Source organism: Ruegeria sp. AH7, from assembly GCF_056541325.1.
The window spans coordinates 55064-110564 of the sequence record NZ_JBQFYF010000005.1; the positions used below are offsets into that span (position 1 = coordinate 55064).

General features: G+C 57.7%; 59 protein-coding genes (2 of these 59 cut by a window edge). 26 read left to right on the forward strand and 33 right to left on the reverse strand.

The window, feature by feature from the left end; all coding sequences use genetic code 11:
* The 4 genes from ACR0JX_RS12760 to ACR0JX_RS12775 form a co-directional block, all read left to right on the forward strand.
* On the forward strand, positions 1 to 137 hold the end of the coding sequence (locus tag ACR0JX_RS12760) for a class I SAM-dependent methyltransferase (protein ID WP_480544192.1). Its footprint begins 931 nt before the window's first position; 137 of the gene's 1068 nt are visible here — the last part of the coding sequence; its start codon lies off the left edge, out of view; it ends in the stop codon at positions 135 to 137.
* On the forward strand, positions 134 to 892 hold the full coding sequence (gene pgeF, locus ACR0JX_RS12765; RefSeq protein ID WP_480544193.1) for a peptidoglycan editing factor PgeF: 759 nt from the start codon (positions 134 to 136) through the stop codon (positions 890 to 892). Before ACR0JX_RS12760 ends, pgeF begins: the two co-directional genes overlap by 4 nt.
* A gap of 269 nt (positions 893 to 1161) precedes the next feature.
* Positions 1162 to 1290 carry a hypothetical protein gene (locus ACR0JX_RS12770; RefSeq protein WP_480544194.1) on the forward strand — a complete coding sequence of 43 codons (129 nt, stop codon included), beginning with the start codon at positions 1162 to 1164 and terminating at the stop codon, positions 1288 to 1290.
* Between the two features lie 325 nt (positions 1291 to 1615).
* On the forward strand, positions 1616 to 2398 hold the full coding sequence (locus ACR0JX_RS12775; RefSeq protein WP_480544195.1) for a Hint domain-containing protein: 783 nt from the start codon (positions 1616 to 1618) through the stop codon (positions 2396 to 2398).
* A gap of 116 nt (positions 2399 to 2514) precedes the next feature.
* On the opposite strand, the gene ACR0JX_RS12780 is transcribed toward ACR0JX_RS12775, so the two are convergent.
* The gene (locus ACR0JX_RS12780) at positions 2515 to 3015 is read right to left on the reverse strand and encodes an Lrp/AsnC family transcriptional regulator (protein WP_170536272.1); all 501 of its coding nucleotides are present in this window, start codon (positions 3013 to 3015) and stop codon (positions 2515 to 2517) included.
* Positions 3016 to 3228: 213 nt separating this feature from the next.
* Here ACR0JX_RS12780 and trxB point away from each other — a divergent pair, with 213 nt between their 5' ends.
* The 3 genes from trxB (at position 3229) to ACR0JX_RS12795 (ending at position 7904) form a co-directional block, all read left to right on the forward strand.
* The gene (gene trxB, locus ACR0JX_RS12785; RefSeq protein ID WP_480544196.1) at positions 3229 to 4170 is read left to right on the forward strand and encodes a thioredoxin-disulfide reductase; all 942 of its coding nucleotides are present in this window, start codon (positions 3229 to 3231) and stop codon (positions 4168 to 4170) included.
* A gap of 129 nt (positions 4171 to 4299) precedes the next feature.
* Entirely contained in the window at positions 4300 to 5991 is a 1692-nt protein-coding gene (locus ACR0JX_RS12790) for an adenylate/guanylate cyclase domain-containing protein (RefSeq protein ID WP_480544197.1), read from the forward strand.
* Between the two features lie 197 nt (positions 5992 to 6188).
* The gene (locus ACR0JX_RS12795) at positions 6189 to 7904 is read left to right on the forward strand and encodes a bifunctional sulfate adenylyltransferase/adenylylsulfate kinase (RefSeq protein ID WP_480544198.1); all 1716 of its coding nucleotides are present in this window, start codon (positions 6189 to 6191) and stop codon (positions 7902 to 7904) included.
* A gap of 64 nt (positions 7905 to 7968) precedes the next feature.
* Here the strand turns inward: ACR0JX_RS12795 and ACR0JX_RS12800 are convergent, their stop codons facing one another.
* The 3 genes from ACR0JX_RS12800 to ACR0JX_RS12810 all read right to left on the reverse strand — a co-directional run bounded on the left by ACR0JX_RS12800 (position 7969) and on the right by ACR0JX_RS12810 (position 9600).
* Entirely contained in the window at positions 7969 to 8853 is an 885-nt protein-coding gene (locus tag ACR0JX_RS12800) for a PhzF family phenazine biosynthesis protein (RefSeq protein ID WP_480544199.1), read from the reverse strand.
* 104 nt (positions 8854 to 8957) lie between these two features.
* The gene (locus ACR0JX_RS12805; protein ID WP_170536263.1) at positions 8958 to 9182 is read right to left on the reverse strand and encodes a DUF1150 family protein; all 225 of its coding nucleotides are present in this window, start codon (positions 9180 to 9182) and stop codon (positions 8958 to 8960) included.
* Between the two features lie 4 nt (positions 9183 to 9186).
* Positions 9187 to 9600: an Hsp20 family protein gene (locus ACR0JX_RS12810; RefSeq protein ID WP_058275530.1), complete on the reverse strand. Its 414-nt coding sequence runs from the start codon at positions 9598 to 9600 to the stop codon at positions 9187 to 9189.
* 163 nt (positions 9601 to 9763) lie between these two features.
* On the opposite strand from ACR0JX_RS12810, the gene ACR0JX_RS12815 reads away from it, so the two are divergent.
* From ACR0JX_RS12815 to ACR0JX_RS12830, 4 genes are all read left to right on the forward strand, one after another.
* Positions 9764 to 9988 (forward strand): YdcH family protein, encoded by a 225-nt coding sequence (locus ACR0JX_RS12815; RefSeq protein WP_170536261.1) that lies wholly within the window; start codon positions 9764 to 9766, stop codon positions 9986 to 9988.
* Positions 9989 to 10064: 76 nt separating this feature from the next.
* Positions 10065 to 10550 carry a 5-(carboxyamino)imidazole ribonucleotide mutase gene (gene purE / locus ACR0JX_RS12820; RefSeq protein ID WP_480544200.1) on the forward strand — a complete coding sequence of 162 codons (486 nt, stop codon included), beginning with the start codon at positions 10065 to 10067 and terminating at the stop codon, positions 10548 to 10550.
* Positions 10547 to 11302, forward strand: a complete 756-nt coding sequence (locus ACR0JX_RS12825) for an NAD(P)-binding domain-containing protein (RefSeq protein WP_480544201.1) — start codon at positions 10547 to 10549, stop codon at positions 11300 to 11302. The genes purE and ACR0JX_RS12825 overlap by 4 nt, the downstream gene beginning before the upstream one ends.
* 2 nt (positions 11303 to 11304) lie before the next feature.
* Positions 11305 to 12375, forward strand: coding sequence for a 5-(carboxyamino)imidazole ribonucleotide synthase (locus ACR0JX_RS12830; protein ID WP_480544490.1), 1071 nt, complete (start codon positions 11305 to 11307; stop codon positions 12373 to 12375).
* Between the two features lie 63 nt (positions 12376 to 12438).
* Here the strand turns inward: ACR0JX_RS12830 and ACR0JX_RS12835 are convergent, their stop codons facing one another.
* The 5 genes from ACR0JX_RS12835 to groES all read right to left on the reverse strand — a co-directional run bounded on the left by ACR0JX_RS12835 (position 12439) and on the right by groES (position 17403).
* Positions 12439 to 13590: an alpha-D-ribose 1-methylphosphonate 5-triphosphate diphosphatase gene (locus tag ACR0JX_RS12835; RefSeq protein ID WP_480544202.1), complete on the reverse strand. Its 1152-nt coding sequence runs from the start codon at positions 13588 to 13590 to the stop codon at positions 12439 to 12441.
* A complete protein-coding gene (locus ACR0JX_RS12840; protein WP_480544203.1) occupies positions 13587 to 14360 on the reverse strand; it encodes an alpha/beta fold hydrolase in 774 nt (257 codons plus the stop codon). Before ACR0JX_RS12840 ends, ACR0JX_RS12835 begins: the two co-directional genes overlap by 4 nt.
* Before the next feature lie 38 nt (positions 14361 to 14398).
* Entirely contained in the window at positions 14399 to 15241 is an 843-nt protein-coding gene (locus ACR0JX_RS12845) for a DMT family transporter (RefSeq protein WP_480544204.1), read from the reverse strand.
* Between the two features lie 174 nt (positions 15242 to 15415).
* Positions 15416 to 17059: a chaperonin GroEL gene (gene groL / locus ACR0JX_RS12850; protein WP_480544205.1), complete on the reverse strand. Its 1644-nt coding sequence runs from the start codon at positions 17057 to 17059 to the stop codon at positions 15416 to 15418.
* A gap of 56 nt (positions 17060 to 17115) precedes the next feature.
* The gene (gene groES / locus ACR0JX_RS12855) at positions 17116 to 17403 is read right to left on the reverse strand and encodes a co-chaperone GroES (RefSeq protein WP_170536247.1); all 288 of its coding nucleotides are present in this window, start codon (positions 17401 to 17403) and stop codon (positions 17116 to 17118) included.
* Positions 17404 to 17629: 226 nt separating this feature from the next.
* Here groES and bla point away from each other — a divergent pair, with 226 nt between their 5' ends.
* On the forward strand, positions 17630 to 18511 hold the full coding sequence (gene bla / locus ACR0JX_RS12860) for a class A beta-lactamase (protein WP_480544206.1): 882 nt from the start codon (positions 17630 to 17632) through the stop codon (positions 18509 to 18511).
* 18 nt (positions 18512 to 18529) lie between these two features.
* Here bla and ACR0JX_RS12865 read toward each other — a convergent pair whose 3' ends face one another.
* Positions 18530 to 19210 (reverse strand): DUF2161 domain-containing phosphodiesterase, encoded by a 681-nt coding sequence (locus tag ACR0JX_RS12865; protein WP_480544207.1) that lies wholly within the window; start codon positions 19208 to 19210, stop codon positions 18530 to 18532.
* A gap of 104 nt (positions 19211 to 19314) precedes the next feature.
* Between ACR0JX_RS12865 and ACR0JX_RS12870 the strand changes: the two genes are divergently transcribed.
* The 7 genes from ACR0JX_RS12870 to ACR0JX_RS12900 all read left to right on the forward strand — a co-directional run bounded on the left by ACR0JX_RS12870 (position 19315) and on the right by ACR0JX_RS12900 (position 25596).
* A complete protein-coding gene (locus tag ACR0JX_RS12870) occupies positions 19315 to 20295 on the forward strand; it encodes a TraB/GumN family protein (RefSeq protein ID WP_480544208.1) in 981 nt (326 codons plus the stop codon).
* A gap of 118 nt (positions 20296 to 20413) precedes the next feature.
* A complete protein-coding gene (locus ACR0JX_RS12875; RefSeq protein WP_480544209.1) occupies positions 20414 to 21334 on the forward strand; it encodes a manganese-dependent inorganic pyrophosphatase in 921 nt (306 codons plus the stop codon).
* A gap of 238 nt (positions 21335 to 21572) precedes the next feature.
* Positions 21573 to 22448 (forward strand): TIGR01459 family HAD-type hydrolase, encoded by an 876-nt coding sequence (locus ACR0JX_RS12880; RefSeq protein WP_480499661.1) that lies wholly within the window; start codon positions 21573 to 21575, stop codon positions 22446 to 22448.
* Positions 22449 to 22549: 101 nt separating this feature from the next.
* Positions 22550 to 22993, forward strand: coding sequence for a MaoC family dehydratase (locus ACR0JX_RS12885; RefSeq protein WP_170536235.1), 444 nt, complete (start codon positions 22550 to 22552; stop codon positions 22991 to 22993).
* Between the two features lie 166 nt (positions 22994 to 23159).
* On the forward strand, positions 23160 to 24092 hold the full coding sequence (locus tag ACR0JX_RS12890; RefSeq protein ID WP_480544210.1) for a bifunctional riboflavin kinase/FAD synthetase: 933 nt from the start codon (positions 23160 to 23162) through the stop codon (positions 24090 to 24092).
* A complete protein-coding gene (locus tag ACR0JX_RS12895) occupies positions 24089 to 24562 on the forward strand; it encodes a YcgN family cysteine cluster protein (RefSeq protein WP_480544211.1) in 474 nt (157 codons plus the stop codon). The genes ACR0JX_RS12890 and ACR0JX_RS12895 overlap by 4 nt, the downstream gene beginning before the upstream one ends.
* Positions 24562 to 25596, forward strand: coding sequence for a threonine aldolase family protein (locus tag ACR0JX_RS12900; RefSeq protein ID WP_480544212.1), 1035 nt, complete (start codon positions 24562 to 24564; stop codon positions 25594 to 25596). The genes ACR0JX_RS12895 and ACR0JX_RS12900 overlap by 1 nt, the downstream gene beginning before the upstream one ends.
* Here ACR0JX_RS12900 and ACR0JX_RS12905 read toward each other — a convergent pair.
* Both ACR0JX_RS12905 and ACR0JX_RS12910 read right to left on the reverse strand, forming a co-directional pair.
* Positions 25583 to 26413: an alpha/beta fold hydrolase gene (locus ACR0JX_RS12905; protein ID WP_480544213.1), complete on the reverse strand. Its 831-nt coding sequence runs from the start codon at positions 26411 to 26413 to the stop codon at positions 25583 to 25585. The two genes, ACR0JX_RS12900 and ACR0JX_RS12905, sit on opposite strands and share 14 nt — an antisense overlap.
* Positions 26410 to 27012, reverse strand: a complete 603-nt coding sequence (locus ACR0JX_RS12910) for a DsbA family protein (RefSeq protein WP_480544214.1) — start codon at positions 27010 to 27012, stop codon at positions 26410 to 26412. The genes ACR0JX_RS12905 and ACR0JX_RS12910 overlap by 4 nt, the downstream gene beginning before the upstream one ends.
* A gap of 107 nt (positions 27013 to 27119) precedes the next feature.
* Between ACR0JX_RS12910 and ACR0JX_RS12915 the strand changes: the two genes are divergently transcribed.
* Both ACR0JX_RS12915 and rpiB read left to right on the forward strand, forming a co-directional pair.
* On the forward strand, positions 27120 to 28139 hold the full coding sequence (locus tag ACR0JX_RS12915) for a ribose-phosphate pyrophosphokinase (protein ID WP_353010405.1): 1020 nt from the start codon (positions 27120 to 27122) through the stop codon (positions 28137 to 28139).
* 57 nt (positions 28140 to 28196) lie between these two features.
* A complete protein-coding gene (rpiB, locus tag ACR0JX_RS12920) occupies positions 28197 to 28646 on the forward strand; it encodes a ribose 5-phosphate isomerase B (RefSeq protein WP_480544215.1) in 450 nt (149 codons plus the stop codon).
* A 12-nt stretch (positions 28647 to 28658) separates the two neighbouring features.
* Here rpiB and ACR0JX_RS12925 read toward each other — a convergent pair whose 3' ends face one another.
* The 7 genes from ACR0JX_RS12925 to ACR0JX_RS12955 all read right to left on the reverse strand — a co-directional run bounded on the left by ACR0JX_RS12925 (position 28659) and on the right by ACR0JX_RS12955 (position 35029).
* On the reverse strand, positions 28659 to 29009 hold the full coding sequence (locus tag ACR0JX_RS12925; protein WP_480544216.1) for an H-type lectin domain-containing protein: 351 nt from the start codon (positions 29007 to 29009) through the stop codon (positions 28659 to 28661).
* A 113-nt stretch (positions 29010 to 29122) separates the two neighbouring features.
* The gene (locus tag ACR0JX_RS12930) at positions 29123 to 29533 is read right to left on the reverse strand and encodes a F0F1 ATP synthase subunit epsilon (RefSeq protein WP_353010399.1); all 411 of its coding nucleotides are present in this window, start codon (positions 29531 to 29533) and stop codon (positions 29123 to 29125) included.
* Positions 29534 to 29545: 12 nt separating this feature from the next.
* Positions 29546 to 30970: a F0F1 ATP synthase subunit beta gene (atpD, locus tag ACR0JX_RS12935; protein ID WP_170536211.1), complete on the reverse strand. Its 1425-nt coding sequence runs from the start codon at positions 30968 to 30970 to the stop codon at positions 29546 to 29548.
* 20 nt (positions 30971 to 30990) lie between these two features.
* On the reverse strand, positions 30991 to 31869 hold the full coding sequence (locus tag ACR0JX_RS12940) for a F0F1 ATP synthase subunit gamma (RefSeq protein WP_480544217.1): 879 nt from the start codon (positions 31867 to 31869) through the stop codon (positions 30991 to 30993).
* 12 nt (positions 31870 to 31881) lie between these two features.
* Positions 31882 to 33420: a F0F1 ATP synthase subunit alpha gene (gene atpA / locus ACR0JX_RS12945; RefSeq protein ID WP_170536205.1), complete on the reverse strand. Its 1539-nt coding sequence runs from the start codon at positions 33418 to 33420 to the stop codon at positions 31882 to 31884.
* Positions 33421 to 33981: a F0F1 ATP synthase subunit delta gene (locus ACR0JX_RS12950; RefSeq protein WP_480544218.1), complete on the reverse strand. Its 561-nt coding sequence runs from the start codon at positions 33979 to 33981 to the stop codon at positions 33421 to 33423.
* 313 nt (positions 33982 to 34294) lie between these two features.
* Positions 34295 to 35029, reverse strand: a complete 735-nt coding sequence (locus ACR0JX_RS12955; protein ID WP_480544219.1) for a class I SAM-dependent methyltransferase — start codon at positions 35027 to 35029, stop codon at positions 34295 to 34297.
* Positions 35030 to 35090: 61 nt separating this feature from the next.
* Here ACR0JX_RS12955 and gloB point away from each other — a divergent pair, with 61 nt between their 5' ends.
* The 3 genes from gloB to ACR0JX_RS12970 all read left to right on the forward strand — a co-directional run bounded on the left by gloB (position 35091) and on the right by ACR0JX_RS12970 (position 39424).
* Entirely contained in the window at positions 35091 to 35858 is a 768-nt protein-coding gene (gloB, locus tag ACR0JX_RS12960) for a hydroxyacylglutathione hydrolase (protein ID WP_480544220.1), read from the forward strand.
* Between the two features lie 174 nt (positions 35859 to 36032).
* Positions 36033 to 38357 (forward strand): ATP-dependent Clp protease ATP-binding subunit ClpA, encoded by a 2325-nt coding sequence (gene clpA, locus ACR0JX_RS12965; RefSeq protein WP_480544221.1) that lies wholly within the window; start codon positions 36033 to 36035, stop codon positions 38355 to 38357.
* Between the two features lie 176 nt (positions 38358 to 38533).
* Positions 38534 to 39424, forward strand: a complete 891-nt coding sequence (locus ACR0JX_RS12970; protein ID WP_480544222.1) for a YHYH protein — start codon at positions 38534 to 38536, stop codon at positions 39422 to 39424.
* 31 nt (positions 39425 to 39455) lie between these two features.
* Here the strand turns inward: ACR0JX_RS12970 and ACR0JX_RS12975 are convergent, their stop codons facing one another.
* From ACR0JX_RS12975 to ACR0JX_RS12985, 3 genes are all read right to left on the reverse strand, one after another.
* Positions 39456 to 41135, reverse strand: a complete 1680-nt coding sequence (locus ACR0JX_RS12975) for a peptidoglycan -binding protein (RefSeq protein ID WP_480544223.1) — start codon at positions 41133 to 41135, stop codon at positions 39456 to 39458.
* A gap of 3 nt (positions 41136 to 41138) precedes the next feature.
* Positions 41139 to 42317, reverse strand: a complete 1179-nt coding sequence (locus ACR0JX_RS12980) for a biopolymer transporter ExbB (RefSeq protein ID WP_353010384.1) — start codon at positions 42315 to 42317, stop codon at positions 41139 to 41141.
* A gap of 68 nt (positions 42318 to 42385) precedes the next feature.
* Entirely contained in the window at positions 42386 to 42916 is a 531-nt protein-coding gene (locus tag ACR0JX_RS12985) for a gamma-glutamylcyclotransferase (protein WP_480544224.1), read from the reverse strand.
* Positions 42917 to 42982: 66 nt separating this feature from the next.
* On the opposite strand from ACR0JX_RS12985, the gene ACR0JX_RS12990 reads away from it, so the two are divergent.
* Positions 42983 to 43984: a DUF2125 domain-containing protein gene (locus tag ACR0JX_RS12990; protein WP_480544225.1), complete on the forward strand. Its 1002-nt coding sequence runs from the start codon at positions 42983 to 42985 to the stop codon at positions 43982 to 43984.
* Here ACR0JX_RS12990 and ACR0JX_RS12995 read toward each other — a convergent pair.
* From ACR0JX_RS12995 to ACR0JX_RS13010, 4 genes are all read right to left on the reverse strand, one after another.
* Positions 43981 to 44826, reverse strand: a complete 846-nt coding sequence (locus ACR0JX_RS12995; RefSeq protein WP_480544226.1) for an extensin-like domain-containing protein — start codon at positions 44824 to 44826, stop codon at positions 43981 to 43983. The genes ACR0JX_RS12990 and ACR0JX_RS12995 overlap by 4 nt on opposite strands.
* On the reverse strand, positions 44823 to 45743 hold the full coding sequence (locus tag ACR0JX_RS13000; RefSeq protein WP_480544227.1) for a prephenate/arogenate dehydrogenase family protein: 921 nt from the start codon (positions 45741 to 45743) through the stop codon (positions 44823 to 44825). The genes ACR0JX_RS12995 and ACR0JX_RS13000 overlap by 4 nt, the downstream gene beginning before the upstream one ends.
* Positions 45740 to 46825 carry a histidinol-phosphate transaminase gene (gene hisC / locus ACR0JX_RS13005; RefSeq protein ID WP_480544228.1) on the reverse strand — a complete coding sequence of 362 codons (1086 nt, stop codon included), beginning with the start codon at positions 46823 to 46825 and terminating at the stop codon, positions 45740 to 45742. Before hisC ends, ACR0JX_RS13000 begins: the two co-directional genes overlap by 4 nt.
* Before the next feature lie 64 nt (positions 46826 to 46889).
* The gene (locus tag ACR0JX_RS13010; protein ID WP_480544229.1) at positions 46890 to 48305 is read right to left on the reverse strand and encodes an aminotransferase class V-fold PLP-dependent enzyme; all 1416 of its coding nucleotides are present in this window, start codon (positions 48303 to 48305) and stop codon (positions 46890 to 46892) included.
* Between the two features lie 101 nt (positions 48306 to 48406).
* Between ACR0JX_RS13010 and ACR0JX_RS13015 the strand changes: the two genes are divergently transcribed.
* A complete protein-coding gene (locus ACR0JX_RS13015) occupies positions 48407 to 48868 on the forward strand; it encodes an Lrp/AsnC family transcriptional regulator (RefSeq protein WP_480544230.1) in 462 nt (153 codons plus the stop codon).
* Between the two features lie 125 nt (positions 48869 to 48993).
* Here ACR0JX_RS13015 and rpsD read toward each other — a convergent pair whose 3' ends face one another.
* From rpsD to urtA, 7 genes are all read right to left on the reverse strand, one after another.
* Positions 48994 to 49614: a 30S ribosomal protein S4 gene (gene rpsD / locus ACR0JX_RS13020; RefSeq protein WP_170536174.1), complete on the reverse strand. Its 621-nt coding sequence runs from the start codon at positions 49612 to 49614 to the stop codon at positions 48994 to 48996.
* Between the two features lie 254 nt (positions 49615 to 49868).
* Positions 49869 to 50324, reverse strand: a complete 456-nt coding sequence (locus ACR0JX_RS13025; RefSeq protein ID WP_480544231.1) for a hypothetical protein — start codon at positions 50322 to 50324, stop codon at positions 49869 to 49871.
* A gap of 133 nt (positions 50325 to 50457) precedes the next feature.
* Positions 50458 to 51153, reverse strand: coding sequence for an urea ABC transporter ATP-binding subunit UrtE (gene urtE, locus ACR0JX_RS13030; RefSeq protein ID WP_480544232.1), 696 nt, complete (start codon positions 51151 to 51153; stop codon positions 50458 to 50460).
* Between the two features lie 3 nt (positions 51154 to 51156).
* Positions 51157 to 51897 (reverse strand): urea ABC transporter ATP-binding protein UrtD, encoded by a 741-nt coding sequence (gene urtD / locus ACR0JX_RS13035; RefSeq protein WP_480544233.1) that lies wholly within the window; start codon positions 51895 to 51897, stop codon positions 51157 to 51159.
* Positions 51894 to 53123 (reverse strand): urea ABC transporter permease subunit UrtC, encoded by a 1230-nt coding sequence (gene urtC, locus ACR0JX_RS13040; RefSeq protein WP_480544234.1) that lies wholly within the window; start codon positions 53121 to 53123, stop codon positions 51894 to 51896. Before urtC ends, urtD begins: the two co-directional genes overlap by 4 nt.
* Before the next feature lie 3 nt (positions 53124 to 53126).
* A complete protein-coding gene (gene urtB, locus ACR0JX_RS13045) occupies positions 53127 to 55079 on the reverse strand; it encodes an urea ABC transporter permease subunit UrtB (protein WP_480544235.1) in 1953 nt (650 codons plus the stop codon).
* Positions 55080 to 55140: 61 nt separating this feature from the next.
* A protein-coding gene (gene urtA, locus ACR0JX_RS13050; RefSeq protein WP_480544236.1) for an urea ABC transporter substrate-binding protein crosses the window boundary here: on the reverse strand, positions 55141 to 55501 show its 3' portion. 920 nt of this gene lie beyond the right edge of the window; only the last 361 of its 1281 coding nucleotides appear in the window; the start codon falls outside the window, past its right edge; its stop codon occupies positions 55141 to 55143.

A 55501-nucleotide genomic window follows, 5' to 3' on the forward strand; every position in this document is an offset into this window, starting at 1 on the left:
ACCTGAACGTGCCAGAGCAGAAACGCCTTATCAGCGCACATCGCCGGTTGACGCATCCTGATGAAATGGGAAACCTGTTCAAAGTGCTGGGCCTGTACCCTGCACAATCAGCACCACCGCCGGGACTGGAGCCATGACACTGGAAATCTTGACCTCCGACATGCTGTCGCCCGTGCGGCACGGGTTCTTTACACGACGAGGCGGCGCGTCTTCTGGTATCTTTGCCGGTTTGAATTGCGGGCACGGATCGTCGGATCAGACACAAGCTGTTGCGCTGAACCGAAACAGGGTCGCGGCAGCCATGGAAGTGACGCCTGAGCGGCTGATTGGCATTCATCAGGTCCATTCACCAACCGTTCTGACAATTGATGCGCCGTTACAGGGCGAGAAACCCAAAGCTGATGCAATTGTTACCGCAACTCCCGATCTTGCGCTGACCATACTGACCGCCGATTGCCAACCGGTTCTTTTTGCCGATCCCGAGGCTAAAGTAATCGGTGCCGCCCATGCCGGATGGCGTGGGGCGCTGGACGGCGTGCTGGAAGCAACGCTTGACGCGATGGAGGCGTTGGGCGCGCAACGTGCAAACATCCGCGCCGCAATCGGACCATCCATCTCGCAGCGCGCCTACGAAGTCGGCCCCGAGTTTCTGGATGATTTTCTGGCAGAGTCCCCGAATAACAGCCGTTTCTTTGCAAATGGGCAGGAAGATCGGATGCAATTTGACCTGCCAGCATTTGGGCTTCACCGGCTGCGCCAGGCGGGCGTTGGCCAGGCCGAATGGACCCGGCATTGCACCTATTCCGACCCTGACCGGTTCTATTCTTACCGACGCGCAACCCATTCGAAAGAAGCGGATTACGGCCGTTTGATTTCTGCGATCCGGTTATAGAAATAGTTCCAATTAAGGCGAAATCGCCACCTTTCCGCCACAATCATTGTGTTTATCTGAAGGCAGAATCGTAGTGTTTTTGCCAGTGTTCAGATCGTTACCTGACGTCCACACAAGTGGACTCTGGCGCTTCAAATTGGAGGAGTTGCCAAACTTCACTTTCAGTCCTGATTTTATCCCGGATAAGCCACAACTCTGCCGCAAAACGGCGTGATCTTGGCTGCACAAGGGAAAAAGGGCAGCAAGCCCTATCAATACAGGATCAGAGAATGAAATCGAAAACTCGCTTTCTAAACGCGGTCTTAGCTGCGGCGCAGGACCAGAATCTGGAAATGCCATGGAAACGGGTTTCAAGCCATTCTGTCAGGGTCGCTCGCCGGTTGATGGCGCGGCGCTGAACCAGAAAACCACCAGGGCCAAGCTGCCGGTCCTGCGGTGGAGCGCGTATCGGGAATGCTTCGGCCCGGTGTACGTGGGATCGCCTACAACAGCGATCCTTTGTTCAGGAGTGTGTGTGCGGGCAATTTGCGCCCGCAAAGTACGAGTTTGCCTGGGGGGTCAATGTGTTGACCAATGGAAAGCGAAGGTTTTGTCGCTGTGCACCGCCGACATGGCAGTGCCCAAGGGTTCCTCATTTATTTCAGGGCAAAGAACTATTCCGTTGGACGGGCCTGTACGGGGGTATGCCTCGTCTGTTCGGAGATTAGAAAGGAAGGAATATAAGTGACTATTCCTAGTTCACTGGCCCGTGCGGCCCGCAATGCGGTTGATACATCCGCTTTGCTGCGCGAGGTTCCAAGACAAGCATCAAAGCCAAAGGCGCAACTGCGCCGATATGAGGTAAGCGCTCTGCTCGACAATGGGGATGTCGCGCAAACACGCCATATCGCACCAGCATTGCCCATGTTCGAAGACGCATTTTGCGCCTTCTCACGTGGATCACTGGTGGAAACCGAACATGGCCCTATGGCAATTGAAGACCTTATGCCGGGGGATACCGTCCTGACACAGGATGGAACCTCGGAAACCGTGGTCTGGAAAGGGTCAGTCACTCTGATCCCAGGGCGCGAAGATTCGTATGGGCGCACACGCCCTCTGACACGGATCATGGCGGATACGTTCGGCATGCAGAAGCCTTTGTCCGGTGTGATCGCCGGCCCGGCGGCGCGATTGCTGGGCACGCCGGGGCATCTGCGGCACATTTATGGGGACGGGCCGGTTCTGACACCAGCGTCAGAGTTTCAGGACGGCATGAACGTTATTGAAACAATGCCGCCAACTCCGGTAGAGTTGTTTCACATTTGCTTGAAGAAGCATTCGGTCATTCGCGTTGATGGGTTGCAGTTTGAAACCTATCATCCAGGGGTAAACGCGGTTCGTTTGATCAGCCATTCTCTACGCTCGATCTATTTGAATCTGTTCGCGCATGTCGAAACACTGAACGATTTCGGCCCGTTGCTGATGCCGCGCGCCGGAGACGGAGAGGTCGACGCTCTGACGGCGTGAAATTTACATACTACTGCAGAGCGGGGGCATCATGCAGATTTTACTAAGCTGGATTGTATCCTTGGCGGTGGCGGCAATGCTGCCACCCTGCCAGCCACATCCAAAACAAACGCGGTTCACGCGGTACGGTTCATACGCTCTTCCAGAACGTCGAATGGTACGCCTGGCTCGTCTTTTGCGCCTCGGATAACAAGCGAGGTTTTTACGCTGGCCACATTCGGCGTGGTCAGCAGTTCACCCGTCAGGAATTGCTGAAAGCTGCTCAGGTCGGGGGCGACGCATTTCAGAATGAAATCCACCTCGCCGTTGAGCATGTGGCATTCACGGACCAGCGGCCATTCCCGGCAACGTTCTTCGAATGCGCGCAGTTCGGATTCAGCCTGACTGTCCAGGCCGACCATGGCAAAAACTTGAACTTCAAATCCCAATTCACGCGCGTTTACCGCTGCGTGGTAGCTGTTGATGTAGCCTGAGTCTTCCAAAGTGCGCACACGGCGCAGACACGGCGGCGCTGAAATACCGACACGTTTGGCAAGCTCAACATTGGTCATCCGACCATCAGCCTGCAGCTCTGCCAGAATCTTGCGATCAATCTCATCCAGCCGTGTGGTGACCATAAAATGCTCCTGATTTTTCGGTTCTTATATCAGCACCCACCGCTTGCGCAATAATCTTTCGCTGTTGCGCAATATTCTTTGTTTTCAAATCGCAAAAACCACCAAGCCCCTGCCCCGTTCGTGAACAGGAAAGGGCTTTAAGCCCTGCGCGCACGCCGCTATATCGGTGCGACGGGCGAAACGCCCAAGTCAGGCATTTCGAGCGGGGGTACCATGGCCGAGACACGACACACCAAGGTTCTGATCATCGGATCGGGACCTGCAGGATATACCGCAGGCGTCTATGCGAGCCGGGCCATGCTGGAACCCATTCTGGTGCAAGGCATCGAACCGGGTGGTCAGCTGACCACAACGACCGAGGTCGAGAACTGGCCTGGCGATACCGAGGTTCAGGGCCCTGATCTGATGGTACGCATGCAGGATCACGCCAAGGCCATGGGCTGCGAGGTGATCGGCGATATCATCAGCGATCTGGACCTCAGCAAGCGCCCCTTTTCCGCCAAGGGCGACAGCGGCACCATCTATACTGCGGATGCTGTTATTCTAGCCACAGGCGCCCGCGCCAAATGGCTTGGTCTGCCATCGGAAGAGAAATTCAAGGGCTTTGGCGTCTCGGCCTGCGCAACCTGCGACGGTTTCTTCTATCGCGGGCAAGAGATCGTTGTGATCGGAGGCGGCAACACGGCCGTGGAAGAGGCTTTGTTCCTGACTAACTTTGCCAGCAAAGTGACCCTGATCCACCGCCGGGATGAGTTGCGCGCCGAGAAAATCCTGCAAGATCGCCTGTTCAAGAACGAAAAGATCGAACCCCTTTGGTTCCACCAATTGGAAGAAGTCGTTGGTACGGATGCGCCACTGGGTGTTGAAGGCGTTCGGGTCAAAAACGTACAGACAGGGGACATTACCGAGATCCCTTGCAAAGGTGTTTTCGTCGCCATCGGCCACGCACCCGCCAATGAGTTGGTCAAAGACACACTGGAAACACACATGGGCGGCTATGTCGTGACCAAGCCGGGCTCGACCGAAACCTCAATCCCAGGCGTGTTTGCTGCGGGCGATCTGACCGATCACATCTACCGCCAGGCCGTCACCAGCGCGGGCATGGGCTGCATGGCCGCCCTGGATGCCGAGCGTTTTCTGGCCGAACAGGAATAGAAAGGCGCGCAGAGGTTTCGGGGCAGGTCGAACTCTCTGCCCTTCTACCTTCGGCGGTTCAGGTCGGCTTGACCCGTGCAAGCCTGCCCCTCACACTCCACCCTAACGAAGCATTCGCGGGTACCGGCATTGGATAACGCACTTTGGCGCGGCGGGTGGGCAGCCCAACTTCGGATTGGCAGCGGCCTGATCCTGTTTGTTTTCGCGTTTTTTCACTTTATCAATATCGGGCTGGGCCTGTTTCACACCGACTATCTGCATGGGATGCAGGATGGTCGTAAGGCGATCACCCGACACAATGCCGTCAGCCTGCTGTTCTATGCCGCGCTGATCCTTCACGCGGCCCTTGCGGTGATCTCGGTCATCCAGCGCAGAACATTGCGGATGCCGTTCAGTTCAGCATTGCAGATTGTGCTGGGGCTGCTGATCCCCTTGCAGTTAATCGCGCATATCGTCCACACCCGTGTCGCGCATGAGGTGTTCGACGTCAATGATGAGATGGGGTACATCATTATACTGATGTGGCCCAGCTCAGCCATCTGGATGCAAAGCCTGCTGCTGCTGATCGTCTGGATACATGGCTGTATCGGCCTACATATGTGGCTGCGCCTGACCAGCTGGTGGTCAAAAACTGTTCCCTATCTGATCGGCGTGGCGGTTTTTGTGCCCTCTTTTGCCTTGGCCGGTGTATTAACTGAGGGCCGGCGCATCTGGGTGGATTTCGCAGATGAGTTTCTGCGTGAGCAATACATTGAGCACTATAACTGGCCATCGCCTGAAACCTTCAGCGTCCTGCTCGCTATGAAGAACAACGCCGTTCTGGGCTTTCTGGTCACGCTCGGCGCATGCGGGATCTTCTTTCTAGGTCGCAAGCTTTGGCGTCGCAGGCATTCGGTGCGGATCGCCTATGCGCAAGGCCCAGATGTGGTTGCAGAAAAGGGCATGACATTGCTTGAAATATCTCAAGCCAACGGCATCCCACACACGGCGCTGTGCGGTGGCAAGGGGCGTTGCACCACATGCCGTGTCATTGTCGAAGATGGCAGCGAAGGGCTGGAGGCCCCGAGTGAGGTCGAGGCCCGCAGCCTGGCTGCGGTGGGCGCCTCACCCCAAACCCGGCTCGCCTGCCAAATCCGCCCAACCGACCCGCTGACTGTGTTTCGCGTCTTTCGCCCGGATGGCGAGCGGAATCGAGGGCACGCCAGCCAAGGACAGGAACGGCAATTGGCCGTGCTGTTTTTGGATATGCGGGGTTTTACGGCGCGTACGACCGGGCAGCTTCCTTACGACATCGTCTTTCTGTTGAACCGGTTCTTTGACGCCATAGTCCCGGCCATCACCGATGCGGGCGGCGTAGTCGACAAATACATGGGTGATGGGTTGTTGGCCGTGTTTAACAAAGCCAACGCCGCCGTCTCTGCCAAATCAGGGCTAGACGCTGCGATTGAAATCAGCCTTGCTCTGGAAGGTTTCAACCAACGCCTCGCAGCCGAAGGAAGCCCGGGCATTCGTATCGGAATGGGCCTGCATCTAGGTGATCTGGTGCTGGGTGAAATCGGCGCCGCAGGGCACGCCTCGCAGACCATTATCGGCGATGCTGTCAATGTCGCCAGCCGCCTTGAAAGCGAGACCAAAGCACTTGGGGTCGAACTGCTGGTATCGGACGAATTGTTGCAAGCGGCGGGGGTTGCGATCGATCCCGAGCAGATCCGATTGTTCCAACTACGTGGCGTGACCGAACCGGTTCCCGCTGTGCCTGTCACACGTGCCGCAGAGCTAAGCGACCTCACCACCAGAGAAGAACAAGCATCCTCTGCCTGATTGCATCGCGCTACCGAAACAGAACCACGGTCGCCTTTGGTATTGTGTACGGGAAAATCCTTCCATTTCCGGGGAAATCAGCGCATATCGTCCTTTGTTTGGCGACCGGTGGTGGACTTCGGGTAAGAGTCGGGGCAAATCCGCCTCGAAACGGCCGAGAATCACCGGCAAATTTACACTGTGACAAGAGTATTCTGATGACGATGTTAAGTAATCTGGCTCCGATCCCCGAACTGTATGTATCGTATGACTCGGCCCAGAAGTTGAAAGTTGAAGCCGCCGATCTGACAAGCTGGGACCTGAGCCCGCGCCAGATCTGCGATCTGGAGCTGTTGATGAACGGCGGGTTCAACCCGCTCAAAGGTTTCCTGAGCGAAGCCGACTATGACAACGTCGTCGAGAACATGCGCTTGGCCGATGGCACCTTGTGGCCCATGCCCATCACGCTGGACGTTAACGAAGACTTTGCCCAAGGGATTGAGCTGGGCCAGGATATCGCCCTGCGCGATCAGGAGGGCGTGATCCTTGGCACCATGACTGTGACCGACCGATGGACACCGGACAAGTCGCGTGAGGCCGAGAAAGTCTTTGGCGCCGATGACGATGCACACCCTGCGGTTAACTACCTGCACAACGCGGCTGGCAAGGTCTATTTGGGCGGTCCCGTTGTCGGCATCCAGCAGCCGGTGCACTATGATTTCCGCGCCCGCCGCGACACGCCGAATGAACTGCGCGCGTATTTCCGCAAGCTGGGCTGGCGTCGCATCGTCGCTTTCCAAACCCGAAACCCCCTGCACCGCGCGCACCAGGAACTGACCTTCCGCGCCGCCAAGGAAGCGCAGGCAAACCTGCTGATCCATCCGGTTGTCGGCATGACCAAGCCGGGCGACGTCGATCACTTCACCCGCGTCCGCTGCTATGAGGCGGTGCTGGACAAATACCCGGCCTCGACCACGTCGATGAGCCTGCTGAACCTGGCCATGCGCATGGCTGGCCCGCGTGAGGCAGTGTGGCACGGCCTGATCCGCGCAAACCACGGCTGCACCCACTTCATCGTCGGGCGCGACCATGCAGGGCCTGGCAAAAACTCGGCTGGTGAGGATTTCTATGGGCCTTATGACGCACAGGACCTGTTCCGCAAACACCAGGATGAAATCGGCATCGAAATGGTCGACTTCAAACATATGGTCTATGTGCAGGAACGCGCCCAGTACGAACCAAATGACGAGATTCTGGATAAGGATAATGTCACCATCCTGAATATCTCGGGCACCGAGTTGCGCCGCCGCTTGTCCGAGGGGCTTGAAATCCCAGAATGGTTCAGCTTCCCCGAAGTCGTCACAGAACTGCGTAAGACCAAGCCGCCGCGCAGCCAGCAGGGCTTTACCGTGTTCTTCACAGGTTTCTCAGGGAGCGGAAAATCCACCATTGCCAACGCGTTGATGGTCAAGCTGATGGAGATGGGTGGCCGCCCGGTAACCCTGCTGGATGGTGACATCGTGCGAAAGAACTTGTCTTCGGAACTGGGCTTCTCGAAAGAGCACCGCGACCTGAACATTCGCCGCATCGGGTATGTCGCGTCTGAGATCACCAAAAACGGTGGCATCGCCATCTGCGCGCCGATTGCGCCCTATGCCACTACCCGTCGCGCCGTGCGCGAAGAGATCGAGCAGTTCGGTGCCTTCTGCGAGGTCCATGTGGCGACCAGTATCGAGGAATGCGAACGCCGCGACCGTAAGGGGCTCTATAAGCTGGCCCGCGAAGGTAAGATCAAGGAATTCACCGGGATCTCAGATCCTTACGACGTTCCCCAAAACCCTGAACTGAGCGTCGAGACCGAGAATGTCGAGGTCGACAATTGCGCCCACCAGGTCCTGCTAAAACTGGAAAGCATGGGCCTGATCGCCGGCTAATACCAGATTAAAGAATGCCCCCGCTAAGACGGGGGCTTTTCTTTTGGCTGAAGCCAAAGTCCGGTCATATCTGGTTCGGCAAATCCACCTGCCCGCGCATCAGCACATGACCGCGCCCCGCAACCTTGATCCCGGTCATCGCATCAGAGGGCCCAACGCGGGATACCGTCGCCTGACCAGGGCGACCCATGTCATGCCCCTGCTCTGCGATGAAACTGTCCTTTGCCATCAACCCGTATTTCCAAAGATAGGCGGCCATCGCACCAGTCGCTGATCCGGTAAACGGGTCCTCGGGCGGGCTGGGAGGTGCCAGCAAGAGACGCGAGAATGTATCTCCCTCAGCTGTTGCACCCTGCAAGGTCACCAAAAACGGCTCGGCCATGTCCGAACCGGAAAACCCGGCAGCGGCGGCAACTTTGCGCAATGGCCCTACGTCAAGCTGTGCTGCACGCAACGCCTCATGATCTCGCAGAACTGTTATGCAAAAGGGCAGCCCGGTCGAAACGAACTGAGGCGGAGATATAATGACACTTTCTGGCAGCCCGATGGTCGAGGCAACAAGTTCAGCAGGTACATGCGCACCGAATTCCGGCGCGACCTGAGTCATTTCGATCTCGTCCCCAGTCAGCGTAATCGAAACAATCCCCGCACCTGTTTCAAGTGTCAGAGCATCGCCCGAGATCAAACCACGCGACCGCATCGCAGCCACTGTTGCGATTGTCGGATGTCCGGCAAAGGGTATCTCGCGACTGGCCAAGAAGTAACGCACATGGATATCGGCAACATCGGATGGCCCGGTGAAGGTGCATTCCACCAGTGAGGTCTCGCGGACATAGGCCATGCAAACATCCGCTGGCAGAACCGCGCCATCGTGGACAACGGCGCATCCGTTGCCTCCAAAGGCGCGGTCACTGAAGGCATCCACCCAATCAAAGTCAAACCAGCTCATCACGCGGCCTCCGAACACAGGAAAAAACGGCGGGGTTCGCCGGTTTTAAACCATCGCGCGTGTCATTGGGATTGTCACGCGCAAATCAGGCGTAACGGGGCCCCTCAGTGAACTGCGACCGGAGACAGATCATGCTGTCGCGCCAGAACAAAGGCCAGCTTGCGGTCGGCGACTAGCGCCAGTTGCTGACCATCGGAATCGTGCACGGCATAAAGCTGATCCAGATCACCTGCCTGATCCTGCAGATCACTTGGCAGATCGGCAACCTCGACCGTTTTGACATAAACGATACGGTCGCCTTCGGTGTTGATTTCAATCGGTGTATTCATGCTCTTACCCCTTCCTTATGTTGATTGTCTGCACCACGGTTTCCGGCACGGCGCGGGTTAGATCCACATGCAGCAAACCGTTCTCCATGATCGCCTCGCCCACCTCGACGCCGTCGGCCAGCACAAACATGCGCTGAAACTGGCGCGCCGCGATGCCACGGTGCAAGAAGATGCGCCCCTCGCTATCGTCGCGCTGACGGCCACGGATCACCAGTTGGCGATCCTCGATGGTGATCGACAGGTCTTCTTCGGCAAACCCGGCGACAGCCAGAGTAATGCGGTACGAAAAATCCGACGTCTGTTCGATGTTATAGGGCGGGTACCCTTCATTGCCGGCCTTTGCAGACCGTTCCAAAAGGCGTTCCAACTGCTCGAACCCCAAAAGATGCGGGTATGAGCCAAGAGTAAGTTTTGACACGTTTTCTCGTCCTTTATTGCCAAAGCGACGTGTGGTGCGGCCCCGTTCTGGCAACCGCGCACGATAGAATATGGGAAGAAACCAGGATGTCCACAAGGTCTGGCGTGATAACGTCTGACACACTATCTTGTTGGGTAAGCACCACAACCAGCCCGAGTCGCCAATGAACGCGCCCACCGATCTTTCGATGAAAACTGATGACGTTTTGCGGGTTGAGCTTGAGGTTTTCCGGCGGCAGCACCGTGATCTGGACGAAGCCATCGAAGCACTGCATGACCGCGGCACGGCAGATCAGCTGACCTTGCGGCGGCTGAAAAAAGAAAAGCTGCGCCTGAAGGATATCATCCGCCTTATCGAAGATCGTCTGACGCCGGACATCATCGCCTGATATCGGCTTAACGCATTGCCACTAAGGCGGATTTGGATATAGTTCGCGCTCTGCGAACAGGGCGGGGATCAAACGGATGGGTAACGTCAAAGTCGGGATCATCATGGGTAGCCAGTCGGACTGGCCCACGATGAAGGAAGCCGCAGATATTCTGGACGAATTGGGTGTCGCCTATGAAAAGCGTATCGTGTCGGCCCACCGCACGCCGGACCGCCTCTGGGACTATGGCAAAACTGCCGTCGAACGCGGCTTGAACGTGATCATCGCTGGCGCAGGCGGTGCGGCGCATCTACCGGGCATGACGGCCTCAAAAACGCGTGTGCCGGTGATCGGCGTTCCTGTTCAGACCCGTGCTCTGTCAGGGGTTGATTCGCTGTATTCCATTGTGCAGATGCCCAAGGGTTTCCCCGTTGCCACGATGGCCATCGGATCAGCCGGTGGTGCAAATGCAGGGCTGATGGCCGCAGGGATTCTGGCACTGCAAGATGACGCGTTGGCCATGCGGCTGGACGCATGGCGCGCGGCACTGTCAGCCTCTATCGCAGAAGAACCCGAAGGATGAGCCGGATCGGCTTTGTCGGAACCGGCCATATCGCGGCCCCAATGGTGCGCTTTCTGGCGACCAGAGGTCATGACATCTGGGTCACGACACGCAATACAGAGGTATCCGGGCAACTCAAATCAGAACTGGGTGTAACCGTCGCGGATGCACAATCCGTTGTCGACGCATCGGACATCGTGTTTTTGTGTCTGCGCCCACAGGTGGCCGCTGATATTCTGACACCTCTGATCTTTCGCGCGGATCAACAGATTGTTTCTGTAATGGCCGCCGTTTCGACAGATCAATTGGCAAAGCTCTGTGCACCTGCGTCGGATTTCGTGCAGACCATCCCCCTGGGTTTTCTGGCAACCGGTGGTTGCCCATTGGCCGCTTTAGGCAATGATCGCCTGTTGGCCGATCTCTTCGAACCGGAAAACCCAGTGATCAAGGTCGCTGACGAGGCCGCGCTGAACGCCCATTTCGCGATCTGCGCCATGGTTCCCGGGATGCTGGATTTGATGGCAACCGGAGCAGATTGGTTGGCCGGTCAAACCGGAAACGCAGACGGTGCGGAATTTTATACGACACAACTGATCTCGGGCTTCCTTTCCGCGATGGAAAAGGGCAAAGCGGGGCAACTTGCGGCAGAGCGCGATGCGCTGGCCACGGACGGAACGCTAAGCCTGCAGATGACCGATGCGCTACGGTCGGGCAAGGCACATGACGCGCTGAACGCTGCCCTGGCCGCGATCGGCAAACGGTTGGAGACCTGATGATGACACAGATGCTGGCCCCCGGTGCGAAGGTTGGAATTCTGGGCGGTGGTCAGTTGGGCCGCATGCTGTCAGTCGCGGCGGCGCGGCTGGGCTTTGTCAGCCATATCTACGAGCCCGGTGCGAACCCACCTGCCGGTCAGGTCGCAGATCGGGTGACAACGGCGGCTTACGACGATTCCGAGGCGCTGAGGGCCTTTGCAGAGTCGGTTGATGTCATCACTTATGAGTTCGAGAACATCCCGACCGAGGCGCTGGATATATTAGAAGCGCATCGCCCTATTCGCCCTGGACGCGAAGCCTTGCGCGTCAGTCAGGATCGGCTGACCGAAAAGCGGTTCTTGCAGGAGCTGGGCCTGAACACAGCGCCTTTTGCGGATGTGTCAGATCTGAGCAGCCTTGAGGCCGCAATTGATCAGATCGGAACCCCGGCCATCCTGAAAACCCGCCGGTTCGGTTACGACGGCAAAGGTCAGGCGCGTTTGCAGACACCCGAGGATGCCGAAGCGGCCTTGGCCAACATGAATGGCGCGCCTTCGATCCTGGAAGGGTTCGTTGATTTCAGCCATGAGGTGTCAATTATTGCCGCACGCGGGCTGGACGGTCAGGTCGCATGTTTCGATCCGGGCGAAAACGTGCATCGGGACGGTATTCTTCACACGACCACCGTGCCTGCGCGCCTGCACCCAGCGCAACGCACCGACGCGATCCTGCTGGCGGCCAACATCCTGAATGCACTCGAATATGTGGGAGTGTTGGGTGTGGAATTGTTTGTGACACCCGAGGGTTTGATCGTGAATGAGATCGCGCCGCGCGTCCATAACTCTGGCCATTGGACGCAGAATGGTTGCGCCGTCGATCAGTTCGAACAGCATATCCGCGCTGTGGCTGGTTGGCCCTTGGGTGACGGGCAGCGTCATTCGGATGTCGTGATGGAAAACCTGATCGGCGCCGATATGGACCGCGTATCTGAGCTAGCTCAGGAACGGGACGTCGCTTTGCACCTCTACGGTAAGGCCGAAGTAAAGGCGGGCCGGAAGATGGGGCATTTCAACCGGATCACGCGCGCATAGAAATCACGCTGACGCGTGATGCCTCCGGCGGAGGTATTTGTGAACAAGAGAAGCAGGCTGGGTTTAAGAGATGAACCGGGCCGCGATGTCCCCGGACATGTAGCTGATGCGTCCTCCGGCCAGTGTGGCGGCGACGCGGTGGCTCTTCCGATCCAGAATGACAAGGTCAGCGCGTTTGCCCGGCTCTATCGTGCCTCGGTCTTCGAGGCCCAAAACGCGCGCGGGACCTGATGAGATCAAATCCCAGGCGCCAACCAGATCCCGCACGCCGCTTTTAGCCAGCATCAACGCCGCACGGCGCGGGCTGGGGTAGTGATAGTCCGAGGCCAGCGCGTCGCAGAGCCCCATGGTAATCAGTTCAACCGCGCTGGCATTTCCCTTGTGTGACCCGCCACGGACCACGTTGGGTGAACCGAGGATAATGTGATCACCAGCCGAACGTGCAGCCTCAGCCGCTTCCAGAGTTTCGGGGAATTCAGAGATGTGAATGCCGCACTTTCGACACCATGCCCGAGCATCTGCGGTTGCATCGTCGTGGCTACCGAGGCGAATGCCCAGCCCTTCTAGCTCAGCGCATAGCGCTTCGATCGCAGCGGGAACTTCTGCCTGACGGGCATGCATATCAAGCAACATCTGGAAATGAACATCCGGGTTCCGCCCTGCTTTCAGCGCTTGCCCGGTCAGGCGCGGCGGTTTTTTGCCCTGCGCAAGCCGGTCATGTGGCAAGTGGTCGTTGAAGACCACGTAAGGCACTTGCCAGTCTTTGATTCGAACAGCCAGATCGGCATAGTCGTCCAGCATGTGGGTTTCGAACCTTAACTGAGGGATCAAGTCGGTGACGGTGCTGTTCCTAACCGCAGCTATCGCGGCAAAGACCTGTGCGGCAAAATCGGGGCCGCGCACGCCACCTTCCCAGCTATAGAACTGCGCCAGTACTCCGGTGGTGATCCCGTTTGCCGCCAGCTCTGCCTCAACCGACAAAATACCCTCGTTCATTTGCTTCATGGCACCCCGGCGCGGGGCGATATGGCGTTCGAAACCGTCACCATGTAGGTCGATGATTCCCGGAAGAACCAAAAAACCCGTCAGGTCAATCTGACGCCCAGCGCTTGAGGCCTGCACTTGCCCATCAGCTATTGCTACGGGCACCTGTGTCAGCCCTACGCTCGGCAACAGCACTTCGGCGTTGCACAGCGTCAGCTCCAGCGTGGTCATCTGGTTGGCTCCGACTCTGGCTCAGAGCAGTCCTGCCCGATGCAAATCTCGTCAATGATGTCAGTGACCCCATCCAGCCAGGTTATCTGTGGATCAAACTCACCGAACTCGATGAAATGCAGGGCCTGTGCCATCACGCGCGGATTGTTCATCATGAACGTGTGTGTCACCGGCAAAACGATATGATCCGCCATGCCATCCACCTTGGTGGTTCGGACCGAAACCTTACCATCGTCCCGCCCATCGATCAGTGAAGAAAACACCGGGTTCAATGAGTTCTCGCCCGCGATCACACCCAGTTCGAACTCCACTGCCGGTAGCTTTTGGGGGATGCCTTCAGGCCCAGTGCCCAGTTGCAATCCGGCGGGGCCGTTCAGATAACCGAACACTTCCCATGCGCTAAGTTCGTCAACAAGTTGGCTGCCCTGATTGGGTGGGCCCAGCATGACGACACGGCCCAGGTTTTCCGGTGCGTTGTCCTGAAGCCAATATCGCAACAAGATACCGCCCATGGAATGCGCGACAACATTGGCTGTATCTTCACCGCAGGCTGCAAACGCATCGGGCAGTGTCTGTTCAGCCAGTTCGGGAATGCCCAGATCTGTCGACGGATAGCCCGGACGGATGACGGTGTAGCCATGGGCTTTGAACAACTGCTCCATCACCGAGAACGACGCCTCGGTCCGCGCCAGCCCATGCAACAGGATGACACATTTGGCGCTGGCCGCTGCGGGCAGGCACAGGAAGATGAGGGCAAGCAGAAATCTCATGACCGCCCAATACTTCCTATGAGGGTCTGAGGGAAGACCTACCCTTGGGTCCGGCGCAGAACGGCCAGGGCGATGCCACCCAGCACCAAAGCTGCCCCAGCCAACAGCTGCGCGCCTGCAACTTCACCCAACAGGACCACACCGCCGACAATCGCGATCACTGGCACACTCAGCTGAACCACCGCGGCAACCGAGGGTGCGAGTTGCGGCAAGACCCGGTACCAAAGCGCATATCCCAGGCCCGACGTGACCCCGCCTGACAAAATAGCCAGCGCACATCCGGTTACATTGATCTGCCAGTCACCCCCCAAGAAAACCAGCACCAACGTCGTTACGGGAAGCGCGACAACAAAGTTCGCCGCTGTCCCGGCCAAGGCGTCTGGCTCGGACCGCCCGACCAAAGAATAGATCGCCCAACCAAAACCAGCGGCGACCATCAGCGTAGCCCCCGCTGCGTCTACCTGAACCGCCTCGGTCGGCCATAGTACAAAGGTCAAGCCACCCAAAGCCACCGCAGCACCTGCGATTTGACGTCCTGTGGGTGTCGTCCCATTCAATGCGCCGATTACAAACATGGATATCTGAACCACCCCGAACAGGATCAGCGCCCCAAGACCCGCATCCAGCGTCAAATAGGCCACCGAAAACCCAATCATGTACAAGGATAGGGACCCTGCCCCCAAAACCCGCCGCCTAGAACGCAGCGGCATTGCACCCTTGCGCGCCCACACCAATAGGCTCAGAACCACCGCGCCAGCCAGCACGCGTACAACTGCAAAGCTGGCAGGATCGCTGGCACCACTGTCAATCGCCAGCCGGTTCAGGATCGAATTCGCCGCAAAGGCGCACATGGTCAGGGCGGTCAGCAAAAACAACTTCATCCCAATCGCATACCTGCTTCTGTCAGCTTTGCACACTCACATTCCTGCAAACGCACCGCAGCTTCTTCTGTTCAAAATTACCTCCGTCGGAGGCATGTCCGCAAAGCGGGCATTCAAAACGAAACGGGGCCGCCCGAAGGCGACCCCGTCGATAAGCACTAAGGCCTAAGCAGCTTACATCATGCCGCCCATGCCGCCCATGTCGGGCATACCGCCGCCAGGGGCCGCGCCCTCTTTGGCGGGCTTGTCAGCAACCATCGCTTCGGTGGTGACCAGCAGGCCAGCAACCGATGCCGCGTCTTCCAGAGCGGTCCGGACAACTTTGGCAGGGTCGATCACACCGAACGAGAACATGTCGCCATATTCTTCGGTCTGAGCGTTGAAGCCAAATGCCGCGTCCGAAGATTCACGGACTTTGCCCGCAACAACCGCACCGTCAACACCTGCGTTCTCGGCGATCTGGCGCAGCGGCGCTTCGATGGCCTTGCGAACGATGTTGATGCCAGCGTCCTGATCGGCGTTTGCACCTTTCAGAGCTTCCAGTGCTTTACCGGCCTGAACCAGAGCAACACCGCCGCCCACGACGACGCCTTCCTGAACAGCAGCGCGTGTTGCGTTCAGAGCATCGTCCACACGGTCCTTACGCTCTTTCACTTCAACTTCGGTCATGCCGCCGACGCGGATAACAGCAACACCGCCTGCCAGTTTGGCAACGCGCTCTTGCAGCTTCTCACGGTCGTAGTCGCTGGTGGTTTCTTCGATCTGAGTGCGGATCTGGCCAACGCGTGCTTCGATCTCAGCTTTCTCGCCGGCACCGTCGACGATGGTGGTTTCGTCTTTGGTGATCTCGATCTTCTTGGCGGTGCCCAGCATGTCCATGCTGACAGACTCGAGCTTCATGCCCAGATCTTCGCTGATGACCTGACCGCCGGTCAGGATCGCGATGTCTTGCAGCATGGCTTTGCGGCGATCGCCGAAACCCGGTGCTTTGACAGCAGCAATTTTCAGGCCGCCGCGCAGTTTGTTGACAACCAGAGTTGCCAGCGCTTCGCCTTCAACGTCTTCCGCGATGATCAGCAGCGGCTTCTGCGACTGGATCACCTGCTCGAGCAGCGGAACCATCGGCTGCAGCGAGGACAGTTTCTTTTCGTGCAGCAGGATCATGCAGTCGTCGAGTTCTGCGATCATCTTGTCTGCGTTGGTGACGAAGTAAGGCGACAGGTAGCCACGGTCGAACTGCATACCTTCGACAACATCGGTCTCGGTTTCCAGACCTTTGTTTTCTTCGACGGTGATAACGCCCTCGTTGCCAACCTTCTGCATCGCGTCTGCGATCTGGCTGCCGATTTCGGCTTCGCCGTTGGCCGAGATGGTGCCAACCTGAGCAACTTCTGCCGAGTCTTTGACTTCGCGCGAAGCAGCTTTGATGCCTTCAACAACCTTGGCGGTCGCCAGGTCGATGCCGCGCTTCAGGTCCATCGGGTTCAGACCCGCGGCAACCTGCTTCAGACCTTCTTTGACGATGGACTGAGCCAGAACGGTTGCAGTGGTGGTGCCGTCACCGGCTTCGTCATTGGTGCGGCTGGCGACTTCTTTCACCATCTGCGCGCCCATGTTTTCGAACTTGTCTTCCAGTTCGATTTCCTTGGCAACCGAAACACCGTCTTTGGTGATGCGCGGTGCGCCGAAGGATTTGTCCAGCACCACGTTGCGGCCTTTGGGGCCCAGGGTCACTTTAACAGCATCGGCCAGGATGTTCACACCTGCCAGCATGCGGTTACGGGCATCGGTGTCGAACTTGACGTCCTTTGCAGCCATGTCGTTTCTCCTTGAGAAATAAGTTTGGAATGAAGATCAGAGTGAAGCGCGGCGGCTTACTCGATGATCCCCATGATGTCGCTTTCTTTCATCATCAGCAGCTCTTCGCCGTCGACCTGAACCTCGGTGCCCGACCATTTGCCGAACAGGATCTTGTCGCCAGCTTTGACCGCCATTGCGATCAGCTCGCCGCTGTCTTTGCGGGCGCCTTCGCCGGTCGCAACGACTTCGCCTTCACTGGGCTTTTCTTTTGCACTGTCGGGAATGATCAGTCCGCCTGCGGTTTTTTCGTCGCTTTCGGTACGGCGAACCAGCACACGGTCATGAAGCGGTTTCAATGCCATCTTTGTAGCTCCTTGGGCTCAAAGTTTATCTATCCTCCCCTCACCTGTCGGTGAGGCGTTAGCACTCAGTGGGTTCGAGTGATAACGCGGCATAGCTAGGGTGTCGAAAGAAGCGAGTCAACAAGTTGAAGCGAAATTTTTTGGCCAAACCTGATCGGTCATGTGGTTGTTTGCGAAGACCAGCTGCATAGGTAGGCCACGACAAAAACAATATGGGGCAAATTCGATGCGCAGATTTCAATTTCTTGCTGTCGGTCTACTACTTTTGACTTATGTGACCACAGGTCCGGCCACGCCGGTTCAAGCACAGAGCCTGACTGATACTGTTAAGGCATGGGAGCGCGAACTTGACGCACGGATTGGGGTGCTGCTGTACGAGGTCGACAGCGGATTGGAGGTTGCCTATCGCGCGGATGAACGGTTTGCGATGTCCAGCACATTCAAACCTCTTTTGTGCGGCGCGATCTTGGCAGGGGTCGACACAGGTACCCAAGCGTTATCGGAACGCGTTACCTATCAATCATCTGACCTCGTCGACTACTCGCCTGTCACCAGTAAGCACGTAGAAACCGGCATGACCGTGCGAGACCTGTGCAAAGCAACCATAACGATCAGCGACAACACCGCAGCCAACCTGTTGTTGCAGCGATTGGGCGGGCCCAGCGAACTAACTAACTTTTTGCGGACTACAGGCGACGCCACCACCCGCCTTGATCGCTGGGAAACAGCGCTGAACCAAGCCACACCAGGTGACCCACGCGACACAACAACGCCCCGGGCAATTTTGGAGACGTTGGAACGGCTGCTGGATGGCACGCGCCTTTCACCAGCCTCCGCCGCTCAACTCAGGCAATGGATGATCGAAGATCAGGTCGCCGACGAACTCATCCGCCCTCATGTCCCAGAAGGGTGGACAATCGGGGACAAGACCGGCGCGGGCGGCCACGGTAACCGCGCGATCATCGCTTTTCTCCAAACCCCAGAGCCACGCACCTATCTGACGGCCATCTATCTCACCGAAACAAACGCATCCTTTGCAAAACGCAACGCTGTGATTTCCGATATTGGCCGCGCAATGATCGCCGAGATTGAAGCGCATGCTGAGTGAATAAGCCCATCCGCGTGGCTAGATTTCATCCGCATCTTCCCAGCTATATGCCCAGTGCTTCAGCCCCTCTTCACCCGCAGAGGACAGGCCATAAACACCTGTCTCAACCTTATCGAACCAGCCATAATGGTTTTCACGCATCAAGCGTGTGGCGACAGAAACACCGGTCGCAACCGCAACCTCAGAACCTTTGGTTGCGCCGTGCTCTGCCAGATGCGCGGCGCATTTTAGTGCGTCCTGCCGATATGCAGTCACAATCCCGTACCGAGTCGCACCACCAGCGTTGGGATCACCCTCCAGTCGATCAAACTCCCGCAGCATGCGCGCTGCTTTGACCTTGTTCTTTCGCGGCGCGTAGGGCCCGGGATCGCACTGCACTTCGACCGCGCCATCGGCACGAACAGTGATCAGCCCCAAACCCAAACGGCGGCACATAGCCAGATTATCGCGCAGCGCGCGTCTGGCCGAACGCCCGGTAGGCTTGCTGACCCCCAGATAGACCTGATCGGTGATCTTTAGCCGCGCAATGGCCTGATGAAACAAGGCCAGAGAAAACCGCAATTTAAGCTCGACAATCACGGGGTCAGACCCTTCGCGCACCGCCATGATATCTGCCGGGCCCACTTCACCCTTCACGGTATAACCCTGACGCTCCAACAACGCCTTGATCGGGGGGTATAGATCCTGCTCGCGCTCCATGGCCCGATGCTATGGGTTTCGGGCAGAAATACCAGATGCGTCGCCTTGAATATGCTGCATTTGCATGACTAAGTCCTTGCCTGACCCATCCCGGAGGATCGCACATGCGCTTGTTGGCCCTGATCGGATTTATGCTGCTGCCCGCTGCGGTACACGCCACCTGCGAAGGGCAGGACCTGCGCCCGCTGATGTCTGCCGCCCAGCAGGACCGCCTGGTTCAATCCCTCGCCAACATTCCCTATGCGGAAGGCAACCATTGGATCGCCAGCAAAGGGGACACCACGCTGCATCTAATCGGAACGCTCCATACCAATGATCCTCGCATGGATGCGGTGGTTGAACGCCTGGCCCCTGCCCTCAGCCAGGCCGATGCCTTTTACTTCGAGGTCACTCAGACCGAGATGAAGACATTTGAACAAGGTCTCGCACAGGATCTCAGCCCGGTCATGATCACCTCAGGGCCCACACTGATCGACCTGATGAGCGCTGAGGACTGGGCGAATTTATCCAACACACTAGCGGAACGTGGCATCCCCAGCTGGATGGCGGCAAAGATGCGCCCCTGGTTTCTCAGTATGATGCTGGGCATCCCGCCCTGCCTGATGCAGAGCCCAGATGCCAAATATGGAATGGATGCGCGGCTGACCGATCTGGCCGAGGCCCATGACATCCCGCAGCATTCCCTTGAACGGGTCGAAGACCTTATGACCATGTTTGACGATCTTCCGATGCAAGATCAGGTGGAATCACTGGTTCGGATGACCGGCGCGTTACAAAGCGACGCCAATCACCTGACCACGATGGCCAACGCCTATCTGGAAGAAAAGCACGCCCAGATTCTGCAACTTGCGCGGCTACAGGGGCTTGAGGCGTCGGGACTGTCTGAAATCGAATACGCAGCCGAATGGGACCGGTTCGAACATAAGATGCTGATAGAGCGCAATGCCAATTGGATGGAGCACATCCTGAGCATCCAGAACCAGACCGCCGTCATCGCGGTGGGCGCTGGCCACTTAGGTGATGATTTCGGGCTATTGGCCTTACTGGAACAGGCCGGATACACGCTGACCCCCGCACCCTTTTAAGTATTCGGTCACTACCCACTACGCATCAGACGAACCGTCGCATGCGCGAAGCTCTTGGTGACAATTGGTTTGGACCAACCTATAAGGCGCGCAAAATTACAATCCTCAGGATACTGTCATGACAACCCTTGTATTTGGCCACAAATCTCCGGACACCGATTCCACAGGCTCACCGATCCTATGGTCCTGGTATTTGAACGAAATCAAAGGCGAACAGGCCGAGCCCGTCTTGCTGGGCGAACCCAACACCGAGGCTGCCTTTATGCTGCAGCGTTGGGACCTGCCCAAACCGCGCATCATCTCGGACGTGGAGACAGACGCACCAGTTGTCATCGTCGACACCAACAACCCCGCCGAACTGCCCGCAAGCGTCAACAACGCCGATATCCGCGCCATCATCGACCACCATAAGCTGGTTGGCGGGCTGGAAACCAAAGGCCCGATTGACATCACCGTGCGCCCGCTTGCGTGTACCGCGACGATCATGGTCGACCTGATCGGGGGCGACGCGGCCAAGATGCCAGACGCCGTCAAAGGTGCCGCGCTGACCTGCATCCTGTCGGACACGCTGGAGTTCCGCTCACCCACTACCACTGCGCATGACCGCGCCGTGGCCGAGAAACTGGCAGCGGAACTGGGCTTGGATGTCTCGGCCTATGCGGCCGATATGTTCGCAGCAAAATCGGATGTTTCGTCTTTCTCGGACGCCGAGTTGATCCGCATGGATAGCAAGGAATACGAAGTTGACGGTACCAAGTTTCGCGTCTCGGTTCTGGAAACAACAGCGCCCGGAGTTGTGCTGGACCGCAAAGACAGCCTGGCCGCTTCGATGGTAGATGTCGCCAAGGAAGACGGCGTCGATCAGGTGCTGTTGTTCGTCGTTGATATCCTGAACGAAGAAGCCACTTTGCTGGTGCCCAACGATCTGGTCAAAAGCGTTGCCGAAAAGAGCTTTGAGGCTACCGTTGATGCAGACACCGTGGTCCTGCCCGGGGTCATGAGCCGTAAGAAACAGATCATCCCAAATCTGAAAGTTTGATCGCAGACCACCTAACAGACCAAGGCGCCCATCCGGGCGCCTTTCTTCTTTTTGCGAGGCTCTGCCTCGCGCTCCGGGATATTTAGAGCCAGATGAATAAAAGATCCCTGCTTCATCTGGCCCGAAATATCCCAGGGGAGCCGTCCAAAGGGCGGCGGGGGCAGAGCCCCCTCTGGCAAAACCTGTTTCCGTCTGCCATAGCCTAGGCCACCCGCGCCCCAACGCTGAAAGAAAGCCAATGACCCAGATCATCTCCTCGCTGACCGAGATTTCGGACCGTTACAAAGCGCTGTTTGTTGACCTCTGGGGATGCGTCCACAACGGTATTACGGCGTTTCCCGAAGCGGTGGCTGCATTGCAATCCTATCGTGCGGCGGGCGGTTTGGTTGTTCTGGTGACCAACTCGCCCAAACCACGGGCCGGAGTGGCCTCGCAATTGGCGCAGTTCAATGTGCCAGCCGATGCTTATGACACCATCGCGACCAGCGGAGATTCCGCCCGGTCTGCAATGTTCCGCGGCGTCGTTGGGCACAAGGTCTATTTCATGGGGGAATGGGAGCGCGACGCTGGTTTTTTCGAGCCACTGAAGCTGCTGGATCACCCGATCCATATCGACCGTGTGCCGCTGGATCAGGCTGAAGGGATCGTATGTTGCGGGCCCTTTGATCCCATGGCGGACCCGGATGTGAACCGCGCGGATTTCCTGTATGCCAAGCAAATGGGGATGAAACTGCTATGCGCAAACCCGGATATCGTGGTCGATCGGGGCGAGGTACGCGAGTGGTGCGCCGGGGCTCTGGCGAAGCTGTATACTGAGATGGGAGGCGAAAGCCTCTATTTCGGCAAACCTCATCCCCCGATCTACGATTTGGCCCGTCGCAGGCTACAAGAACTGGGCGCAGACATCCCGGATGGGGACATCCTGGCCATTGGTGATGGCCCCCACACCGACATTCTGGGTGGTATGGGTGAGGGAATCGATACGCTGTTTATCTCGGGCGGTTTGGCCGCAGCTGAAACAAAAACAACACATCATCCGCACGAAGAATCCCTAACTGGCTATATTCAAAAAGAAAAGATCAACCCAACCTACACGATTGGGCGTTTGAGATAGAAATTTTGGGCTTGATTTTCTGCAGTTGCGAAGTAATAAAGTTGCCATTCTAGGGCGATCAGTGGATTTTTGTTTCACGATCGATGTCGAGTGAGGGCAACATGTTGGACAATCTTCCGCGCGGAACGATCTGTATCGAAGACATCGAAATGGGCATGACCCGTTACTTGCGCAAAGTGGTGACAGACGAAGATATCGAGATGTTTGCCCAGGTGTCCACCGACCGGAACCCGGTGCATCTGGATGATGACTATGCGCGCGATACGATCTTTGAGGGCCGTATTGCACATGGGATGCTAACAGCGGGTCTGATCTCGGCCGTGATTGGCGAACAACTGCCGGGCCATGGCACAGTTTACATGGGCCAGTCGCTGAAGTTCCTGGCCCCGGTGCGTCCCGGCGATATGGTCTATGCCGAGGTCAAAGTGATCGACATCGAATTCTCCAAGCGCCGCGTCAAACTGGATTGTCATTGCTCGGTCGATGGGAAGAAGGTTCTGATCGGCGAAGCCATGGTGCTGGCCCCGTCGCGTAAATTCGACTGATCAGAGTTAAACCGATCCCGATCAATCGCCGATTGCGTTCGCGCGAGATTAAAAACGCTTGGGCTTTCTGCCTGAGTGGAAAGGTCGGTAGCATTGCAGCCGGGAATTTCCCAATCACTCGGATGAGGTGCTTGAACATAGCTGGGATGAACAGTACCCACTTCGCATGCAGATCATCCGAGACTTCCAGTTTGTTGAGCAAAAAGATCGCGGCGCGAGCGTGGCGATCGGGAATTTTGATGGCGTGCACCTTGGGCATCAGTCCGTCATCGCGCTGGCCCGCAACGCGGCCCCTGATGCGCCGCTGGGTGTTTTGACGTTCGAGCCACATCCGCGTGAGTATTTTGCCCCCGACACACAGCCCTTTCGGTTGATGCGCGGGAATGCGCGGGCGCACCGGCTGGAAAAGATGGGCGTGGAAAAACTGTATGAACTGCCCTTCAACGCTGCACTCGCTGGTCTGTCACCCGAAGAGTTTGCCCGCAATGTGATCTGCGATGGCCTCGGCCTGTCGCATGTCGTTGTCGGCGCCGATTTCTGCTTTGGCAAAGGGCGCAGCGGAACGGCAGACGATCTGGTCCGCTTTGGGCAGGATATGGGATTTGGCGTGACCATCGCACCGCTGATGGAGCGCTCCGACAACGTGGTATCCTCGACCGCGATCCGCACAGCACTCAGCGAAGGCCACCCGCGGGACGCTGCCACCATGCTCGGCCACTGGCACCGGATCGAAGGTGAAGTGATCGGGGGTGAGCAGCGCGGGCGCGAGTTGGGTTTTCCCACCGCCAATATGTCCATCGAAGGGCTGCACCCACCAAAATTCGGTGTCTATGCCGTATTGGTCGATGTGCTGGATGGCCCGCATCAGGGCAGCTATCACGGCGCGGCGTCAGTTGGGGTGCGGCCCATGTTCAACGGTGAAGTGCCCAATATTGAAACCTTCCTTTTCGACTTTTCAGGCGATCTCTACGGGGCGACTCTGTCGGTGGGTTTGATTGACTTCCTGCGCCCGGAACTGACCTTTGACGGGCTGGACGCCCTTATCGTGCAAATGGATGCGGATTGCGAAAAGGCGCGCAGCATTTTGGGCAGCCTATGAGCACAGACCCGATTGAACGCACAGGCTTGCCTGCCCGATTCTGGGAACGCAAACCCCTGCGCAAGATGAACCAGCGCGAGTGGGAAGCTTTGTGCGACGGCTGCGGCAAATGTTGCCTGAACAAGCTGGAAGACGAGGACAGTGGCGAGGTTGCCCTGACCTGCGTTGCTTGCCGATTGCTGGATGATAAAAGCTGCCGGTGCACGCAATATGATATCCGACATCAATTTGTGCCCGAATGTATCGTCATGACGCCCGACAATATCGACGATCACGCCTATTGGTTGCCGCAAACCTGCGCCTATCGTCTGCTCTGGGAAGGCAAGCGGTTGTACGATTGGCACCCTCTGATATCCGGCACGCCGGACAGCGTGCACGCGGCGGGCGTTTCCGTTCAGGGGCGCACCGTTTCCGAGTTTGAAACCCCCATGGAAGAGTGGGAAGACCACATTATTGAGGAGCCAACCTAATGTTCTTTGCCTCTGACAATTCCGGCCCGGTCCATCCCAATGTTCTGGCCAAACTGGCTGAAGCCAATCAGGGCTATCAGATGGCCTATGGGGCGGACACGATGATGGATGAGGTTCGCGCACGCATTCGCGAAATCTTCGAGTCTCCGAACGCTGCGGTCTACCTGGTGGCAACCGGGACGGCGGCGAATTCGCTGGCTCTGGCCACCTTGTCCAACCCGTGGGAGACGATCTTTTGTTCGCCAGTTGCCCACATTCACGAGGATGAGTGCAACGCGCCCGAATTCTACAGCGGAGCCAAGCTGACGCTTGTTCCGGGCGGTGACAAGATGGCGCCCGAAGCGTTGCGGGGTTCGATCCTTGGAGAGGAAACACGCGGCGTTCACGGCCCGCAGCGCGGGCCCGTGTCGATCACGCAGGTGACTGAACGCGGATCGGTCTATACGCTGGAAGAGTTGCAAGCGCTCTGCGCCGTGGCCAAGGAATTCGAGCTGCCTGTGCATCTGGACGGCGCACGTTTCTCCAACGCTTTGGTTGCTTTGAACTGTTCGCCCGCCGAGATGACATGGAAAGCTGGCGTAGATGCGGTCAGTTTTGGCGGCACCAAGAACGGGCTTTTGGGTGTCGAAGCCGTTGTATTCTTTGACGAAAGCAAGGCATGGGAGTTTGAGTTGCGCCGCAAACGCGGGGCGCATCTGTTTTCCAAACACCGCTACCTGTCCGCCCAGATGGCGGCCTATCTGGATGATGACCTGTGGCTGAAACTGGCGCGACAGGCAAATGCAAACGCAGCCCGGCTGGCCGATGGTCTGCGTGAAAAAGGGGCCGAGTTTCTGCATGAACCGCAGGCCAATATGATCTTTGCCTCATTCTCACGCGCACAGCACAAGCAGTTACACGAGGCGGGTGCCGCCTATCACCTCTGGGGTGATACGCTGGACGGTGAAGATGAGAGCGAGTTGCTCGCCTGCCGACTGGTCTGCGCCTGGTCGATCGGGGCTGAGGATATCGATCGCTTTCTCAATCTGCTTTGAGCGGGCTTCGACTTTCCCAAAACTCATCAAGCAGCGCCGCTGTTTCGACCGGATGTGAAATCGGCAGCATATGCCCTGCGCCCAACACTTTGGTGTGGGTTGCATCGGGCAAGCGCTGTTTTAGCCCATTGCAAATGGCTGGCATCACCGGATGACTTTCGGACCCGCTCAACAGCAGGATTGGCATTGAGGCGCGCTTTAGGGTTTCAGGGGCGAGCAACCCAAACGCGTCATCATAAAGCGCCGCATGAACAGCGGGGACTGAATCAATACCTCGCACCATACTGGCCCGTGTACGTTCCGGTAGATCAGCCCATTTGGGGCTGTTCTGTGTGCTCCACATTCGGTTGAACAGCCGCGCCGCCAAAGTCTTGTCGCCTGCGGCAAAGGCCGCAGCAATGGGTGACGCATCCCGCTCATGTTGTTCAAAAGCAGCGTGCGCGTCCTGTTTTGCAATGGCAAAGAAAACCGGTTCAATCAGAACCAAACTGCGAACGCGTTCGGGATGTTCAATTGCCAGCCGAAGCGCGATCATGGCCCCGAACGAATGACCGATCATATCCATGGGTTCAGGCAACTCTGCAGCAGACAATCGGCTGACCAGGTCGAAATAATCATCCTGCCCGTCCCAATCCGGACTACAACCATGTGACAGCATATCCGGCGCAGTAGTGCAGACCTTTGGGCTTAGCGCTGCGGCCAATCCGGACCACGCGCCAGAATGCGCGATGGTGCAATGAAGGGCAAACAGTTTTCGCGGGCCCTCCCCTATTCGTCTGACATAGGTCGAGGGCTGTGGTTCGGAAGGAAATGTCACCCTTTCAGTTCAGCCAGATGCCGGTCGAGGTCGTCCAATCGGTCTTGCCCCCAGAACCTTTGATCATCTGGCGTGATGTAGAACGGCGCACCGAACACGCCTCGGTCTACGGCCTCTTCCAGATTGGCGGCATAGGTTTCCGCCCCAACCAAAAGCCCACTATTGGCCAGATCCGGGTCAAACCCGGCATCAGACAGGCAGGACCGGATCACATCATCTTGTGCCACATCCCTTTCTTCAGCCCAGCAAGCGCGCAACAGCGAATGGCACAGCTTACCTACATCGCCTGATTCATCCTTGATCGCCGCGATCACCGCATAGGACGACGGTGCCATATTGGTAGGCCAATGCGCCGGTTGCAGATTGAAATCCATACCCAGATTTCTGGACTGCCGCAGCAGCTCTTGCGCGCGGTATTCGATGCGAGAGATATGCCTGTCTTTCGGCGGAATACCCCCGGTGCGTGCGAACAGGGCCATGATATCCAGCGGTTTGTAGTTAATCGTCGCTCCATGCTTCGCTGCGACCTCCTCCAGTCGGGTGCCGGCAAGGTAGCTATAGGGCGAAATTGTCGCAAAATAGTAGTCAATCTGGGTCATGTTCACTTTCTCCGCTGCGTTACCTTTGCGGGACGGTAGACCCATGCTAAGCGGTGTCAACATCACGAATCTGTCACATTGCCAAAGCTGCCCGGGGACCTCAGCCGATGCCGACACTTCACGAACCCAAGCTTATCGCTGGGAACGCCAATCTTCCGCTTGCCGAAACCATCGCACGCCGCATGAGCTTGCATCGCGGTGTTGACCAGGGACTGGTCGATGCGCGGGTAGAACGGTTCAATGATGGCGAGATTTTCGTCGAAGTTTTTGAGAACGTACGCGGTGAGGATATGTTCATTATCCAACCGACCTCGAACCCGGCGAACGACAACCTGATGGAGCTACTGATTATCGCCGACGCGCTGCGCCGGTCCTCTGCTCAGCGCATCACCGCAGTGATCCCGTATTTCGGCTATGCCCGCCAGGATCGACGCACTAAAGCGCGCACGCCGATCAGCGCCAAACTGGTGGCAAACATGCTGACCGGCGCCGGGATCGAACGTGTTTTGACCATGGATCTGCACGCCGCCCAGATTCAGGGGTTCTTTGATATCCCGGTCGACAACCTCTATGCCTCGCCGATTTTTGCGTTGGATGTGAAAACCCAGTTCAAGAACAATCTAGACGAGATCATGGTGGTCTCACCCGATGTCGGCGGTGTGGCCCGCGCGCGGGAACTGGCCAAACGGATCAACGCGCCGCTATCGATCGTGGATAAGCGCCGCGAAAAAGCCGGTGAAGTCGCAGAAATGACCGTGATCGGGGACGTGAAGGACAAGATCTGTCTGATAGTAGACGACATGTGCGACACCGCCGGAACGCTCTGTAAAGCAGCGCAGGTGCTGTTGGACAATGGTGCCAAAGAGGTCCATTCCTACATCACACATGGCGTCATGAGCGGCCCGGCGGTCGAGCGTGTGACGAACTCGGTCATGAAGTCGCTCGTGCTGACAGATACCATCCAGCCGACGCCCGAAGTTGCGAAAGCCCCGAACATCCGCGTCGTACCGACTGCACCGATCTTTACGCAGGCCATTCTGAATATCTGGAACGGCACCAGCGTGTCGTCGCTGTTTGAGGACAAGACGCTGACGCCAATCTACGAGTCGCTCTATCACATGGACTGAGTTCGAGGGTGGGCGCAGACCCATCGTTCGACCCATATTGAACAGGATATCGGTGAGATGACCGCAATCAGACGTATCGTCCTTTCCAGCGACCATGCCGCAATCGATCTGCGACAGGCGGTTGCAGCCCATATCTCGGCGCAAGGCTGGGATGTTTTGGATATCGGTCCGACGACGCCGGAAAGCACGCACTACCCCAAACACGGCAAGGCTGCTGCTCAGGCCGTGGCATCGGGCGATTGTCAGCTGGGCATCATCCTTTGTGGCACCGGCCAGGGCATCATGATGGCGGCCAATAAAGTACCGGGCATTCGTTGTGGCGTGTGTTCCGATACCTTTTCGGCCCGCATGATCCGCCAGCACAACGATGCCAACATGCTCTCCATCGGCGCCCGCGTCGTAGGCGAAGGTACGGCACTGGATATCGTGGATGCGTTTCTGGGTGCTGAATTTGAAGGCGGCCGACATGCGACCCGCGTGGATATGATTGAGGCAGAGGACGGTTAGGCACCGTAGTCTCTACGAAATGTGCCAATCATCTGGATGCGCCACCTCACCGAAGGCTGTCCAACTCACCCGAATGCGTGCGATCCGGGTATCAGACCAAGTGCGGAACACCGCAGTAAACCCCTCGGGCGTCACATCCACAGCTTTGACTTCGGCGCGCAATGCGGACGATGTATCTACATCCCAGAGCGATATTCCGACCTGAACCACTGGCGCGGTGCGGAAGGCTTCGGTGAACCGGATCGCAGATCGGCGTTCGCGCGGGCCCTCGCCCGTCCACATGTCGCCCCCTTCGGCGAACTCGGAAAACAGCACCTCTTCGCCCTGATCGATGCCGATGGGATGGGTTAGAAATTTCTTCATTCTGTCATCATTGTTCTTGAATTCCAGAAACCTACTCTGCCTTTTTGGCGAAAGCACGACAAAAAACGGCCCCGCAAAAGCGAGGCCGTTCAAGTGTTGCGCTGTTGAACCTGTTATAGGCTCATATGCGTTCCAAGGGCTTCCATATCGGCCAGCAGCTTGGCGGCATCGTCGACGATGGTCTGATCGTCACCGGCCTTGGCGGCCTCGTGCGAGGCGCGCGCCTCTTCGATCATCTCATCCAGATGCGACCGGGTCACTTCCGAGACCGGGATGGCCTTTTCGGCCAGAACCGACAAGCTGTCGCCGTTGATCTGGGCAAACCCACCGGTGACTAGGTATTCGCTGGACCCTTCGGGTGCCTCGACCTTCAGCAGACCGGGGCGCAGCGTGGTGATGGTGGGGGCATGATCAGGCATCGCCGTCATGTCCCCGTCCGCGCCGGGAATCTGGACCGCGCTGGCCTCAAGCGAAGCAAGGCTCCGCTCGGGGCTGACGAGGTCGAATTGCATCGTGTTTGCCATCAGGGATACTCCTTAGGCGGCTTCTGCGGCCATCTTTTCCGCTTTGGCGATTACTTCGTCGATGCCGCCAACCATCAGGAAGGCTGCCTCGGGCAGGTGATCGTATTCGCCAGCCACAACAGCTTTGAACGATGCGATGGTCACGTCCAGAGGAACCTGAACGCCCGGCGAACCGGTGAAGACTTCGGCAACGTCGAACGGCTGCGACAGGAAGCGCTCGATCTTACGGGCACGGGCCACGGTCAGTTTGTCTTCTTCCGACAGTTCGTCCATGCCGAGGATGGCGATGATGTCCTGCAGCGACTTGTAGCGCTGGAGGATCTGCTGAACGTCGGTTGCAACCGCGTAGTGCTCTTCACCAACGATGGCCGGGTCCAGCAGACGCGACGACGAGTCGAGCGGGTCAACAGCCGGGTAGATACCCTTTTCCGAGATCGCACGGTTCAGAACGGTGGTCGCATCCAAGTGAGCAAAAGATGTTGCCGGCGCGGGGTCGGTAAGGTCATCCGCAGGCACGTAGATCGCCTGCACGGATGTGATCGAGCCCGACTTCGTCGAGGTGATGCGTTCCTGCAGGGCGCCCATATCGGTCGCCAGCGTCGGCTGGTAGCCCACCGCCGAAGGAATACGACCCAGCAGAGCCGAAACCTCTGAGCCCGCCTGTGTAAAGCGGAAGATGTTGTCGACGAAGAACAGAACGTCGGTACCGGACTGGTCGCGGAACTGCTCGGCCAGGGTCAGACCTGTCAGAGCAACACGGGCACGCGCACCCGGAGGTTCGTTCATCTGACCGTAAACCAGGGCAACCTGCGATTCCGACAGGTTGTCGGGCTTGATCACGTTGGATTCGATCATCTCGTGATACAGGTCATTGCCTTCACGGGTCCGTTCACCAACACCCGCGAACACCGAGAAGCCCGAGTGCACTTTTGCGATGTTGTTGATCAGTTCCATGATCAGAACGGTCTTGCCAACGCCGGCACCGCCGAACAGGCCGATTTTACCGCCTTTGGCGTAAGGGGCCAGCAGGTCCACAACCTTGATGCCTGTGACCAGAACTTCCGACTCGGTCGACTGTTCTGCAAAAGTCGGTGCAGGCTGGTGGATTGCTCGGGCTTCGCTTGCCTCAACCGGGCCTTTTTCGTCGATCGGCTCGCCGACCACGTTCAGGATGCGGCCCAAGGTGGCGTTGCCAACAGGAACCGAGATCGGAGCGCCGGTGTCGGTCACGGCTTCGCCGCGAACAAGACCTTCGGTCGCGTCCATCGCAATGGTACGGACTGTGTTTTCACCCAGGTGCTGAGCAACTTCCAACACCAGGCGCTTGCCGTTGTTGGTGGTTTCCAGCGCGTTCAGAATTTCAGGCAGCGCATCATCGAACTGCACGTCAACGACGGCCCCGATGATCTGTGTGACTTTGCCTTTTGCATTCGCCATGTTTCGTCTCCGGTTTGTCTCTACAGCGCTTCGGCGCCGGAAATAATTTCAATCAGCTCGTTGGTGATCACGGCCTGACGCGAGCGGTTGAACTGGATCGTCAGCTTGTCGATCATCTCACCCGCGTTGCGTGTCGCGTTGTCCATCGCGGACATCCGTGCACCCTGTTCGGACGCTCCGTTTTCGAGCAGAGCCGAGAAGATCGCGGTTGCAACCCCCTTGGGCAGCAGGTCGGCAAGAATGGCCTCTTCGCTGGGCTCGTAGTCGAAAATGGCACCGCTATCGTCACCCGCCGCATCGTCCTCGAACGAGGCGGGAATGACCTGCTGCGCCGTCGGGATCTGGGTCACAACGTTGACGAACTTCGAATAGAAGATCGTGGCAACATCGAACTCACCCCCGTCAAAGCGGGACAGGACGTCCTTGGCGATGTCTTGCGCGTTGGTGTAGCCAATGCGCTTGACCTCGCTCAGGTCGACATGCCCAACGAACAGATCGCTAAAATCACGCTTGAGCGCGTCGCGGCCTTTTTTGCCGACGGTCAAAACTTTGACCGTCTTGCCCTGGCCGCGCAGCTCGTCCGCCTTTTGGCGGGCCAGCTTGGCAATGTTCGAATTGAAGCCGCCACACAGGCCGCGTTCAGCTGTCATCACAACCAGCAGATGGACATCATCACTGCCCGTACCCCGGAGCAGCTTGGGGGCGCTGTCGCTGCCCCCGACCGACGCCGCCAGCCCCGCCATAACGGCATTGAACCGCTCGGCATAGGGGCGCGAGGCTTCGGCAGATTCCTGGGCTCGGCGCAGTTTTGCTGCCGCGACCATCTGCATGGCCTTGGTGATCTTACGGGTCGATTTGACCGACTCGATCCTGTTTTTAAGGTCCTTCAGACTAGGCATCGGAACCTCCTATCAAGCGAAGGTTGCGGCGTATTCGTCGATCGCTGCCTTGATCTTGTCGGACGCTTCACCTTTGACCTTCGGATCTTCGTCGGTGATCCACTTCAGCAGGTCAGCATGCTTGCCACGCAGGTGCGCCAGCAGACCGGCCTCGTAGCGGCCAACATCCGAGACGTCGATCTTGTCGAGGTAACCGTTGGTGCCTGCGAAGATGACGCAGACGATTTCCGCGTTGGTCAGCGGCGAGTACTGCGGCTGTTTCATCAGCTCGGTCAGACGCGCACCACGATTCAGCAGCTGCTGGGTTGCGGCGTCGAGGTCCGAACCAAACTGCGCAAAGGCCGCCATTTCGCGGTATTGAGCCAGTTCCAGCTTAACCGGGCCAGCAACCGATTTCATCGCATCGGTCTGAGCCGACGAGCCTACACGCGAAACTGACAGACCGGTGTTCACAGCAGGACGGATGCCCTGGTAGAACAGTTCGGTCTCAAGGAAGATCTGACCGTCGGTGATCGAGATCACGTTGGTCGGAATAAACGCCGAAACGTCACCACCCTGCGTTTCGATAACCGGCAGAGCGGTCAGCGAGCCTGCGCCGAAATCTTCGTTCAGCTTCGCCGAACGTTCCAGCAGACGGGAGTGTAGGTAGAAAACGTCGCCAGGATAGGCTTCACGTCCGGGCGGACGGCGCAGCAGCAGCGACATCTGACGATAGGACACAGCCTGTTTCGACAGGTCATCATAGATGATCAGAGCGTGGCGGCCATTGTCGCGGAAGTACTCGGCCATGGCAGTTGCGGCGTATGGCGCCAGGAACTGCATCGGCGCCGGATCGGACGCGGTCGCGGCCACAACGATCGAGTATTCAATCGCGCCGGATTCTTCCAGCTTCTTCACCAGCTGCGCAACGGTCGAACGCTTCTGACCAACCGCAACATACACGCAGTACAGTTTCTTCGACTCGTCGTCGCCAGCGGCTTCGTTGTAGACCTTCTGGTTCAGGATGGTGTCCAGAGCCACAGCGGTTTTACCGGTCTGACGGTCACCAATGATCAGTTCCCGCTGGCCACGGCCAATCGGGATCATCGCGTCGACCGATTTCAGGCCAGTTGCCATCGGCTCGTGCACCGATTTACGCGGGATGATGCCTGGGGCTTTAACGTCTGCAACGCCACGCTTCGAGGCGTTGATCGGGCCTTTGCCGTCCAGCGGGTTGCCCAGACCGTCAACAACACGGCCCAGCAGCTCATCCCCGATCGGAACGTCCACGATCGAGTTGGTGCGTTTAACAGTGTCACCTTCTTTGATGTCACGGTCAGAACCGAAGATAACAACACCCACGTTGTCGCTTTCCAGGTTCAGGGCCATGCCCATGATGCCACCGGGGAATTCGACCATCTCACCGGCTTGCACGTTGTCCAGGCCGTATACACGGGCAATCCCGTCACCGACGCTCAGCACGCGGCCGATCTCGGCCACTTCGGCTTCCTGACCAAAATTCTTGATCTGGTCCTTCAGGATTGCAGAAATCTCTGCAGCTTGGATTCCCATTTATCCGACCTCTTTCATTGCATTCTGTAGGGAGTTGAGCTTCGAACGGATCGAACTATCGATCATTTTCGAGCCCACTTTAACGACAAGACCGCCGATGAGGCTTTCATCAACGGTCGCATTTATTGTCACAGTCTTGCCCACACGCTCGGACAGCGTTTTGGACAGTTTTTCCAGTTGTGTCTTGGTCAGCGCCTTGGCCGAGGCGACATCGGCGGTCACTTCGCCACGCTCTTCTGCCAGCATCTCGCGCAGAACCTGCACCAGTTGAGGCACCACGAACAGACGGCGCTTTTGTGCCATCAGGCCCAGCGTATTGCTGAGAAGGGTATTCAGACCCATTTTTGAAGCGATTGCTGCAATCGCGCCCTCTTGCTCGGCGCGGGAAACAAGCGGCGAAGCAATCAGATCGCGCAAATCGGCGCTTTCACCCAAAGCTGCTGCCAGATCGTTGATTCCGGTTTCCAGACCTTCAAGGTCGTTATTCTCTTTCGCGATCTCGAAGATCGCAGTGGCATAGCGCTCGGCGATGCCTGTGGAAATCGAAGCTGGTTCGGACACGTCCACCCTTCCGATATTTTAGGCCCCGAAAACCGCGCGCGCAGCCACCCCGGGGGCGTGAAGAAACCCCGTCCTTAAAGGGCGGGGATCAAAATCACCGGGGATGTAGCAGAGGTGAACCAACCTAGCAACATAATATAGTGACGATGAATTTATCCACAAAACGTTTAAATTCAGCAAGTTAGAAAAAGTGCGACGCTTTGAACCTGTCTGACCGTTTGAAAAATGTTTCGAAACTGTAGATTTTTGCGATTCCTGCGGCCTATTTGCCGCGGATTTGCATCTGAATTCGCCTCAAAACGACGACATTGTGTCAAGCCGGTCTCAGCAATCCGTCGGATGCTTTGATCGGTCGTCTCACCGCATCTTTCGTCAAGCTGCCACTGGGTGGGCGCAGGTGTTTGCTCACCTCAACCATCAGCACGCCGCCCGCCATGATTGTTGGCAAACGCTGACCGGTTTTTTCAATCAGCCCGCTGGATTTCAGCCAGTACTTTCGAAACGAGGGCAGCAGATACAAGGCAGAACAGTGATTTTCGGGCACGAAATGATGGGCCTTCAGCTGATTTTCCAGCTGTGTCGCAGAATAGGGTCGCCCATATCCAAACGGGGTTTTATCCGACCGAGACCATAGACCCGCCCGGTTCGGCACCACAAAAAAGGCCCTGCCACCTGGACCAAGCACACGCCAGCATTCCTCAAGTAACTGACTTGGCCGCTCTGATGTCTCAAGCCCATGCATCACCACCAACTTGTCCACATGTCCGGTCTCAATCGGCCACATGGTTTCTTCAGTCAGAACCGAAACATTCGGCATCCCTGCGGGCCACGGCATCACCCCCTGTGGCCCCGGCATCAGGCCGATCACACGACGCGCATCCTTCAGGTATGGCCGCAGGAGCGGCACTGCAAAGCCAAAGCCGGCAACCGTTTGCCCCTTGGCCTCGGGCCACAGGTCCAGCAGGCGACCGCGAATTGCGCCCTGTGCCGCGCGCCCCAAAGTGCTGCGGTAGTAAAAATTCCTGAGATCCTGCACATCAAGATGCATTGCGGTGACCTGATCAATCGGCTTAGCTGGGCGCAGTCTAGCAACGAAAGGGCAAAAGACCATGCCTCTTGAGATCGTAACTATCCCGTGTCTCAGAGATAACTACGCTTTTCTGGCGCATGATGCCGCCTCTGGCCAGACCGCGTTAGTGGACGCGCCAGAACCCGGCCCGATTCTGGCCGAACTGCACCAACGTGGGTGGACTTTGAGCCACGTGTTGCTGACGCATCATCACTGGGATCATGTCGATGGCCTGCCGAGCATTCTAGAGAAGCACTCAGCAAAAGTAATTGGTGCGGCCGCAGATGCCCATCGTCTGCCACCACTGGACCAACAGGTGTCGGAAGGAGATATTTTCGAACTGGGTGGCGAACCGGTCGAGGTGCTGGACGTCTCAGGGCACACGGTAGGTCACATCGCATTTTACCTGCCCGACAGCGCAACTGTCTTCACCGCAGATAGCCTGATGGCTTTGGGTTGTGGCCGCCTGTTCGAGGGGACGCCCGCACAAATGTGGTCATCACTCAACAAGCTGGCGGCGTTACCCGACGAAACAATCGTCTGCTCGGGCCACGAGTATACACAATCCAACGCCAAATTCGCCCTCACGGTCGATCCTGACAACGCAGATTTGCTGCAACGCGTGGCGGATATTGAGCGAGCAAGGGCTGCGGGGCAACCAACAGTGCCCTCAACATTGGCGCTGGAAAAAGCAACAAATCCGTTTCTGCGCGCAGCAGATTCTGCGATTCAGGCGCATCTGGGCATGATTGGCGCTGATCCCGCTTTGGTTTTTGCCGAAATCAGGGCTAGAAAAGACCGGTTCTGATGCCTATTTCCCCCTCTTCACGGCCACGGTCACAACAAATGTGACTGTCAAGTGAAAGAAAACCCTTGAAGCCGGGCCACGATCAACCAAACTCTAATACTATGAGGACATGGTTGGGATGGGGATCCGGCCGACAGCCCGCCCCCTTCTGACCCAAGACAGAGGAGCACCCGCGTGCCTTCATTCTCGAGCACATTAGAACAAGCCATCCACGCGGCCCTGGCGGCTGCGAATGAACGGCGACATGAGTTTGCAACACTGGAGCATCTGCTTCTGGCGCTTCTGGAAGAACCCGACGCGATCCGCGTCATGAAAGCCTGTAGCGTCGATCTGGATGAGCTGCGTAGCACTTTGGTCGAGTTTATCGACGAAGATTTGTCGAACCTTGTTACCGATATCGACGGATCAGAGGCCGTTCCAACGGCTGCTTTCCAGCGCGTGATCCAGCGCGCCGCGATCCACGTCCAAAGCTCTGGTCGTACCGAAGTAACAGGCGCCAACGTGTTGGTGGCCATCTTCGCTGAGCGCGAAAGCAACGCAGCTTATTTCCTGCAGGAACAGGACATGACCCGTTACGACGCGGTCAACTTCATCGCGCATGGTGTTGCCAAGGACCCTGCCTATGGCGAAAGCCGTACAGTTTCGGGCGCGGATCAGGCCGAGGAAGAGGTTCAGGCCAGTGCTGGTGAGGGCGAGCAGAAGGAAAGCGCTCTGGCGAAATACTGCGTCGACCTGAACTCCAAATCGCGGGCTGGCGATGTGGATCCGCTGATCGGGCGTTCGGATGAGGTTGAACGCTGCATCCAGGTCCTGTGCCGTCGTCGCAAGAACAACCCGCTCCTGGTGGGCGATCCGGGTGTTGGCAAAACCGCTATTGCCGAAGGCCTGGCCCACAAGATCGTGGGCGGTGAGGCACCCGATGTGCTGTCTGAAACCACTATCTACTCGCTCGATATGGGTGCCCTACTTGCTGGGACGCGCTATCGCGGCGATTTCGAGGAACGCCTCAAAGCGGTTGTGACCGAGTTGGAAGATCATCCCGACGCAGTCCTGTTTATTGACGAGATTCACACAGTCATCGGCGCCGGGGCGACCTCTGGCGGCGCGATGGATGCGTCCAACCTGCTGAAACCTGCGTTGCAGGGCGGCAAGCTTCGCACCATGGGCTCGACCACCTACAAGGAATTCCGTCAGCACTTCGAAAAAGACCGCGCGCTGAGCCGCCGGTTCCAGAAGATCGACGTGAACGAGCCTTCGGTTGAAGACAGCGTGAAAATCCTGCGTGGCCTGAAACCGTATTTCGAAGAGCATCACGACATCAAATATACCGCAGATGCAATCAAGACTGCGGTTGAATTGGCAGCACGCTATATCAACGACCGGAAACTGCCTGACAAGGCCATCGACGTGATTGACGAAGCAGGTGCTGCTCAGCATCTCGTTGCCGAAAGCAAGCGTCGCAAGACCATTGGCGTCAAAGAGATCGAGGCTGTCGTGGCCAAAATTGCGCGCATCCCGCCGAAGAATGTCACCAAGGATGATGCCGCGGTTCTGAAAGATCTCGAAGCCTCGCTGAAACGCGTCGTGTTTGGGCAAAATTTGGCAATCGAAGCACTTTCCAGCGCGATCAAATTGGCTCGCGCCGGTCTACGTGAGCCTGAAAAGCCCATCGGCAACTACCTGTTCGCTGGTCCCACCGGTGTGGGTAAAACCGAAGTTGCAAAACAGCTGGCCGATACGCTGGGCGTAGAGCTGCTGCGCTTCGATATGTCGGAATACATGGAGAAACACGCCGTCAGCCGTTTGATTGGTGCCCCTCCGGGCTATGTCGGCTTCGATCAGGGCGGTCTGCTGACCGATGGCGTCGACCAGCATCCGCATTGCGTGTTGCTGCTAGACGAGATCGAAAAGGCGCACCCGGATGTGTTCAACATCCTGCTGCAGGTCATGGACCATGGCGAGTTGACCGACCACAATGGCCGGACCGTGAATTTCCGCAATGTGGTGCTGATCATGACCTCTAATGCGGGCGCGCAGGAACAGGCCAAGGCCGCCATCGGCTTTGGACGTGACCGGCGCGAGGGTGAGGACACCGCCGCGATCGAGCGTATGTTCACACCAGAATTCCGCAACCGTTTGGATGCCGTGATCTCCTTCGCGCCGCTGCCGAAAGAGGTCATCTTGCAAGTGGTCGAGAAATTCGTGCTGCAGCTTGAAGCTCAATTGCTAGATCGCGGAGTGACCATCGATCTGACACCCAAGGCTGCAGAGTGGCTGGCTGACAAGGGATACGACGACAAGATGGGCGCCCGCCCGCTTGGCCGCGTGATCCAAGAGCACATCAAGAAGCCTCTGGCCGAGGAGCTGCTGTTTGGCAAATTGGCCAAGGGTGGCGTGGTGCGCGTGTCGGTTAAGAAAGGTGAGCTTAACCTTGAAATCCTCGGCCCCGATCAGCCGCGAATTCCGGGGGACAAGCCGCCATTGCTGACAGCTGACTAACGGCTGGCTACATTTATCCACGAAGTTGAGCGCCCGATGACCATCCGTCGTCGGGCGCTTTTTCTGCGGCTAGGGAGTGGAACAAAGATAATTTCATATAGCTCTGATAGCTCAGGCGACGGAAAAACCTCGCTCTTGCGTTTCAATTCCATAACACATCAGCGAGGGAGAACGGTGTGACCACCAAGATTGCCATTATCTGGAGCACCGCGTTTGCCATCTCAGCCGTTGCGGTTGTTGCCACAGCTCAGCATCGGTTCCGTTATCATGACGAAACACAGACCAGACCACTGGATTTGGTTCCGGCAACCGTTGACCCAGGCAAAAGCCGATCGAAAGTAAATATGACCGGCTCGAACATCAAACTGTCGGCCAACGGTATCCCGGATCATCTGGTGGGACAGTTTCCAAATCGCGGCAACCCGCACCAAGTCTCAACTCAGAACGTCAAGCTGAGCGTTCCTGCCAACCCCAGAAGCACCGAAAACGTAACACCGCTGCGCATGGGGTGGAATTTTGGTGTTTCATTGAACGGCATTGTGTTCGACCCGCTCGCTGCGGAATTCTGGCATGGGGATCCGAATTCGGGCTGGTCGTACAATGCCCTAGGCGGTGCGATCGCCTTAGGTCTGGATGCCAACTATGCGCATGTTCAACCGAACGGTAAGTATCACTACCACGGCATCCCAACCGGCCTGATCGAGCTAATAAACTGGTCACCTGAACGGCATTCGCCCCTGATTGGATACGCCGCAGACGGGTTTCCGATTTACGCCATGACGGGGGTTGTCAACGGGCGCGTGACCGAAATGACCCCATCTTATCGCTTGAAATCCGGCAACCGCCCCGGCGGGAACGGCCCAAGCGGACGATACGACGGTACGTTCAACGAGGATTACGTTCATACATCTGGCCATGGCACGCTGGATCAATGCAACGGCGCATTCACGGTATCTGCGGAGTATCCTGACGGGACATATGCCTACTTTCTAACCGAGGATTACCCGGTGGTTCCGCGCTGTTTCAAAGGGACACCTGACCAAAGCTTCAAATTCGGAAGACGTTGAAGCCCCAAGCCCCGCATTGGACAGGCTGAAGCTATCTTTCGGTCAGCTTCAGCTCGATCCGCCGGTTCTGTGCCCGCGCTTGTGGCGTATTGTCTGGGTTTACCGGCTGGAACTCTCCAAACCCATTGGCCGCAAGACGGTTCGGCGGGATGCCCAAAGCGTCGACCATATAGCGGACCACCGACAACGCGCGGCCCTGGCTTAGCTCCCAATTGTCGCGATAGCGTCCGGACCCGGCAAGCGGGACGTTGTCAGTATGCCCGTCGACCCGAATGACCCAGTTCAAACCCTCAGGGATTTCTGCGGCCACAGTGCGCAGGATCGCAGCGACTTTCGCCACCTCTTGCCTACCTTCCGGCGACAATACGGCTGAACCTGTGTCGAATAATACTTCGGACGAGAACACGAACCGGTCGCCTTCGATCCGCACGCCTTCCTGATTGCCCAGAACGTCGCGCAATCGTCCAAAAAACTCAGACCGATAACGTTGCAGATCTTCTGCCTGCGCTGTCAGCTCCTGGTTCTGATCCGTCAGTTCCTCGGCCTCAGCCTCCAGCCGGATCCTCTCTGCCTCTTCCAGCAATCGGCGGCGGCGCTCCTCTGAGGCCGCCCGGGCCAACGCTGCGTTCAGGTCTTGACCGAGGGTCTGAATCTGAATCTCAGCAGCCGTATTGCGGTCTTCATAGTCATCCAACAGCGCCTGCAATGATCCCAACTGACCACGCAAGGCCGCGATCTGCTGATTCAGCAAGGCCGCCTCGCGCTGTGCCTTGGCAGAAATCGCTTGCTCTGCCGACAGCGTCTCGCGCGCGACATCAAGAAGGGCGGCTTGTTGTTCGACCAGCGATCGTTGTTCTGCCGCGTCTGCTTGCGCTTCGGTTTGGGCCTCCAAAGCGGCTTCTAGCTGGGCCCTAAGCTCCTCGGTGTCCAGATCACCAAACTGACGTTCCAGTTCCGCACGCGCAGCCCTCGCTGCGGCCAGCAATGTCAGGGTTTCCTCAGCCTCTTTGCGCTGCGCTTCAAGCGCAAGGGTCATGGCTGTCAACTCAGCATCGGCGTCCTGCAAACGGTTGCGCAGGTTCTCGGCTGCTGCGGCCTCAGCAAGGCGCGCGGCCTCTTCTTCAGTCAGTTGTTGTTCCAGCTTTGCGATCTGCGCAGCACGCTCCTCACCGGTTTGTTCCAGATCGGCAATCAATGCTTCGAGCGCTTCACGGCGGGCGGCGGCAAGTCGCGCGGCCTCGGCCTGCACGTCAATCTCCGCGCGACTCTGAGCCAAGGCCTGGTTCAAGGCATCCCGCTCGCCTACCAGCTCCGCTCGCTGGGATTCCAATACGGCAATATCCTCTTGCGCCCGGGCCTGATCGGCCAACAGCGCCGCGACCTGGGCTTCAAAATCGGTGATGCGGCCCTGCGCTTGGGCCAGATCTTCCTCGGCCTGTGTCAGGGTTGCGTTTAAGGCCCCCAACCGCGCTTGCAAACGGCTGTTTTCGCGCTCTTCCAGACCCAAGGCACCCGCCAGAGCAGCCACTTCGTCCGCGAGTGCGGTCAGTTCATCTTCTTGCCCAGAGATCGTTTCTCGCAGCACGAACTGCACAACCATGAAAATGGTCAGCACAAAGGTCAGCACCATCAACAGACCCGTCATCGCATCCACGAAACCGGGCCAGACCGAGCCCTGGAATCGCTGTCCAGTACGACGGGAGAGGGCCATGGGTTACTCTCCTTCGTGGGTGCCGCGCACCGCACCGCGAGGAAGTGTCAACGCCTTGACCAGCAATTCGATATCCTTGCGGAACTCATTCATGCTTTCCTGACGGCCTGCCGAAATCTCTTCGAGAATACGCAGCAGTTGCACATCCATAGACCGCAGGCGCATTCGGCTTTCGGCATCAATGCCTTCGCCTGCACCATGTTCGCGCATGTGATCCAGCAGCGCATCCTGCCCAAGCGCAACGCGTTCCAACGCGGCGGTGATCCCCTCATTATCCGTCTGACGCTGGTTCATCTCGCCGATCACGCCGACCAGTTGACCCAGCTTGCCCGATACCTCCGCCCGGTCTTGCTCCTGCGCGGAAAACAGGTCCTGCAGCGCATCCATCTGCTCGGACATCGCGTCCAGAACCGGGGCCAGTACCGCGATTTCTGCGCCGCCATCTTCGCCCGAGGCAAAGCCCACACGGGTGATCGATGACAGCCATTCCTCAAGCTCGCGATAGAACCGGTTCTGCCCATGACCTGCGAATACCTCAAGCAGACCCACGATCAGCGACCCGGCAAGGCCCAGCAACGAGGATCCGAACGCCACACCCATGCCTTGCAACTGCGCCTCAAGTCCGGTCATCAGGCGGTTAAAGACAGTCAGACCTTCCTCACCCTCTTGCGGGTTCAGGCTGCGAATTGTGTCGACGATGGCCGGGACCGTGGTGGCCAGACCGAAGAAGGTTCCCAACAGACCCAAATAAATCAGGACATTGGTAATATAGCGCGTGATTTCGCGTTCTTCTTCCACCCGTTCCGCGACCGAATCCAGAATGGACCGGGTCGAGGTTGAACTGATCTGAGACCGAGCGCCGCGCTCGCGCAGCAACGAGGCCAAAGGCGCCAGCAGTTGCGGCGTGCGGGCATCTTCACGCACAACACCGCCAACGAATGCCTCGATCCAGCGGACCGACCCAATCAGTTGAGTGACCTGATAGAAACACGCGATCACACCGATGACGAAGACCATCAGAATGAAGCCGTTCAGATACGGGTTGGCAAAGAAGACTGGCAGCACATAAGGCAGCGCCAGAAACACACCCAACCCAGCCAGGCCGATTGCGATCAACATCATCACGATCTGACGAATGGGATGCGAGAAATGGGGTCTCGCGCCCTGATGTGCCTGCGCCATGCGCGTGGTTCCCGATTTTGCCTGCTCTGACTTGAAAATAGCGAAATTCCGCCGGTGACGCCAAGGGTTTATGCGGTAATGCTCCGCACCCGTTGCGACAACCACTCAAGATCAGGGTCATGCAGCCCGATCTCGGCCAAATGTTCCGTGGTGTTATAGAGATATTCGGTGTTCGGGCCCCGCCCGCCAATTGCGTGGGCAATGATCTGGGCCTGCTCCTCCAGCGGCATCCCCCCGCAATACTGCACATGATGCGCATCGATCACATAAGTGACGGCGTTCACGACTTCTCCTTTGTCCAGATGCACATCCAGCATCCGTTCGAAATATGCAGATGAGATCAACTCGCGCTCGCGCAGCTCGTGCAATGTACGGTCTTCATGCCCGGCCTCAACCGCCAGAGCCAGCCCTTTGCAATGGGCCTCAGCCTGTTCATCCAGCGCCAACACAAGGCCCGGATGCTCTTCGGTGCCACGATGATGGATCGAGCTCATGCAAAATGAGCGCGCGTAACCGTGCAGCGTTGCAAGCTCGCTGCGGGCCACGGGAAACCCCGGATTCCACAACAGCGATCCATACCCGAATACCCACATCGTCATTGCACTGGTCCTTGCCCGTTTGGGCCTATAAACATCAAATCCGAGGCAGGAAAAAGGCCAAAGCGGATGCGCCGACTGATACGAGTTCTCTTTTTCATCGTCACCCTATGGAGCCTGTATTGGTTCGTTGCGGGTTATGGGCTGCGCAATGCGATCACCAGTTGGTTTGATGCGCAGCAGGCGCGCGGATGGCAATCCGAATTCGCCGACGTTGAAACCTCAGGCTTTCCCGGACATCACGTCACCCGCCTGAACAGCCCAGCACTGGCCGATCCCGCCACCGGAACCGCGTGGAGCGCGGACTGGATCGAATTCAAAAGCCCCGCGATCTGGCCCGGACGCCAAATCCTGCGCTTTGCCGAAACACCCCAACGTCTGTCCTACTTTGATCAAACAGCGACCATCACCGCCGATGATCTACAAGCCGAACTTCAGTTGCAGCCCGGCGTAGCACTGGTGCTTGAGAAGATGGCGCTGACAGCAGGGCCCTGGCATATCACCGACGCCGACGAGGCGCTGGCAGGCGGCAATACGCTAAGCCTGATGATGGAGCAGACAAACACGCCCGAAGCCTATGCGATCACCGCGCAGATCGATGGCTTTGCACCGGGGAACGACCTGCGCGCACTGATGCATTCCGCCTCATCGCTGCCCCAGCGGTTCGAGACGCTGGAACTGGATATGGTGACCTTTTTTGACAAACCGTGGGATCGCACCGCCATTGAACAGAACCGTCCCCAACCTATCGAAATCACGTTGAACCTGGCCGAAATCAAATGGGGTGAGCTTCGCTTGTTTGCGGCAGGAGAACTGGATGTCGACATGCAGGGCATTCCGACCGGGGAAATAGCGATCAAGGCCGAGAACTGGCGCGATATGATCGCCATGGCCAATGCGGCGGGGGCCCTGCCGGATCAAGCCGTTGATCCGGTTACACGTGCGCTGAACTTTCTGGCCGGGCTGGGCGGCAATCCAAATGCGCTGGATTTGCAGTTGAACTTCCGCGACGGGTTCGTGGCATTGGGCCCCCTACCCTTGGGGCCAGCCCCGCGCCTGATCCTGCGTTAGCGACAATAGGCGCCGCTGCGATAACGGGCCGTGTCCAGATGAAAATGATCGCGGTGGTACTGATCTGAGTTTGGGCCCAGAACCGTGCCAAACGGCCCGCAAGCCCCGCGCCAGACCTTCTTGAGCTGCTTTTGCGACGGGTTCTTGCGCCATCCGTTCAGCACGGTCACAACCTCTCCGTCCGCCATGACAAAGCCCGAGATATCGATGGCGCGGCCCTTGCCATGCTCTGATATTCGCGCGCCCTTGCGGTTGTTGCGAGTGCGGCAGGCGTAGTGAGCCGCCACCTGCAACTGAACCACGGGCCCGCGTCGCTTGAAGGTCGGTTTAACGGACTTGTCTACCCATTCGTTCAGTGCAATCGCCGTGCCGCAATCCATCGTCGACGCGCGGCTGAGCGTGACACCCGAGACCGAGGTGATCTGTACAGCATCCTTGACACCACAAGCCTTGGTCTTGCTGGTTACACGGCCCATAGGCTTGCCCTGTATCGCAATATCCCCACAGACAGAGCCTTTGCGCAGCTTGCGTTTCTTGAACAAAATCTGCTGTTCCAAAGCCTCTGGCCGCGCAAACGGCGTCAAAGAGGTATCCGGGCTGAGCAGCGGCAGATCAGATGGTCGCGCCGCAATGGCGGCGATCTGAGGCGATACAGGTCGCGGGACGGGCCGCATGTTTGGGATGCTCAACGGGGTTGCCGTCCGACTGGTAACAGCCGCCAGATCGACGGTGTCTGATGGGCGCGCGATGGGGACCAACGATTGCTCGGGCGCCGACGCGTGGCCAATACCGCACCAGAGTGCGGCCACCACGATCAGAAGGTGTCCCGCAATCGGCCTCATGATCCAATCTTTCCCCGGCCAAAATCTGGTGCGTCCGTATCCTGGCCCGCATCAATAATGCCCCGCCGGATCGCCCGTGTGCGGGTGAAATAGTCGAACAGGTGCTCTCCATCCCCGGTGCGAATGGCGCGTTGCAAGGCAAAAAGCTCCTCGGTGAACCGCCCCAGAATTTCCAGTGTCGCGTCTTTGTTGGACAGGAAAACATCTCGCCACATCGTCGGGTCCGAGGCTGCGATACGCGTAAAGTCACGGAAGCCGGCAGCCGAGTATTTGATGACCTCGGTATCCGTGACCCGACGTAGATCATCTGCAACCCCAACCATCGTGTAAGCGATCAGGTGCGGCGCATGAGAGGTGACGGCAAGAACCAGATCATGGTGATCCGCGTCCATCTCATCGACATTCGAGCCCATACCCTCCCATAACGCGCGCAAGCGGGAAATCGCATCTGGATCAGTGCCTTCAACCGGAACCAGCAGACACCACCGATTGTCGAACAGCTCAGCAAAGCCGGACTCGGGCCCGGAATGCTCGGTCCCTGCCAATGGGTGTGCAGGGATGAAATGCACGCCTTCGGGAATATGCGGTTGAACGCTTTGGATCACATGTCGCTTGACCGAGCCTACATCAGAGACGGTGGCACCGGGCTTCAAAACCGGCGCAATCTCCTCGGCCACCGCTCCCATCGCGCCGACCGGAACGCAAAGCACCACCAGATCGGCCCCGTCCACGGCCTCGCGCGCCGTGTCGCAAACACGATCGCATAGGCCGATCTTGCGGGCCGTGTCGCGGGTTGCCTCGGACCGCGCATAGCCAGTGACCTCACCGGCCAGACCGGCGCGTTTGATGGCCCAGAACATGGACGAGGCGATCAGGCCCAACCCAATCAGCGCAACGCGGTCATATATCTGGCTCATGCGGCACCCTCTTTGAATGCAGTGATCGCAGCAACAACGCTACGACAGCCTTGTTCATCGCCCACGGTGATCCGCAAAGCGTTTGGCAGGTTGTAGCCTGCAACCCGGCGCACAATCAAACCCTGCGTTTTCAGGTAGTCATCGCAGGCCTCAGCCTCGGCCCTGTCGGCAAAACGCGCAAGGATGAAGTTGGTACAGGACGCATCCGAGTGAACCCCGATCTTGGCCAACTCCTCGGCCAGCCACGCACGCAACCGCGCGTTTTCAGCCTGACAGAAGGACAGGAACTCCACATCGTCTACCGCTGCCTCTGCCGCGGCCAATGCTGTCAGCGAGAGGTTAAAGGGCTGCCGTACCCGGTTCATCACGTCGATGATGGTCTGATGCGCGTAGCCCCAGCCAACTCGCATCCCACCCAGCCCGTAAACTTTCGAAAAGGTCCGGGTCATGATGACATTCTCATGGGCATCCACAAGTGAGGCACCGCCGTCGAAGCCATCCACAAACTCGGCATAGGCCCCGTCCAGTACAAGCAGACAGCTGTCAGGCAGACCCTGCGCCAGACGCTCCAGCGCGTCATTTGAGATCATGGTCGAGGTTGGATTGCCGGGGTTGGTGACAAATACGATCCGCGTCTGCCCCGTAACGGCGGCCAAAATGGCATCGACATCCACCTTGCGGTCCCGCTCGGCCACCATAACGGGTGTCGCCCCGGCCATGCGCGCGATGATCGGGTACATGGAAAACCCATGCTCGGTATAGATCACCTCATCCCCCGGTCCTGCATAAGCCTGAGCGACGAATTGCAACACCTCATCACTGCCGACACCGCATATGATCTGCGCTGGGTCTAAACCGTGCCGCGCGCCTATGGCCGTACGTAGGCTGGCGTGATCGGTGCTGGGATAACGGTGCAAAGTGGCGGCGCTGCCACGTATCGCTTCAATCGCCTTGGGGCTTGGCCCGAACGGGTTTTCGTTCGAACTCAGCTTGATCACATGCTCCATACCGGCCACATGCGATTGTCCGCCCTGATAGAGCGCGATATCCATTATGCCGGGTTGTGGGGTGATCTTGGTCATGAGAGGCTCCGTTCAATGAGCCTCTCATACCCGTCTCAAAGGATTGAGAAAAGCAGCAATTCCTCTATGCCGCCTTGAAACGGGCCGTCGCCGGGTCAGCGTTGTAATAGGGCGCAAACTCCTCGGTCCGGCGAGATAGGTCATTGACGCTATCGATGATGAACTGAACCGTCTCTTCACTCATGAGGTAGGAGAAGTTCAAACGCACCCAACCCGGCTTTTTCATTTCTTCCCCGGCCGAAAGCGCTGCATGCAGTTCGTCCGATGCGGCGCGTTCGATCCCCAGCAAACGATGCGCATAAGGCCCGGCACAGGCACACCCACCACGCGCCTGAATGCCATAGACATCGCTCAGCATCCGAGTGAACAGCTGTTGATGCACCGGCTGACCCGCATTGTCCCGTATCAGGAACGAGAAGATCGGCAGGCGATGCGCGGCTTCGACCCCCAACAAGGTCAGATTGGGATTGTCTTTCCAACCGTTCAGCGCCATCTGATTGAATCGCTCTTCGCGACGGGCGATTTCGTCGGTGCCCACAACATCCTTGACGATAAATGCCAAAGCCGCGCGGATATCTCCGATGACGTTGGGTGTGCCTGCCTCTTCCCGCGTCGACAGATCGTCGCTGTAATCGTGACGCCAGGGCGACACAAAACTGACTGTTCCCCCGCCCGGCCAGCTGGGGCAGCGCCGCTGCACCGCGAGCTTGTTCACGATCAGGACACCCGACGCGCCCGGCCCGCCCGGAAACTTATGCGGTGACACCACCATCGCATCCTTACGCGCATCCTTGGGGCCCATATCCATCGGCAGGTAGGGCCCGCCCCCGGCATAGTCCCAAACAGCCATCGCTCCATTTGCTTTGAGCATCCGAGTGACCGGATCCGGGTCAGTGATGATGCCCGTGACATTCGAAGCCGCAGAAAAGGACCCGATCACCAGATCAGCATCGGCATGTGTCGCCAACGTTTCTTCCAACACGTCCAGATCAATCCCACCTCCCTTAGCTTCGGGGATTTCGACGACCTGCGCCTTGCTTTCCCGCCAAGGCAGAATGTTCGAGTGGTGCTCGTATGGACCAATCAAAACAACCGGGTTCGCTGCGTCCTCTACGCCCAGCAAATTCACCAGACGATTCAACCCTGATGTCGCGCCCGACCCGGTGAAGATCACCGCGTCGTTCTCGGCAGCCCCCACGCTACGGGCAATTTCGGCACGCGCTTCGCGACGCAGACCCGTCATATATGATCCGCAATACGAGGCCTCGGTGTGGCTGTTTGCATAAAACGGAAGAACATGATGGGCCACATAGTCTTCGACCTGCTGCAACGCGCGACCCGAAGCTACGTAATCCGCATACACAAGCGGCACATCCCCATTCAAACCCGGGATCAGAACGTTCTCTCCGATCAATCCGTCGCGCAGATTGGAATTTTGAGTGGTGGAACAGAGTTCCGCACGAAATCTGGACAGGGTCATGTCATTGCTCCTAGCTATGCCACCAAGGTGATTTACTCTTCGCGGGAATAGCTCATTTATTTTTGCATATATTTCTTAATAATTGTGTCATATGATTAGGAATGTCGCATAAATTAGATCAGATAGACACGCGCATCCTCAAGGAGCTGCAAAAAGACGCCACGCTGTCTCAGCGCGAACTGGCGGATCGTGTTGGCCTGTCGCAAAATGCTTGCTGGCGGCGCCTGAAGGCTCTGAATGAAAACGGAGTGCTCATCGGCTCGACCGCGCGGATCGCACGTGAGAAACTGGGCCTGACGCTTGTGGTTTTTGTCATGCTGCGAACGCGCCATCACTCGGCCGATTGGCTGCAGGCCTTCAGACGCCACGTGTTGACGATCCCAGAAGTGGTGGATTTTCACCGGATTGGTGGAGACTATGACTATCAGCTCAAGGTCGTCACACAGGATATGGCATCCTACGATAAGGTTTACCAACGCTTGATCGAAAAGGTCGAGCTGGACAGTGTCACATCATATTTCGCCATGGAAGCCATTGCCGAAAGGCGCCCGCTCCCCCTCTGATCCCAACTTCATCTGGCCAGAAGTATCCCGGGGGAGTCGCGCAGCGACGGGGGCAGAGCCCCCCTTCAAACAAAAAAGACCGCGCCAAATGGCGCGGCCCTTTGAATTCGATTTGTCTGCGAAGATCAGTTCTTCGCGTAGAATTCAACAACCAGGTTCGGTTCCATCATGACCGGGTAAGGCACATCACCCAAGCCCGGTGCGCGCACGAAAGTCGCGGTCATCTTCGAGTGGTCGGCATCGATGTAGTCAGGCACATCACGCTCGGCCAGAGCAGCAGCTTCAAGAACAACAGCCAGTTGCTTCGACTTGTCACGCACTTCGATCACATCGCCTTCTTTGACGCGGTAGCTAGGGATGTTGACCCGCTTGCCGTTCACCTTGACGTGGCCGTGGTTCACGAATTGACGTGCGGCAAACACAGTCGGCACGAACTTGGCACGGTAAACAACAGCGTCCAGACGGCGCTCCAGCAGACCGATCAGGTTTTCACCGGTATCGCCTTTAACACGCTCGGCTTCTGCGTAAATGCGGCGGAATTGCTTCTCGGTCAGGTCGCCATAGTAGCCTTTCAGCTTCTGCTTGGCGCGCAGCTGCAGACCAAAGTCCGACAGCTTACCCTTGCGGCGCTGGCCGTGCTGGCCGGGGCCGTATTCACGACGGTTGACCGGGGATTTCGGACGACCCCAGATGTTTTCGCCCATCCGGCGGTCGATTTTGTACTTGGCAGACGTGCGTTTGGTCACGGCTGATCTCCTTCGTATTAGTCGAGGCCCAAAGGGCCAATATGAAGGGCGTTGTCCTCTTGAGGTTTCCCCCATGACAGGCATCCCCTTACGGGGGCCACCAACACCAATGAAGCCGCGCTTATATCTGCAAAAAGGGAAGAGTCAACACGCTAATCCGCGGTTCGATGCATCGAACCTGCAAGGCACACATACTCTATGGATCAGCTAGACCAACCCGGAACAATTACATGCAGACAGCAAAGGAAAAAGAGTCAGGACAAGCCTGGGTGAGGAAAGCTGACAACGTTCGCATCCGGCGCGGTGCGCGCCGATGCAGGCGTGGCGTAGCGCGACACTTCGCTGATCCAAAACTGCTGGTCCCGTGCCGGGCAGCCGTTTTCAAATACAAATGTCGGGTCAACATCACCCTCTTGCACGACCAAATCCGCACAGAACTGTTGCGCCCCGTTCGACAGAACGACTGAGGCGCAGGTATCACCCGCAACTTCCCGGATAATAGCAAAACGATCAGCAACAGAAGACGAAGCCGCACCCATCGAGCCAATGCGTTCGATGCTTTGCTCCAAGCTTGTGGCCAAAACCAGGGCTTGTCCACGCCAAGACCAAGCCGCACCAACCACCAAGGATTCCAACGGCGCTGATTCAAGCTCATCAAGCTCGGTCTGCGCCCATGATATCGCTATTTGGCCCCTATGATCTGATCTCATCTCATCTGCCCGCACTCATCCCGAAACACATACTTATTAACAGTGGCTCATTATCAATCTGAATTCCGGCAAAAAAGAGACCAAATTCAAACATTACAAAGATTGTTGCAGAAGGGATTCAAATCGGGCCTAACTAAACTCGAACCATCCGCAAGACCTGATCACGCGTCAAATCTTCCTTTGCGCCTTTGATCATGACCTCCCCGCGCCGCAACACGACGATCCTGTCGGCAAGGTCATAGGCAAAGTCGAAGTATTGCTCAACCAAAACAATTGCCATGTCATCTGTGGCCCTGAGGTGCCGGATCACGTCTCCAATCTGTTGAATAATGTTTGGCTGGATACCTTCCGTCGGCTCGTCCAACAACAGAAGGCGTGGCTTTGTGATCAGGGCCCGCGCGATAGCTAGCTGCTGCTGTTGCCCGCCGGACAAATCCCCACCGCGCCGGTTTTGCATTTTCTTCAGGACAGGGAAAAGATCATATATTTCGTCGGGGATGACATGTTCAGATGCCGGTAGGCACGAAAATCCGGTTTCCAGATTCTCTCGCACCGTAAGCAGTGGGAAAATCTCGCGCCCCTGCGGCACGTAGGCAACCCCTTTCCACGCCATCCGATGCGCAGGCAAGGCGCCCAGAGACTCGCCATCCAATTCTAACTTGCCTCCTGAACGTGGGTGCGTGCCTGAGATCGCTTTCATCAAGCTGGTTTTTCCAACGCCATTGGTTCCCATGACACAGGTAACTTCACCTTGCCGGGCTTCCATGGAGATTCCGTTTAGGATTTGAGAATGCCCATAGTGCAACGTCAGATCGGTTAAATTTAACATCAGTTAGCGCCCCAGATAGACATCGATCACGTCCTGGTTGGATGTCACATGATCAAGACTGCCTTCAGCCAGAACCGAGCCCTCGTGCAAGACAGTGACTTTGCAGTTCAACCGCCGGACAAATTCCATGTCATGTTCAACGACCACGACGGCACGGGTTTTGGCCGCATTGACCAGAATATCGGTTGTGTGTTCGCGTTCTTGCGGCGTCATACCAGCGGCGGGTTCATCGACCAAAAGCAGATGCGGGTCCTGCGCCAGCAACATGCCAATTTCCAACCATTGCTTTTGGCCATGGCTCAGCTCACCTGACTTGCGGTCGAGGTCATGGCCCAGGCCAATTTCAGCCGCCAATTCTTCGACCTTGTGCAAGTCGTTTGCAACGGGACGATACAGCAGAACACCCAACCATCCGCGTTTGTTCTTTAATGCCATAAGCAGGTTCTCCTGCACCGTCTGATCCTCGAACACAGTCGGTTTCTGGAATTTTCTGCCAACTCCCACCTGGGCAATCTTGGCCTCGCTCATCCGCAAAAGCGAGACGGATTTCTCGCCCCAGATCACACGACCTTCGTCGGGCCGGGTTTTGCCAGTCACAATATCCATGAACGTCGTTTTCCCGGCGCCGTTTGGGCCAATGACAGCACGCAACTCCGCCTCACCGATCCGGAAGGAAAGGTTGTTGATGGCGCGAAACCCGTCGAAGGTGACAGAAACGCCGTTCACCTCAAGCAGAGTGCTCATTCCGTAGCCTCCTTTTCACGCAATGCCCCGTCATCGGGGCCAAGGGCCGCGCCGTGCCGGCCTGGGTGGTTTCGCTTGGTCCAAAGGTCAAACAAGCCTCCGATCCCTTGTGGGGCGAACAGCGTCACCAGCACAAAAGAAACGCCCAGCAGGACCTGCCACCAGTCGACCCATTTGATCGTGTAAAAGCCCAGCGAGATGTCCGGGGCCTGTCCACCGGTGAACCACGTGCTCAGCAGGCTGACGAAGGCGGCGCCAATAATTGCGCCGTACAAACGTCCGCGCCCGCCGATAGCGACCCACACGGCCAGATAGATCGAGGCGATCGGGGCCATCTCCTCGGGGTTGATAATGCCTGCTTGTGGGTAGTAGAGCGCGCCTGCGATCCCGGCGAAACAGGCGGTCAGCGTGAAGACAGTAAGTTTATAAACCTCGACAGAATACCCTAGGAACCGAACCCGCGCCTCATTGTCGCGAATGCCCCTGAGTACCGATCCGAACTTGCCCGATACGATCCACGCAGCCGTGATATAGCCCAGCCCCAGCGCCAGTGCGGATGCCCAAAGAAACCAGATCGATACCACATCCTGAGAGGCGCTAATTCCGGGTAGGTTCTGAAGGCCCGACAAGCCGTTGTTCCCGCGCAATCCACTGTCGTTCTGAAACAGATAGAGGGCCAGCGCCAGCGTCATGGCTTGAGTCAGAATCGAGAGATAAACGCCCGTAACCCGGCTGCGGAAGGCCAGCCAGCCGAAGATCAGCGCCAGAAGTCCGGGCACCAACACGACCAGCATCAGTTGCAGGGTCAGGCTATGGGAAAAGGCCCAGATCAACGGGAAGTCCGACGATCCGACCACGCCAAAAATCTGCGTTCCGATAGCGTCCACAACCTCAGCCGGGGTGGGCGGGATTTCGGCTTGCGATAGCGACTCGACCACGATCAGACGCGTGCGTTCGTACATCAGCCACATGCCGATCATGTAGCCTCCTAGCCCGAAGAAGGCGAAATGCCCCAAAGATAGGATGCCGGTAAATCCCCAGACCAGATCCATCGCTACGGCAATCAGGCACAGACACAGGGTCTTGCCCAGTGTCTTGACGAAACTGGTTGAGATCACGCCGATTCCGAACCCTTCGGACAGGATGGTCACGCCCAAGGTGAATAGGGACAGGATGGTCAGAAAGACCAGTACCGAGGGGTTCTTGGCGACAAAGCTACGTTCCATGGCTCAATCCCCCGCCGCGCGGCCCTTGAGTGCGATGATGCCCCTGGGCCGGAACTGGATGAAAATGATGATGAAGATGATCATGTAGGTTTGGGCCGCGAGGGTGTTCGACGGGTTCATCCACTCGATCCCCTTCTGCAAGAAGCCGATCATGCCGGCCCCCGCCAACGCGCCCCAGATGTTGCCGACACCGCCGACGACTACGGTCATGAAGCTTTGAACGATATAGTCGCTGCCCAGATCGGATGTGACCTTGGCGAACAGACCAATCGCAACCCCGGCAATTCCGGCGATGCCGGAACCAAGCCCAAAGGTCAGCATATTCACCCGCCCCGGATTGATCCCCATCGACCCGGCCATACGCGGGTTCTGCGTTACCGCGCGCATCTCGAGCCCGAGCCGCGTGCGCTTCATGATGTAGAGAAACAGTCCAAGAAAGATCATCGCCAGAACGAAGATCGCAATGCGGATATAGCTGATCGAGACAACATCGTTCAGCACCCATGCCCCGTCCAGCCAGCCGGGCGCGGTTAGCGGTCGCGCTTGTGTGCCGAAGATGTTCTTGGCCAATTGCTGAAGGGCGATCGAGATGCCGAACGTCGCCAGCAGGGTCTCAAGCGGGCGGGCGTAGAGCCAACGGATCACCAGCCGCTCCATCGCGACGCCCATGGCGAAGGTGACGGCAAAGGCCATCGGGATCGCCACGATGATCGAGAGCGTATGGTCAGGGATGAACTGCTGCACCACATAGCCGGTGTAGGCGCCCATCATGATGAACTCGCCATGGGCCATGTTGATCACGCCCATCACGCCGAACGTGATAGCCAGCCCGATAGCAGCGAGGAAATAGATCGACGCCAATGAGATCGCGTCCAACGTCAGGTCGAGGGTCTGGTTCAGGCCGACCTTCAGCTCGATCTGTTCCAGTGCCTTTGCGGCGGCGGCTGTGACTTCGGGTGAGGGTTCGGCATAGGTTTCAAAGAAGACATGCGTTTCCAACGCAGAATCGATGTCGGCGTCGGTGATCAAAGCTGGTGCCAGGCCGGCTTCGGCCAGAGCAGCGTAAGCCTGAGCACGCGTGGTGTCAGAGTTCAGCTGCGCGACAGGAATGCCCCCCACGCGGCCTCCGTCGATGTTGGCGACCAGTGCGGCGCGTATGTCATCGGGCGACGTGCGCGGTGCGGCAAGTTCATTGGCAACCAACAGATCATATGCCTCGTTCCGCGACAGGGCTTCCGATCCGGGGTCTAGAATAGTGGCGATATTCGCATCAGAAGGCAGATCGGTGCCCGCCTGTCGCTTCGTCACGACCAAAGGGTTCAGGGCTGCGCGGACGTCCACCCCCAAATCGTCGGACATCTCTTCAATCGCAGCGACACGTGCTGCGGTATCCTCGTCGTAGCCGATGGTCAGCAACCGCTCGAGACGTTGTTTCTGCGCTTTCAGATCGGCATCGGGCTCGTCGTCAATCGAGGCGCGCAGCGGCTCCAGCAGAGCGCCTTCGGGATCGCGTTGGATAGATGTCAAAGCAGCCAGACGTTTGGCACGATCCGGGTCGGTCAGTTGGAACTGCACCAAAGCCGTCCCGATCATCGCGCGGATGCCGCTATTGGGTTTCAACTGCTTCAGGTCGGATTTTTGATACGTGCCAACGACGTCTCCGGTGTCGAAATCGGTCAACTCATACGACCGCCCCTCGGCCTTTTTGCCTGAAAAGAACAAGCCATCCGACTTGCGCATCCACACGTCTTTGGCCGCCCATGTCTCAAGCATCACCTGCGCTTGCGGTAGACCGCTGCTGGCAATCGCATCAATCGCAGGCCCAATCGTCTTGCGCGAGCTTTTGGCGATGATCTCCTGATGCTCTTGCAGGATCGGTTGCAAACCGCCCTCTTGCGCGTTGGCCGTCAGGCAGGCGCACAGGATTGCGAGGCCCGCAAGGAATAGTCGTAACATGTGGTGAAACCCGAGGTGTCTTTAGGGCAAGGCGGGCGATGACACCCGCCTTGCGAGAAGTTTAGTAGTTCGACAGGGTCTGAACGCAGGTCTTGGTCTCGGTGTTGTACATACCGCAACCCAGCTCTTTCCAATCCGAGATCAGAACCGCCGATTCCGGCAGGAAATCGGTCCATGCGTCACCCGGCACAACGTCGGTTTCGCTGATGATATCGAACTGACCGTCTTCCTGAATCTCACCGATCAGAACCGGCTTGGCCAGGTGGTGGTTTGGCAGCATCACGGCCGTGCCACCGGTCAGGTTAGGGAATTCCTGCCCGTACATCGCGGCGCGCACGGCATCCACTTCGGTCGATCCGGCCTCGGTCGCGGCGTTTACCCACATGTTGAAGCCGATGTAATGCGCCTCCATCGGGTCATTG

What these genes read in the sequence shown, in the direction of transcription:
- ACR0JX_RS12895 (WP_480544211.1), top strand. Translation starts at nt 24,089, where the DNA reads ATGAGCACAGACCCGATTGAACGCACAGGCTTGCCTGCCCGATTCTGG.
- ACR0JX_RS12880 (WP_480499661.1), top strand. Translation starts at nt 21,573, where the DNA reads ATGACCCAGATCATCTCCTCGCTGACCGAGATTTCGGACCGTTACAAA.
- ACR0JX_RS12975 (WP_480544223.1), bottom strand. Translation starts at nt 41,135, where the DNA reads ATGGCCCTCTCCCGTCGTACTGGACAGCGATTCCAGGGCTCGGTCTGG.
- urtD (WP_480544233.1), bottom strand. Translation starts at nt 51,897, where the DNA reads ATGAGCACTCTGCTTGAGGTGAACGGCGTTTCTGTCACCTTCGACGGG.
- ACR0JX_RS13010 (WP_480544229.1), bottom strand. Translation starts at nt 48,305, where the DNA reads ATGACCCTGTCCAGATTTCGTGCGGAACTCTGTTCCACCACTCAAAAT.
- ACR0JX_RS12940 (WP_480544217.1), bottom strand. Translation starts at nt 31,869, where the DNA reads ATGCCTAGTCTGAAGGACCTTAAAAACAGGATCGAGTCGGTCAAATCG.
- ACR0JX_RS12885 (WP_170536235.1), top strand. Translation starts at nt 22,550, where the DNA reads ATGTTGGACAATCTTCCGCGCGGAACGATCTGTATCGAAGACATCGAA.
- ACR0JX_RS13000 (WP_480544227.1), bottom strand. Translation starts at nt 45,743, where the DNA reads ATGAGCCAGATATATGACCGCGTTGCGCTGATTGGGTTGGGCCTGATC.
- groES (WP_170536247.1), bottom strand. Translation starts at nt 17,403, where the DNA reads ATGGCATTGAAACCGCTTCATGACCGTGTGCTGGTTCGCCGTACCGAA.
- ACR0JX_RS12925 (WP_480544216.1), bottom strand. Translation starts at nt 29,009, where the DNA reads ATGAAGAAATTTCTAACCCATCCCATCGGCATCGATCAGGGCGAAGAG.
- trxB (WP_480544196.1), top strand. Translation starts at nt 3,229, where the DNA reads ATGGCCGAGACACGACACACCAAGGTTCTGATCATCGGATCGGGACCT.
- ACR0JX_RS12955 (WP_480544219.1), bottom strand. Translation starts at nt 35,029, where the DNA reads ATGCATCTTGATGTGCAGGATCTCAGGAATTTTTACTACCGCAGCACT.
- purE (WP_480544200.1), top strand. Translation starts at nt 10,065, where the DNA reads ATGGGTAACGTCAAAGTCGGGATCATCATGGGTAGCCAGTCGGACTGG.
- ACR0JX_RS12770 (WP_480544194.1), top strand. Translation starts at nt 1,162, where the DNA reads ATGAAATCGAAAACTCGCTTTCTAAACGCGGTCTTAGCTGCGGCGCAG.
- ACR0JX_RS12835 (WP_480544202.1), bottom strand. Translation starts at nt 13,590, where the DNA reads ATGACCACGCTGGAGCTGACGCTGTGCAACGCCGAAGTGCTGTTGCCG.
- urtE (WP_480544232.1), bottom strand. Translation starts at nt 51,153, where the DNA reads ATGTTAAATTTAACCGATCTGACGTTGCACTATGGGCATTCTCAAATC.
- ACR0JX_RS12795 (WP_480544198.1), top strand. Translation starts at nt 6,189, where the DNA reads ATGACGATGTTAAGTAATCTGGCTCCGATCCCCGAACTGTATGTATCG.
- ACR0JX_RS12890 (WP_480544210.1), top strand. Translation starts at nt 23,160, where the DNA reads ATGCAGATCATCCGAGACTTCCAGTTTGTTGAGCAAAAAGATCGCGGC.
- atpA (WP_170536205.1), bottom strand. Translation starts at nt 33,420, where the DNA reads ATGGGAATCCAAGCTGCAGAGATTTCTGCAATCCTGAAGGACCAGATC.
- ACR0JX_RS12990 (WP_480544225.1), top strand. Translation starts at nt 42,983, where the DNA reads ATGCGCCGACTGATACGAGTTCTCTTTTTCATCGTCACCCTATGGAGC.
- gloB (WP_480544220.1), top strand. Translation starts at nt 35,091, where the DNA reads ATGCCTCTTGAGATCGTAACTATCCCGTGTCTCAGAGATAACTACGCT.
- ACR0JX_RS12915 (WP_353010405.1), top strand. Translation starts at nt 27,120, where the DNA reads ATGCCGACACTTCACGAACCCAAGCTTATCGCTGGGAACGCCAATCTT.
- ACR0JX_RS13015 (WP_480544230.1), top strand. Translation starts at nt 48,407, where the DNA reads ATGTCGCATAAATTAGATCAGATAGACACGCGCATCCTCAAGGAGCTG.
- atpD (WP_170536211.1), bottom strand. Translation starts at nt 30,970, where the DNA reads ATGGCGAATGCAAAAGGCAAAGTCACACAGATCATCGGGGCCGTCGTT.
- ACR0JX_RS12910 (WP_480544214.1), bottom strand. Translation starts at nt 27,012, where the DNA reads ATGACCCAGATTGACTACTATTTTGCGACAATTTCGCCCTATAGCTAC.
- ACR0JX_RS12900 (WP_480544212.1), top strand. Translation starts at nt 24,562, where the DNA reads ATGTTCTTTGCCTCTGACAATTCCGGCCCGGTCCATCCCAATGTTCTG.
- urtB (WP_480544235.1), bottom strand. Translation starts at nt 55,079, where the DNA reads ATGTTACGACTATTCCTTGCGGGCCTCGCAATCCTGTGCGCCTGCCTG.
- ACR0JX_RS12995 (WP_480544226.1), bottom strand. Translation starts at nt 44,826, where the DNA reads ATGAGGCCGATTGCGGGACACCTTCTGATCGTGGTGGCCGCACTCTGG.
- ACR0JX_RS12875 (WP_480544209.1), top strand. Translation starts at nt 20,414, where the DNA reads ATGACAACCCTTGTATTTGGCCACAAATCTCCGGACACCGATTCCACA.
- ACR0JX_RS12815 (WP_170536261.1), top strand. Translation starts at nt 9,764, where the DNA reads ATGAACGCGCCCACCGATCTTTCGATGAAAACTGATGACGTTTTGCGG.
- ACR0JX_RS13025 (WP_480544231.1), bottom strand. Translation starts at nt 50,324, where the DNA reads ATGAGATCAGATCATAGGGGCCAAATAGCGATATCATGGGCGCAGACC.
- ACR0JX_RS12825 (WP_480544201.1), top strand. Translation starts at nt 10,547, where the DNA reads ATGAGCCGGATCGGCTTTGTCGGAACCGGCCATATCGCGGCCCCAATG.
- ACR0JX_RS12845 (WP_480544204.1), bottom strand. Translation starts at nt 15,241, where the DNA reads ATGAAGTTGTTTTTGCTGACCGCCCTGACCATGTGCGCCTTTGCGGCG.
- hisC (WP_480544228.1), bottom strand. Translation starts at nt 46,825, where the DNA reads ATGACCAAGATCACCCCACAACCCGGCATAATGGATATCGCGCTCTAT.
- ACR0JX_RS12985 (WP_480544224.1), bottom strand. Translation starts at nt 42,916, where the DNA reads ATGACGATGTGGGTATTCGGGTATGGATCGCTGTTGTGGAATCCGGGG.
- ACR0JX_RS12830 (WP_480544490.1), top strand. Translation starts at nt 11,305, where the DNA reads ATGACACAGATGCTGGCCCCCGGTGCGAAGGTTGGAATTCTGGGCGGT.
- urtC (WP_480544234.1), bottom strand. Translation starts at nt 53,123, where the DNA reads ATGGAACGTAGCTTTGTCGCCAAGAACCCCTCGGTACTGGTCTTTCTG.
- groL (WP_480544205.1), bottom strand. Translation starts at nt 17,059, where the DNA reads ATGGCTGCAAAGGACGTCAAGTTCGACACCGATGCCCGTAACCGCATG.
- ACR0JX_RS12780 (WP_170536272.1), bottom strand. Translation starts at nt 3,015, where the DNA reads ATGGTCACCACACGGCTGGATGAGATTGATCGCAAGATTCTGGCAGAG.
- pgeF (WP_480544193.1), top strand. Translation starts at nt 134, where the DNA reads ATGACACTGGAAATCTTGACCTCCGACATGCTGTCGCCCGTGCGGCAC.
- ACR0JX_RS12800 (WP_480544199.1), bottom strand. Translation starts at nt 8,853, where the DNA reads ATGAGCTGGTTTGACTTTGATTGGGTGGATGCCTTCAGTGACCGCGCC.
- rpiB (WP_480544215.1), top strand. Translation starts at nt 28,197, where the DNA reads ATGACCGCAATCAGACGTATCGTCCTTTCCAGCGACCATGCCGCAATC.
- ACR0JX_RS12840 (WP_480544203.1), bottom strand. Translation starts at nt 14,360, where the DNA reads ATGAGATTTCTGCTTGCCCTCATCTTCCTGTGCCTGCCCGCAGCGGCC.
- ACR0JX_RS12980 (WP_353010384.1), bottom strand. Translation starts at nt 42,317, where the DNA reads ATGGCGCAGGCACATCAGGGCGCGAGACCCCATTTCTCGCATCCCATT.
- ACR0JX_RS12805 (WP_170536263.1), bottom strand. Translation starts at nt 9,182, where the DNA reads ATGAATACACCGATTGAAATCAACACCGAAGGCGACCGTATCGTTTAT.
- ACR0JX_RS12870 (WP_480544208.1), top strand. Translation starts at nt 19,315, where the DNA reads ATGCGCTTGTTGGCCCTGATCGGATTTATGCTGCTGCCCGCTGCGGTA.
- ACR0JX_RS12930 (WP_353010399.1), bottom strand. Translation starts at nt 29,533, where the DNA reads ATGGCAAACACGATGCAATTCGACCTCGTCAGCCCCGAGCGGAGCCTT.
- ACR0JX_RS12865 (WP_480544207.1), bottom strand. Translation starts at nt 19,210, where the DNA reads ATGGAGCGCGAGCAGGATCTATACCCCCCGATCAAGGCGTTGTTGGAG.
- bla (WP_480544206.1), top strand. Translation starts at nt 17,630, where the DNA reads ATGCGCAGATTTCAATTTCTTGCTGTCGGTCTACTACTTTTGACTTAT.